Annotated in this window: 58 protein-coding genes (1 of these 58 running past the window's edge); 51 read left to right on the top strand and 7 right to left on the bottom strand. The window is 30.2% G+C overall.

Going from position 1 to position 57,671, the window contains the following annotated elements:
• The 9 genes from ABDZ93_RS18550 to nadE all read left to right on the top strand — a co-directional run.
• Positions 1–3,040 carry the 3' portion of a GNAT family N-acetyltransferase gene (locus ABDZ93_RS18550; protein WP_343828001.1) on the top strand. The gene continues 44 nt to the left of window position 1, outside the view, so only the last 3,040 of its 3,084 coding nucleotides appear in the window; its start codon lies beyond the left edge, outside the window; its stop codon occupies positions 3,038–3,040.
• Positions 3,041–3,184: 144 nt separating this feature from the next.
• Entirely contained in the window at positions 3,185–3,772 is a 588-nt protein-coding gene (locus ABDZ93_RS18545; protein ID WP_343828150.1) for a hydrolase, read from the top strand.
• 280 nt (positions 3,773–4,052) lie between these two features.
• Complete coding sequence (locus tag ABDZ93_RS18540) at positions 4,053–4,475, top strand: VOC family protein (RefSeq protein ID WP_343828000.1); 423 nt, start codon at positions 4,053–4,055, stop codon at positions 4,473–4,475.
• A gap of 797 nt (positions 4,476–5,272) precedes the next feature.
• Positions 5,273–5,971: a DapH/DapD/GlmU-related protein gene (locus ABDZ93_RS18535; RefSeq protein ID WP_343827999.1), complete on the top strand. Its 699-nt coding sequence runs from the start codon at positions 5,273–5,275 to the stop codon at positions 5,969–5,971.
• 606 nt (positions 5,972–6,577) lie between these two features.
• Entirely contained in the window at positions 6,578–7,468 is an 891-nt protein-coding gene (locus ABDZ93_RS18530) for an NUDIX hydrolase (protein WP_343827998.1), read from the top strand.
• A gap of 18 nt (positions 7,469–7,486) precedes the next feature.
• A complete protein-coding gene (locus tag ABDZ93_RS18525; RefSeq protein ID WP_343827997.1) occupies positions 7,487–8,284 on the top strand; it encodes a ribose-phosphate pyrophosphokinase in 798 nt (265 codons plus the stop codon).
• Positions 8,285–8,298: 14 nt separating this feature from the next.
• On the top strand, positions 8,299–8,847 hold the full coding sequence (locus ABDZ93_RS18520) for a cysteine hydrolase family protein (protein WP_343827996.1): 549 nt from the start codon (positions 8,299–8,301) through the stop codon (positions 8,845–8,847).
• Between the two features lie 2 nt (positions 8,848–8,849).
• Positions 8,850–10,319, top strand: a complete 1,470-nt coding sequence (locus ABDZ93_RS18515; RefSeq protein WP_343827995.1) for a nicotinate phosphoribosyltransferase — start codon at positions 8,850–8,852, stop codon at positions 10,317–10,319.
• A gap of 54 nt (positions 10,320–10,373) precedes the next feature.
• Positions 10,374–11,105 (top strand): NAD(+) synthase, encoded by a 732-nt coding sequence (nadE, locus tag ABDZ93_RS18510; protein WP_343827994.1) that lies wholly within the window; start codon positions 10,374–10,376, stop codon positions 11,103–11,105.
• Between the two features lie 182 nt (positions 11,106–11,287).
• On the opposite strand, the gene ABDZ93_RS18505 is transcribed toward nadE, so the two are convergent.
• Positions 11,288–11,611 (bottom strand): hypothetical protein, encoded by a 324-nt coding sequence (locus ABDZ93_RS18505; RefSeq protein WP_343827993.1) that lies wholly within the window; start codon positions 11,609–11,611, stop codon positions 11,288–11,290.
• 257 nt (positions 11,612–11,868) lie between these two features.
• On the opposite strand from ABDZ93_RS18505, the gene ABDZ93_RS18500 reads away from it, so the two are divergent.
• The 8 genes from ABDZ93_RS18500 (at position 11,869) to ABDZ93_RS18465 (ending at position 19,066) form a co-directional block, all read left to right on the top strand.
• Positions 11,869–12,186, top strand: coding sequence for a PadR family transcriptional regulator (locus ABDZ93_RS18500; protein ID WP_343827992.1), 318 nt, complete (start codon positions 11,869–11,871; stop codon positions 12,184–12,186).
• Positions 12,179–12,766: a DUF1700 domain-containing protein gene (locus ABDZ93_RS18495; RefSeq protein WP_343827991.1), complete on the top strand. Its 588-nt coding sequence runs from the start codon at positions 12,179–12,181 to the stop codon at positions 12,764–12,766. Before ABDZ93_RS18500 ends, ABDZ93_RS18495 begins: the two co-directional genes overlap by 8 nt.
• A gap of 423 nt (positions 12,767–13,189) precedes the next feature.
• Complete coding sequence (locus ABDZ93_RS18490; protein ID WP_343827990.1) at positions 13,190–13,882, top strand: response regulator; 693 nt, start codon at positions 13,190–13,192, stop codon at positions 13,880–13,882.
• Between the two features lie 12 nt (positions 13,883–13,894).
• Entirely contained in the window at positions 13,895–14,884 is a 990-nt protein-coding gene (locus ABDZ93_RS18485) for a sensor histidine kinase (RefSeq protein WP_343827989.1), read from the top strand.
• A 128-nt stretch (positions 14,885–15,012) separates the two neighbouring features.
• Entirely contained in the window at positions 15,013–15,861 is an 849-nt protein-coding gene (locus ABDZ93_RS18480; protein WP_343827987.1) for an undecaprenyl-diphosphate phosphatase, read from the top strand.
• Positions 15,862–15,875: 14 nt separating this feature from the next.
• Complete coding sequence (locus tag ABDZ93_RS18475) at positions 15,876–16,622, top strand: ABC transporter ATP-binding protein (protein WP_343827985.1); 747 nt, start codon at positions 15,876–15,878, stop codon at positions 16,620–16,622.
• Complete coding sequence (locus ABDZ93_RS18470; protein WP_343827984.1) at positions 16,622–18,493, top strand: FtsX-like permease family protein; 1,872 nt, start codon at positions 16,622–16,624, stop codon at positions 18,491–18,493. Before ABDZ93_RS18475 ends, ABDZ93_RS18470 begins: the two co-directional genes overlap by 1 nt.
• Positions 18,494–18,790: 297 nt before the next feature.
• Positions 18,791–19,066, top strand: coding sequence for a GNAT family N-acetyltransferase (locus tag ABDZ93_RS18465; RefSeq protein ID WP_343827983.1), 276 nt, complete (start codon positions 18,791–18,793; stop codon positions 19,064–19,066).
• A gap of 237 nt (positions 19,067–19,303) precedes the next feature.
• On the opposite strand, the gene ABDZ93_RS18460 is transcribed toward ABDZ93_RS18465, so the two are convergent.
• Positions 19,304–19,732, bottom strand: coding sequence for a MarR family winged helix-turn-helix transcriptional regulator (locus ABDZ93_RS18460; RefSeq protein WP_343827982.1), 429 nt, complete (start codon positions 19,730–19,732; stop codon positions 19,304–19,306).
• Between the two features lie 154 nt (positions 19,733–19,886).
• Between ABDZ93_RS18460 and ABDZ93_RS18455 the strand changes: the two genes are divergently transcribed.
• The 5 genes from ABDZ93_RS18455 to ABDZ93_RS18435 all read left to right on the top strand — a co-directional run bounded on the left by ABDZ93_RS18455 (position 19,887) and on the right by ABDZ93_RS18435 (position 22,484).
• Entirely contained in the window at positions 19,887–20,396 is a 510-nt protein-coding gene (locus ABDZ93_RS18455) for a CarD family transcriptional regulator (RefSeq protein ID WP_343827981.1), read from the top strand.
• 81 nt (positions 20,397–20,477) lie between these two features.
• Positions 20,478–21,458, top strand: a complete 981-nt coding sequence (locus tag ABDZ93_RS18450) for a hypothetical protein (RefSeq protein ID WP_343827980.1) — start codon at positions 20,478–20,480, stop codon at positions 21,456–21,458.
• A 212-nt stretch (positions 21,459–21,670) separates the two neighbouring features.
• On the top strand, positions 21,671–21,811 hold the full coding sequence (locus tag ABDZ93_RS18445) for a hypothetical protein (protein WP_343827979.1): 141 nt from the start codon (positions 21,671–21,673) through the stop codon (positions 21,809–21,811).
• The gene (locus tag ABDZ93_RS18440; protein WP_343827978.1) at positions 21,804–22,061 is read left to right on the top strand and encodes a hypothetical protein; all 258 of its coding nucleotides are present in this window, start codon (positions 21,804–21,806) and stop codon (positions 22,059–22,061) included. The genes ABDZ93_RS18445 and ABDZ93_RS18440 overlap by 8 nt, the downstream gene beginning before the upstream one ends.
• A gap of 69 nt (positions 22,062–22,130) precedes the next feature.
• Positions 22,131–22,484 carry a type II toxin-antitoxin system PemK/MazF family toxin gene (locus ABDZ93_RS18435; RefSeq protein WP_343827977.1) on the top strand — a complete coding sequence of 118 codons (354 nt, stop codon included), beginning with the start codon at positions 22,131–22,133 and terminating at the stop codon, positions 22,482–22,484.
• Between the two features lie 146 nt (positions 22,485–22,630).
• Here the strand turns inward: ABDZ93_RS18435 and ABDZ93_RS18430 are convergent, their stop codons facing one another.
• Positions 22,631–22,852 (bottom strand): hypothetical protein, encoded by a 222-nt coding sequence (locus ABDZ93_RS18430; RefSeq protein WP_343827976.1) that lies wholly within the window; start codon positions 22,850–22,852, stop codon positions 22,631–22,633.
• Between the two features lie 319 nt (positions 22,853–23,171).
• On the opposite strand from ABDZ93_RS18430, the gene ABDZ93_RS18425 reads away from it, so the two are divergent.
• From ABDZ93_RS18425 to thiI, 21 genes are all read left to right on the top strand, one after another.
• Positions 23,172–24,002 carry an endonuclease VIII gene (locus ABDZ93_RS18425; RefSeq protein WP_343827975.1) on the top strand — a complete coding sequence of 277 codons (831 nt, stop codon included), beginning with the start codon at positions 23,172–23,174 and terminating at the stop codon, positions 24,000–24,002.
• Between the two features lie 288 nt (positions 24,003–24,290).
• The gene (locus ABDZ93_RS18420; RefSeq protein ID WP_343828149.1) at positions 24,291–24,761 is read left to right on the top strand and encodes a MarR family transcriptional regulator; all 471 of its coding nucleotides are present in this window, start codon (positions 24,291–24,293) and stop codon (positions 24,759–24,761) included.
• A 1-nt stretch (position 24,762) separates the two neighbouring features.
• Positions 24,763–25,308: a cyclase family protein gene (locus tag ABDZ93_RS18415; RefSeq protein ID WP_343827974.1), complete on the top strand. Its 546-nt coding sequence runs from the start codon at positions 24,763–24,765 to the stop codon at positions 25,306–25,308.
• A gap of 171 nt (positions 25,309–25,479) precedes the next feature.
• Entirely contained in the window at positions 25,480–25,848 is a 369-nt protein-coding gene (locus tag ABDZ93_RS18410) for a GntR family transcriptional regulator (RefSeq protein WP_343827973.1), read from the top strand.
• Entirely contained in the window at positions 25,848–26,549 is a 702-nt protein-coding gene (locus tag ABDZ93_RS18405; protein WP_343827972.1) for an ABC transporter ATP-binding protein, read from the top strand. Before ABDZ93_RS18410 ends, ABDZ93_RS18405 begins: the two co-directional genes overlap by 1 nt.
• Positions 26,543–27,313, top strand: coding sequence for an ABC transporter permease (locus ABDZ93_RS18400; RefSeq protein ID WP_343827971.1), 771 nt, complete (start codon positions 26,543–26,545; stop codon positions 27,311–27,313). Before ABDZ93_RS18405 ends, ABDZ93_RS18400 begins: the two co-directional genes overlap by 7 nt.
• A 249-nt stretch (positions 27,314–27,562) precedes the next feature.
• Positions 27,563–27,937: a cysteine peptidase family C39 domain-containing protein gene (locus ABDZ93_RS18395; RefSeq protein WP_343827970.1), complete on the top strand. Its 375-nt coding sequence runs from the start codon at positions 27,563–27,565 to the stop codon at positions 27,935–27,937.
• A 147-nt stretch (positions 27,938–28,084) separates the two neighbouring features.
• Complete coding sequence (locus tag ABDZ93_RS18390) at positions 28,085–29,104, top strand: MerR family transcriptional regulator (protein ID WP_343827969.1); 1,020 nt, start codon at positions 28,085–28,087, stop codon at positions 29,102–29,104.
• 113 nt (positions 29,105–29,217) lie between these two features.
• Positions 29,218–29,760 (top strand): GNAT family N-acetyltransferase, encoded by a 543-nt coding sequence (locus tag ABDZ93_RS18385; protein ID WP_343827968.1) that lies wholly within the window; start codon positions 29,218–29,220, stop codon positions 29,758–29,760.
• 477 nt (positions 29,761–30,237) lie between these two features.
• Positions 30,238–31,335 carry a S41 family peptidase gene (locus tag ABDZ93_RS18380; protein ID WP_343827967.1) on the top strand — a complete coding sequence of 366 codons (1,098 nt, stop codon included), beginning with the start codon at positions 30,238–30,240 and terminating at the stop codon, positions 31,333–31,335.
• A gap of 317 nt (positions 31,336–31,652) precedes the next feature.
• A complete protein-coding gene (locus tag ABDZ93_RS18375; RefSeq protein WP_343827966.1) occupies positions 31,653–32,111 on the top strand; it encodes a cupin domain-containing protein in 459 nt (152 codons plus the stop codon).
• A 433-nt stretch (positions 32,112–32,544) separates the two neighbouring features.
• A complete protein-coding gene (locus ABDZ93_RS18370) occupies positions 32,545–32,730 on the top strand; it encodes a MerR family DNA-binding transcriptional regulator (protein WP_425544806.1) in 186 nt (61 codons plus the stop codon).
• A gap of 145 nt (positions 32,731–32,875) precedes the next feature.
• Entirely contained in the window at positions 32,876–34,069 is a 1,194-nt protein-coding gene (locus ABDZ93_RS18365) for a phosphoenolpyruvate hydrolase family protein (protein WP_343827965.1), read from the top strand.
• A 165-nt stretch (positions 34,070–34,234) separates the two neighbouring features.
• A complete protein-coding gene (locus tag ABDZ93_RS18360; RefSeq protein WP_343827964.1) occupies positions 34,235–35,443 on the top strand; it encodes a Tm-1-like ATP-binding domain-containing protein in 1,209 nt (402 codons plus the stop codon).
• A 39-nt stretch (positions 35,444–35,482) separates the two neighbouring features.
• A complete protein-coding gene (locus tag ABDZ93_RS18355; protein ID WP_343827963.1) occupies positions 35,483–36,313 on the top strand; it encodes a phosphoenolpyruvate hydrolase family protein in 831 nt (276 codons plus the stop codon).
• A 135-nt stretch (positions 36,314–36,448) separates the two neighbouring features.
• Positions 36,449–39,814, top strand: coding sequence for a HEAT repeat domain-containing protein (locus ABDZ93_RS18350; RefSeq protein WP_343827962.1), 3,366 nt, complete (start codon positions 36,449–36,451; stop codon positions 39,812–39,814).
• A gap of 243 nt (positions 39,815–40,057) precedes the next feature.
• Positions 40,058–41,044, top strand: a complete 987-nt coding sequence (locus ABDZ93_RS18345) for a GNAT family N-acetyltransferase (protein WP_343828147.1) — start codon at positions 40,058–40,060, stop codon at positions 41,042–41,044.
• A gap of 445 nt (positions 41,045–41,489) precedes the next feature.
• Positions 41,490–41,978, top strand: coding sequence for a helix-turn-helix domain-containing protein (locus ABDZ93_RS18340; RefSeq protein ID WP_343827961.1), 489 nt, complete (start codon positions 41,490–41,492; stop codon positions 41,976–41,978).
• A gap of 14 nt (positions 41,979–41,992) precedes the next feature.
• Entirely contained in the window at positions 41,993–42,355 is a 363-nt protein-coding gene (locus ABDZ93_RS18335; protein WP_343827960.1) for a DUF4180 domain-containing protein, read from the top strand.
• 303 nt (positions 42,356–42,658) lie between these two features.
• Complete coding sequence (locus ABDZ93_RS18330) at positions 42,659–43,792, top strand: cysteine desulfurase family protein (protein WP_343827959.1); 1,134 nt, start codon at positions 42,659–42,661, stop codon at positions 43,790–43,792.
• A 1-nt stretch (position 43,793) separates the two neighbouring features.
• On the top strand, positions 43,794–44,942 hold the full coding sequence (gene thiI / locus ABDZ93_RS18325) for a tRNA uracil 4-sulfurtransferase ThiI (protein ID WP_343827958.1): 1,149 nt from the start codon (positions 43,794–43,796) through the stop codon (positions 44,940–44,942).
• 377 nt (positions 44,943–45,319) lie between these two features.
• On the opposite strand, the gene ABDZ93_RS18320 is transcribed toward thiI, so the two are convergent.
• Positions 45,320–47,380: a catalase gene (locus ABDZ93_RS18320; protein WP_343827957.1), complete on the bottom strand. Its 2,061-nt coding sequence runs from the start codon at positions 47,378–47,380 to the stop codon at positions 45,320–45,322.
• 309 nt (positions 47,381–47,689) lie between these two features.
• Between ABDZ93_RS18320 and ABDZ93_RS18315 the strand changes: the two genes are divergently transcribed.
• Entirely contained in the window at positions 47,690–48,532 is an 843-nt protein-coding gene (locus ABDZ93_RS18315; RefSeq protein ID WP_343827956.1) for a pentapeptide repeat-containing protein, read from the top strand.
• Positions 48,533–48,686: 154 nt separating this feature from the next.
• On the opposite strand, the gene ABDZ93_RS18310 is transcribed toward ABDZ93_RS18315, so the two are convergent.
• The gene (locus ABDZ93_RS18310) at positions 48,687–49,415 is read right to left on the bottom strand and encodes a Type 1 glutamine amidotransferase-like domain-containing protein (protein ID WP_343827955.1); all 729 of its coding nucleotides are present in this window, start codon (positions 49,413–49,415) and stop codon (positions 48,687–48,689) included.
• 198 nt (positions 49,416–49,613) lie between these two features.
• On the opposite strand from ABDZ93_RS18310, the gene ABDZ93_RS18305 reads away from it, so the two are divergent.
• Positions 49,614–49,748 carry a hypothetical protein gene (locus ABDZ93_RS18305; protein ID WP_343827954.1) on the top strand — a complete coding sequence of 45 codons (135 nt, stop codon included), beginning with the start codon at positions 49,614–49,616 and terminating at the stop codon, positions 49,746–49,748.
• A gap of 255 nt (positions 49,749–50,003) precedes the next feature.
• Here the strand turns inward: ABDZ93_RS18305 and ABDZ93_RS18300 are convergent, their stop codons facing one another.
• Entirely contained in the window at positions 50,004–50,708 is a 705-nt protein-coding gene (locus ABDZ93_RS18300) for a DUF421 domain-containing protein (RefSeq protein WP_343827953.1), read from the bottom strand.
• A gap of 570 nt (positions 50,709–51,278) precedes the next feature.
• Here ABDZ93_RS18300 and ABDZ93_RS18295 point away from each other — a divergent pair.
• The 4 genes from ABDZ93_RS18295 to ABDZ93_RS18280 all read left to right on the top strand — a co-directional run bounded on the left by ABDZ93_RS18295 (position 51,279) and on the right by ABDZ93_RS18280 (position 55,175).
• Positions 51,279–51,557 (top strand): CD3324 family protein, encoded by a 279-nt coding sequence (locus tag ABDZ93_RS18295; RefSeq protein ID WP_343827952.1) that lies wholly within the window; start codon positions 51,279–51,281, stop codon positions 51,555–51,557.
• A gap of 208 nt (positions 51,558–51,765) precedes the next feature.
• Positions 51,766–52,263 carry a GNAT family N-acetyltransferase gene (locus tag ABDZ93_RS18290; protein WP_343827951.1) on the top strand — a complete coding sequence of 166 codons (498 nt, stop codon included), beginning with the start codon at positions 51,766–51,768 and terminating at the stop codon, positions 52,261–52,263.
• Between the two features lie 220 nt (positions 52,264–52,483).
• On the top strand, positions 52,484–53,323 hold the full coding sequence (locus ABDZ93_RS18285; RefSeq protein WP_343827950.1) for a hypothetical protein: 840 nt from the start codon (positions 52,484–52,486) through the stop codon (positions 53,321–53,323).
• A 571-nt stretch (positions 53,324–53,894) separates the two neighbouring features.
• Positions 53,895–55,175 (top strand): serine hydrolase domain-containing protein, encoded by a 1,281-nt coding sequence (locus ABDZ93_RS18280; protein WP_343827949.1) that lies wholly within the window; start codon positions 53,895–53,897, stop codon positions 55,173–55,175.
• A gap of 92 nt (positions 55,176–55,267) precedes the next feature.
• On the opposite strand, the gene ABDZ93_RS18275 is transcribed toward ABDZ93_RS18280, so the two are convergent.
• Complete coding sequence (locus ABDZ93_RS18275; protein WP_343827948.1) at positions 55,268–55,609, bottom strand: winged helix-turn-helix transcriptional regulator; 342 nt, start codon at positions 55,607–55,609, stop codon at positions 55,268–55,270.
• A 239-nt stretch (positions 55,610–55,848) separates the two neighbouring features.
• Between ABDZ93_RS18275 and ABDZ93_RS18270 the strand changes: the two genes are divergently transcribed.
• Positions 55,849–56,484 carry a flavodoxin family protein gene (locus tag ABDZ93_RS18270; RefSeq protein WP_343827947.1) on the top strand — a complete coding sequence of 212 codons (636 nt, stop codon included), beginning with the start codon at positions 55,849–55,851 and terminating at the stop codon, positions 56,482–56,484.
• 47 nt (positions 56,485–56,531) lie between these two features.
• Complete coding sequence (locus ABDZ93_RS18265) at positions 56,532–57,377, top strand: aldo/keto reductase (RefSeq protein WP_343827946.1); 846 nt, start codon at positions 56,532–56,534, stop codon at positions 57,375–57,377.
• Positions 57,378–57,671: the final 294 nt, after the last annotated feature.

Here is a 57,671-nt window from a genome sequence, read left to right as displayed (position 1 = left end):
GGCTATTGCAGAAATGTGGCAGAGGAGCACTGAAGGGTGGAATGGTGAGAATGGAAATGAAACAGAGGAAACAGTACTAGCGGCACATGAAAATTCAACGGATATAAATACATATCTTGCTGTATTAGGAAATGAAGTGCTTGGATACTGTGCATTTTCAAGGTATGTAAAGGATGAGGGGGCCTTACATATTAGGCGTTTAAACGCTAGATATGATTGTCATGGAAAGGGAATTGGTAAGGTACTTGTTAAAAAAGCAGTAGAACGGACTATTGAACTTAAATGGCCTCGTCTAGATATATATACATGGGCAGCTAACACAAAAGCAATACCATTATATAAGAAGTGTGGATATTTCCTTGAAAATAGACAAGATACTACTCATCTTATGAATTTTATTCCAACGGTTATGCATACAGAGGCAGTGAAGGATTATTTTAAGGATGCAGATTGGTATGATGACATGAAAAGGACAATCAATATGGAGCCTGATGGAAGGGTGGAAAATGGTTTTGATTTTTATGAGTACCATTGGGACAAGAATGGTAAAAAGCTTCGAATGGAGTTTGAAAGAAGGGGTAGAGGTCTAAGACTTATTGAAACAGATGAGTACATGATTTCTCTATGGGCACCTTCACAAAATTTAATTTTTGGTAAGAGCTATAAGGCTGCCTATGAGATTATTAATAAAACAGGTAAACTATTAAATGTTGAAATAATAGGTAAGGATGATAAGAACATTAAATTTTCATTAGATAAAAGAATTCGTGTTGTAAAAAAAGAAATAGTTGAAGGCGAGTTTTACTTATCAGAAATAGAAGAAGAATTTGGCAATTTTAAAACTCATCCAGGAGTTGTAGCAGATATTGTTATTAATGGCAAGAAGGCTTTATTTAAACTTGGAATAGTTCCTAAATTTCCAGCAAAAATATCATTAGAATGTGATGACTTAGAAAGATACAGTGAAGAAGCCTTCAATATGTATATTGACATGGAAAGCTACCTAAATGAAAATGGAATTTTCGAATTTGAACTTCCGGAATGTAGTGATATAGACTTTTCTGAAAGAATATTTAAAATTCAGATGAGAAAAAATCAAAAGGTTTCAATACCTGTACAGTGTGTATTGAAAAATCCATCTATTTACCAAGTAGAACTCCATATTAAAGTAACATTAGAATCAGGTGAAAATGTTCAGTTCAAAAAAAGTGTTGCACTAATTTTCAGAGGACGTAATGCTGCCTTTGGAGGAGAAGGTGATGGAAAATATGTAATTGTAAATGGGATATATAAACTAACCCTTGATAGAAATTATAATCAAATAGAAATATTCGTGGGAGAAAAGAAAAAAAACACATATATGGTATATCCAAAACTTGGAATGCCATTTTCTCAGGAATTTAGTAGCCTGTTAGTGAGAAATGTTCAATGGTATTTAGAAAATGAAAAAATGGTATTAAGTGGCGAATATGTTTCAAGTGAATTTAAGAATATAACAGTTAAAACTATATTTAAAATATCTAGTAACGGTATATTTGAACATTCTTATGAAGTGATTAATACTTCTGATAAAGAAACTCTTGATGATATATATATAGATCAGAGCCTTCATTATAGAATTGAAGGAGCATCAATTCCATATGGTAATAAGATTATAAAAGCTACTGAACCTAGTGTTGAGTATCCTGGATATTATGATAGTGAGAAAATAAGTGAAAATTGGATATTCTCAAGTATTGAAGAAAGCCTAATATGGCCAAAGAATTTAAAATGTGAGTTTGACGGTTGGTTTATCCACGTTGAGCATAGTATTGGTAAATTAAAAGGTGGAGAGAGAAGAGTTACTGAACCTTTATATTTAGCTTTTTCAACTTTCAAGAACTGGCGTGAAGCTAGGAGATTTGCCCTAAAATCAAGTTATGTAAATGAGTTATTTTTAGCTGAAGATTTTGAGGTAGTTGTTAACAATAAGAACCCCTTCGTAAATGAGAATTTTGATATAAATATTATTGAGAATAGAGATCTTTTATATAATGGAGAGATAATTGTTAAATCTCAAAATAATTCTTTCAATGAAGCTCATGTAAAGGTTCAAAATGAGGTAAACAATATTAATATTCCAATTCATCCAGAAAAGGGATTTGAAAATGACCTGATTTATATACAGTGTAATTTTAGTTCAATTAGCTTTGAAAGAAAAATACCTGTATTCTACATTAAAAATATGGAGTTCAAATCTCAGCTAACTGAAGAAAAGGGACTTACAGTCTATTCAATAAGCAATGGAGTTATGAATATTAAGGCATCTCCTGAATTCTCAACAGGCATATTCTCTCTTGAATTTATGGGCAGTGAGTGGCTTGATAATTCATTCCCAAGTGTAGGTCCAAGAAGTTGGTATAATCCATGGTTCGGTGGAATTCAAAATGTTCCAGCAGATTGGGTTGAAAATGGAGCATCACTGCTGAAAGAGCATATTGAAGTGGAGTTTATTGAAAAAGAAGATACACTTGGAAATAGATGGAGAGGAATCAAAACCAGTATGTGTATAGCTCATAATGATGATTATAAGGGCCTTGAATTAAATCAATACTTCTTAATGCTACCAGGAGTTCCTGTTATTTTAAATCTCACTGAATTAATAAATAGCATGGATAAATACATGAATAATAATGTGATAATGAATGCTACATTTTTCAAAATTGGTGAAGAAATAAGAAATAGCTGGGTAAGTGTTAAAAACCATCAAGGAGATATTAATAAATATAGAGCGGGTATAAGGGATTATGAAATATATCCAAATTCATCACCTCTTTATGGTAGCCACGATTTGGAATATAAAATTCAAGTAGATACAGATTTTAATAAATGTACTCCACAGGCATATTTAAGTACTAAAGATTTAGTATCTTTAAATGCAAATGATATACACTTAGCATCAGGTGAAAGAACGGTTTTACCTAATGTATTTTATATCTTTACAAAGGAACATATATCAGACAACCTTCTTAAAAACTTGCAGAACGTAAAGTTTAAATAGATGTTACAGTAACAATATTACAAAACAGCACTGATATTCACGGTATTACTGTTACTTTTATTTATATTTATTTAATATTATTTGTATTTGTAATATTCTATAAATATAATATTATTAACTAAGTTTTTAGAGGAGGTTATTATGATGATAACAAGAGAAGAAGCGTTGGAACTACTTACAGAATATAATAAAGAAGGATTTCATATTCAACATGCTTTAACAGTTGAAAGTACTATGAATTATTTTGCAAAGAAACTTGAATATGAAGATGAAGCAGAGTTTTGGTCTAGAGTTGGATTGCTTCATGATTTAGATTTTGAAATGTATCCAGAACAACATTGTAGCAAAACTCAAGAAATTATGAGAGGACGTGGTCTTGACGAAAAATTAATAAGAGCAGTAGCTAGTCATGGATATGGACTTTGTGGAGAAGAACTACCGAAACCAGAGCATCAGATGGAAAAAGTATTATTTGCAGTAGATGAACTTACAGGGCTGATTGGTGCAGCTGCAAGAATGCGTCCATCTAAGAGTGTTATGGATATGGAGCTTTCAAGCCTCAAGAAAAAGTTTAAAGATAAGAAATTTGCTGCTGGATGTTCAAGGGATGTAATTAGACAAGGAGCAGAAATGCTTGGCTGGGAATTAGATAAATTATTTGAAGAAACAATTCTAGCTATGCGTTCTTGTGAAGACTATATTAATAATGAAATGGAAAAGTATAACAATTAGTATATACTTTTATAAATATAATAAAATAAAACTATGTATAGTCAAAAATTATGTAAAGCCCTACTTATTTGTGATATGGTGAACCTTATCATAAGTAAATAGGGTTTATGTCCTTGGCAATTGATATTACTTGATTAAGGCTGTTTTTACAACTAAAAAAGTGTATCATAAGTAACAATATATTTACAAATTATGTTGCAATGAAATTAGAAATAATTTTGAGTAGTATAAAATAGAAATTTGTATATCAGTTGATTATAACATAAAAGGAGGGTAAATAATGATTCAGTCAGTAGTGCATATTGCATTAGTAGTAAAAGATTATGATGAAGCAATAGATTTTTATACAAAAAAACTTCATTTTGAATTAATTGAAGATACATATCAACCAGAACAAGATAAAAGGTGGGTAGTAGTATCTCCACCTGGTTCAAATGGAACAACAATATTGCTTGCAAGAGCATCTAAACCAGAACAAGAGACATTCATAGGGAATCAAGCAGGTGGAAGAGTTTTTCTTTTCTTAGGAACTGATGATTTTTGGCGTGATTATAATGAAATGAAAAGCATAGGAATAGAATTTATTAGAGAACCTAAAGAGCAGGATTATGGAACTGTTGCTGTATTTAAAGATTTGTACGGTAACTTATGGGATTTAGTTCAGTTCAAAAAAATTCACCCAATGTTTAAGAGAGTTAAATAAATTCCAATTTGTGGTTTAATGAAATGAAAATTTAAAAATAAAAGACTATAAAGGTTTATTTTTGTGAAAAATTGATATAATATAAATAAGAAAAGCTTAGTGCGTCAACACTAAGCAATCCTTAGAACATTTATTTTGTTTTAGGGCTATTGGATGAAATTAATTGAAAATTAATTAAGAAAAAGTGCTACTCTTTGCAGGATGGGGCACTTTTTTCTTTGCTTTTAACTTTTATATCGAGACCAAGGAATTTAATCTTAATTTTTAAATGATGTATAAAGAGATTATATTTTAGAATTAATCTAATTACATAAATAACTGACATACACTTTATAAAAGTATCATACATATCTAATACCACCCCCTTAGCTATAGTGAAATATATCACCAATAAACCATGAGGATAAAACGTTCGAAACCTCCGTAGCCATCCACTACGGATTTTAAAATATTGCTTTAGAATTATACCATAATTATGTAGAATATATACACAAGAATAAAATGAAAAAACCGCATTTACTTATGATACGGTTTTATCAATAAGGTAAAGAAAATGTAATATATATGCCTATTGATTATATAAACTCTTTGAAATAATGTAAGTTAAAAATGTAGCAGGTTTTATCCTAAAGGACAACGACTTCTAAGTATCAAAAATACTGATACTTAGAAGTCTGTTAGTAAGCTTCAGCGGGAGTAAAAACCTCCTCTGAAGCAAGGAACTCTGTTTATAGAATGATTAACAAATTAATATTAAGTTTAATATAATATAATATTAATTTAAGGAGAAAATTACAATGTATAATAGTATGAAAAAAGATTATAAGCCAATAGGGCCAACTAATTTATATGCTTACTTTATTGGAGAAAATCCAGTTACTTCATTTAATCCTGTAAGTAGATATCCTCAAATAAGTGAAAGTGCATTTATAGGACCATTTTCAAGTGTAATAGGTGATGTAACAATAGAAAAGAATGTATTTGTAGGTGCTAATGTAGTGCTAAGAGCAGATGAGGGAACACCATTTTATATAGGCTATAATTCTAATATACAAGATGGAGTAATACTTCATGGGTTAAAAGATGCTAAATACTTTGTAAATGGTATAGGATATTCAATATATATTGGGAATAAGGTAAGTATAACTCATGGAGCATTAATTCATGGACCAGCTATTGTAGGAGACAATACATTTGTTGGATTTAATTCAATTGTATTTAATGCTATAGTAGAGGACAATTGCTATATCGATACTGGAGCAATTGTAACAGGAGGAGTTAGGATAGCTGCAAATAAATATGTTCCAATTGGTGCAATTATAAATACACAAGATAAGGCAGATAATCTTTTAGAAGTACCGAAGGAGAAATCAGATTTTTCAGAAAAAGTTATTAAAGTTAATGTAGAGCTTTCAGAAGTTTACGACTTGAAATTTGGTGATACACGTTGTAGTTGCGGTCTTTGTTGTAATCATAATACCTTAATTCACAATTAGATAAAAATTAGAGTTACTAACTTGTCTTATTATAGATGTAAGCAATACTTTAAAGGATGAAAATATAGAATTAAGTAAGATTGATCAGTTAAGAGATATAAAATCAATAAAGCTTCAAATCAAAGATATTTTAGTAGACTATTTGAGGCTACATATTAATTTGTTAGTTATAAAAGGTGGGATATACAAATATCCTACCTTTTTTACTGGTAAAAAACCTCACTTGAGACCGGAGTGGAGAATCATACCATAAGTAACGGAGACTTTTTTTATAAACGTTGAAATCATTAAGCTTGAGTAGAATGATTAAAATACTCTAACTAAGGCATCTTCAAAAAATAAATAAGTCAGAATGCTCGTATATTTTGTGTTATACTGCGTCAACAGAACCTGTAGATAGTGCTACTATCTGCGGAACCTGTTTCCTTGTCTAACTCAAAATATACTTTCCATCTTTGACTTATTATTTATTTTCAGATGCCTAAAGATTTAAATGTAAGAAAATCTAAAAATATTTATTGACATATAGTGTAATAAGTTATATTATAATTACATAATATCAATTTGATATTATCTAGTTGAAATTAAGCTGAGGTGGAAAATAATTTGGATAAATATTTTATAGATAAGGAAGAGGAATTCCTAAAAAACTATGATGAGAATTATTATAAAAGACCAAGTGTTACAAATGACATCATAATATTTACAACTGCTGATATGGAAGAAGATAATCTTCGCAAGGTACCAAAAAGAGGAATGCAGGTTATTTTGATTAAAAGAGATGACTATCCATATATAGATAAATGGGCTCTTCCAGGTGGATTTGTTGGTATAGAAGAAAGCTTAGAGGTAGGTGCTAAGAGGAAACTTAAGGAGAAGACAGGAATAGACAATGTTTATACAGAGCAGCTCTATACTTTTGGAGATGTTGGCAGAGATAAAAGAACAAGGGTTATTAGTGTAGGAAATATTGCTTTAGTAGAAAAAAACAGTATAAGGTTAAAAGAGATGGATTTGCAAAAGAAAAGTGGATGGTTTTGGATAGATAAAACTCTTATTAGTTATAAAAAGCATGAGGAATATATAGAAAACAAACATCTTTTATCTCTTAAATCCATTGATGAAACGATAATAATAAATTATGAAGTAGTGGAGAAAATCGGAAGAGATATCTTTAGAAATAAAGAAACCACTTATAGGTTATTAAATAACTCTACAGATGAGTTGGCTTTTGATCATTATAAGATATTAGATTATGGAATAGATAGATTGAGAAATAAAGTAGAGTATACACCAATTGCATTTAATCTTTTGCCAAGAGTGTTTACTGTAAAGGAACTTCAGAATGTCTATGAAGCAATAATGGGAAGAGAAATTTTAAATTTCAGAAGAAAGATGGGAGAAATGATTATAGAAACTGATGAAAAAATAGAGGGTAAACCCTTTAGACCAGCTAAGGTATTTAAATTTAATGAAAATTGGGAGCATAATTTTTAAAAATGAGGAGGTTATGAAATGATTTACTTTAATAGTGAGAGAGTTGAGGTTAAGAAATTTCCTAATGGTGAATCTCTGATTCATAGTGAAAATTTAAAGTTAAGAAGTGTTGATAATGAGATTAGAGTTTATTTTGAGAATGATAAAGATATAACTCATTTAATATTTTTGAAAAGTCATTTAGATGAATTAAGAATAAAATGTAATTTAATACTTCCCTACATGCCGTACAGCAGAATGGATAGGACCGAGGGCATAACTATCTTTACATTAAAGCATTTGTGTAAGCTAATTAATAATTTAAACTTCGAAAGTGTAACCATATATGAGCCACATTCAGAGGTATCAACCGCACTATTAGATAGAGCTAAGGTAGTGAATATGTCCAAAATGTTAGCTGAGAGACTCTTAAAAGAATTGGATAATGGAAAAGAAGAGGTATATTTAGTTTATCCCGATGCAGGTGCAGCAAAGAGATATGGAAAAGAAATAGGCTATGAAAAGATTTTAACTGCAAGCAAGGAGCGGGACTTTAAAACAGGGTTTATTAAGAAGTTAGAGATTAATGGGGATGTGGAAAGTAAGAACTTTAGGGCAATTATAGTGGATGATTTATGTTCAAAGGGTGGCACTTTTATGCTTACGGCTTCTAAGCTAAAAGAAATGGGGGCAACGGAAATATATCTAGTAGTTACCCATTGTGAAAATACAGTTTTTCAAGGTGAATTGTTAACCAGTGATTTAGTAACGAGAATATATACAACCAATAGTATTTTAAGCAGAGATCATGGAAAAATTAAAGTATATGAAATTTAAGGGAGGTATTTATTATGGCAAAACTATTAGTAGTTATTGATTATCAAAAGGACTTTGTAGATGGAACACTAGGATTTGAGAAAGCGGTAACCTTAGAGCAAGGAATATCTGATAAGGTTAGTAAATATATAAAAAATGGTGACAAGGTATTGTTTACTTATGATACTCATTACGAAGAATATTTGCAGACCAGAGAAGGTAAAAACTTACCTATATTACATTGTATTAAAGGTACAAATGGTCATAAGTTGTATGGTAAAATAGGTGATTTTTCAAATTCAGAAGATACAATGCATTATGAAAAAAAGGGTTTTGGGATATCTCCAGAGGATATGATTCAAATAGCCAATGAAGTGGGAGAGGACATTAAGGAAATTGAGTTAGTAGGAGTTGTTACCAATATATGCGTAATTAGTAACGTGGTATTGTTTCAGTCACAATATAGAAATGCTGATATCATAGTGGATGCAAGCCTTTGTGCTAGTTTTGATGATTCTCTGCATGAAAAGGCATTAGATGTAATTGAAGGTTTACAAGGAAAAGTAATTAATAGGGGGAACTGATTATGATAAACCCATTTTTATTAACGGATTTTTATAAAACAATTCATCATATGTGTTATGCACCTGGAATGACTAAATTAGTAAGCTATTGGACCCCAAGGATGTCTAGAAAAGATGATATGGATAAAGTTGTTATGTTTGGACTACAGCCTTTTATGAAGAGGTATTTAATTCAGTACTTTAATGAAAACTTCTTCCAAAAGGATAAGGAAAAGGTGGTTTATGAGTATAGAAGAATTATATCTAAAGCCATGGGAAATATGGCAACGGACACAAAGCATATTGAAGCTTTGCACGACTTAGGATATTTACCAATACAAATTAAGGCTGTAGCAGAGGGTTCAAGAGTAAACATTAAAACGCCAATGATTGAAATTACCAATACGCAGGACGGTTTTGCCTGGTTGGTGAATTATTTAGAAACCTTTATGAGCTGTAATATATGGCAGCCAATGACAAGTGCCACTATTGCATATAGGTACAGAGAAATAATAGAAAAGTATTTTAATCTTACTGTAGAAAAGGGTGATGTAAGAAAAGCTTGTGGAGATTTCAGCATGAGAGGTTTTAGCTCTGTGGAAAGTGCAGAACTTAGTGGTGCAGCACACCTACTTTCATTTATAGGAACTGCAACGATACCTGCCATTAGCTATTTAGAGGAGTATTATAATTGCAATATAGAAGAGGAAATAGTTGCAGTAGGAACACCTTCTACAGAACACAGTGTAATGTGCAGCTACGGAGAAGATGAGTTTGCAGCTTATAAGAGATTGATCACTGAAGTATTTCCAAGTGGAGTTTTGAGTATAGTATCTGATACATACGATTATTGGAATGTTATAACAGATATACTTCCAAGGTTGAAAGAAGATATTATAAATAGAGATGGAAAAATTGTTATTAGAGGCGATAGTGGAGATCCAGTAAAAATAATTTGTGGGGATAAGAATGCAGAAAAAGATAGTGAGGAATATAAGGGAACTGTTGAATTACTATGGGATATATTTGGAGGTGAAATTAACTCAAAAGGATATAAGGTCCTAAATAGTAAAATAGGGACAATTTATGGAGACAGTATAACTGTAGAAAGGTGCGAACAGATTAGTGAGGGGTTAGAGGAGAAGGGCTTTGCAGTAAATAACTGTGTGTTTGGTATAGGTTCATACACCTACCAATACAACACTAGAGACACTTTTGGATTTGCTTTAAAGGCTACTCATGCAGTAATAGGCGGTGAAGAAAAGTTTATTTTCAAGGCGCCTAAAACAGATAAAGATAACTTTAAAAAGTCACAAAAAGGAATGTGTTATGTATATAAAGATGGAGAAGAGATTTTATATAAAGATGAATTAACTTTGAAAGAGCAAGCAGAATTTAAGGATAATTTGCTAGAGCTTGTATTTAAGGATGGTAAATTGATAAAAGATTATTCATTATCTGAAATAAGAAATAGGCTGCATGGAAGCTTCTAATAATATTTTAGGATAATATAAGAAATATTTTTAAAATTTGATGGGAGGCATAGAGTGGTGAGAAAAGGTTTCAATGGAGACATAGTATGTAAAAATATTATAAATTGGATTAGAGAATATTTTAAAGCTCAACCTAATGCTGAGGGCGCTATTATTGGAATTAGCGGTGGAAAGGATAGTTCGGTAGCAGCTAAGTTATTAGTTGAAGCTTTAGGAAAAGAAAGAGTATTTGGTGTCCTAATGCCAAATGGTGTTCAGAAGGATATAGACGATAGTTTAAGGGTTGTAGATATTCTCAGAATTGATTATAAAATAGTTAATATAGAAAAAGCATATAATGGATTATTAGAGGGTATTCAAGATAAAAGTTTGTCTATTGATGCTAAAATCAATATTCCTCCTAGGCTTCGAATGACTACCTTATATGCTCTTGGAGCTAACATGCACTATAGGGTATGTGGCACGGGAAATAAGTCAGAAGGCTTTGTAGGATATACAACAAAATGGGGTGATAACGCTTTTGACTTTAATCCTATAGGAGACCTAACTACTGAAGAGGTTATAGCAGTGGGAGACGCTTTAGGATTACCTTATGAATTGGTTCATAAAACTCCAAATGATGGATTAAGTGGACAATCTGATGAGGAGAAGTTAGGCTTTTCCTATCAACAAATTAATAAGTATATAGAAAATGGGAGCTGCGGGGATAAAGAAATAGATGAGAAAATTAAGTTGAAGCATGAGTATAATAAACACAAGAGGCGTTTGCCACTAAAGTATGAGTGATCATAAGATAAGAAGTTGACTCGTTATTTTTTAATATGTCCATGACTAAGGGAAGCATTTGTATAGTGCTTCCTTAAAAAAAAGTCTCATTTAATTGCCTTTGCGACTCTGCTGCTATTGTATCAAAGACAAAATATACAGGCATTGATAAATAACTTTATCAATGCCTGTATATTTTTTTATTATTCATCATCACTATTAGGGCAAACTTCGTTTACATAATCCCAATACTCACCAGGTGTTAATGGTTTTGGCTCAGTAATCATTTCTGCCACCTTTGCAAGTTCTTTAATTTTATTACGAAGCATTGGCTGCAAACAACAAGGTACATGATCTTGATTAACTCTATGTAATAGTACACATTCAAAACACTTTCCATGCCACTCACATTTTTTCTTAGGGCATGGACATTGTGTATATTTTCCTGATTTAATCATTGATCTACATTCTTTTACCATTTCCACATATTTTTCTTTTTTCTCTAAACTAATTTCAATATTTTCCATTAAAATCACCCCTATAAATATTAGTTTATAGATTTGTTTTACTTTCAGCAAGTATTATATCTTAAAACTTCATTTAAGATATACTCTAAACACTGGCACAGAATACTGATTAGATAAGGACAAACACGAATACCATGGAGATTATGTGGCGATTTTAGAGAAGAAAGAAAACCTACAGCAAATAAAGAAAATATTTTTAATACTACTTGACTCATCATACTATGCATTGTATAGTATGATGTATTAGGAGGTGTGGTATGGATATACAATTAAAAAAGGGACTATTAGAATTTTGTGTTCTTTCAGCCTTACAAAAGTCGGATTCATATGGTTATCAAATAGTAAAAGATGTATCAGAGTGTATTGAAATATCAGAATCTACATTGTATCCAATATTAAAACGATTAGAATCTAATTCATATCTTGAAACATATTCTGTAGAGCATAATAGCCGTTTGCGAAAGTATTATAGAATCACGGATAAGGGAAAAGATCGCATAAAAGAATTTCTAAAGAATTGGCAACAAGTTATGGATATTTATTACTTTATAAAAGGAGAAGAAATAGATGACTAAATCAGATTTTTTTAATAGCTTAAGGGAGTCTTTAAAACCTCTTAGTAAAGGGGAATGTAACAAGTTTATTATTTATTATGAAGAAATTATTGAAGACTACAAAGAAAGTGGATTGACGGAAGAAGAGGCTATTGATAAACTAGGGAATCCTTGCAGTATAGCTAATGATATTTTAAGTGAGAAGGATACTGTTGATATTAAAATATCACCTTTTAATAATAACATACTAAATGTAGTGCTATTAGTTTTAGGATTTCCATTATGGGGAAGTTTATTGTTAACGGTAGCTTTACTTATATTATCTGCTAATATTATTATTTGGTGTATTCCATTCATTACAGGAGTGAGTTCAACTGCTTTTTTAATCGCAGCTTTAGTTAGCATAATTGGAGCACCATTTATGATAGGGGACATATTAGCTGTAGGTATTGTGCAATTAGGAGTGGGAGTTGCATTAATTGGTATTTCTATATTATTAGCGTTTTTAACCGTATTTTTATCTAGGAAATTTATAGTGATTACAAAGAAATTAACCTTGATAGTATGTAAAAGATTTAATAAGAAAGTAGTGAGATTATGATAATAAAAGAGCTTAAGAAAAAAGCTATTACAATAAGTTTTTATTTAATTGTGATAGGATGTATGATTGCAATATTGGGTTTCGGATTATCTGGATTTGATTTAAGTAAATTTGAAAAAGGCGATACATATAAATGGTATCGTACTATTAATTATTAATTGATTAAGGATATCTTTAACTTATAACTGACTTCAAGGTGTTTATATGTATTCTTGAGACTAACAAACACGGATTCTCTAATTAGATTTATAGCCTCAATATAAACTGTAGAAAATTTACTACTATACAGAGTGTAAGTTAAAATCTAGAGGAATTTAAGCTTTTTATCCAATTGAACTTACTTAGTTTAAATATTCAAAAGTAAATAGTATAATTAAGTAAATAATGTATTCTGGTTACAATATAAATTAGGAGGATATCAAAATGAAATACAAAATATATATTGTAGAAGATGATCTATCAATAAGTACTTTATTACAAGAATATATAGATAAGTATGGTTTTGAGGCTAGGGCAGCAGATAACTTTGAGGATATAATGATTGGCTTTAATGAGTTCAATCCAAACTTAGTATTGCTGGATGTTAACTTGCCAAAGTTTGATGGGTTTTATTGGTGCAGGAAAATAAGGCAGCAATCAAAAATTCCTATAATATTTATATCAGCAAGGGACAGTGGAATGGATCAAGTAATGGCTTTAGAAAGCGGAGCAGATGATTATATAACTAAACCTTTTTACTATGATGTTGCTATTGCTAAGATAAAGAGTCAAATAAGAAGAGCTTTTGGTGACTATGCAGCCAGATCAGAGGAAAGAATCGTTGAAATTGACGGGCTTAAGTTCTATCCAGAAAGATCAGAAGTAGAATTTAAAGATGAGAAATTAATTATAACTAAAAGAGAAGGTATAATGCTGGAATGTCTTATGAATAAATACCCTAAAGTTGTGGGAAGAGATCTGCTTTTAGAAAAGATATGGGATGATTTGGAGTTCGTAGAGGAGAACACTTTAAGTGTTAATATTAGTAGAGTACGCAAAAGACTGCAGGCTATAGGAATAGATAACGGGATAGAAACAATAAGAGGATCAGGCTATAGATTAAATAAAACCTGGTAGTAGGGAGTAAGTATGAAATTGTTTTTAAAGCATAACAAAGGGTATATAGCTATATATTTTTTAAGTTCAATCCTTACGATAATATACTCTAATCTTAATGGATTTATAGGATTTAATGAGATTATTTACATATTTATATTTAATACATTCATTTTACTGTGTTTTCTAGCTTTTAGGTATTATCAAAATAGACAACTATATCGGTTGTTAGAGATCGGTATTACTGAGTTAAATGATGTTTTTTTAGACCTTGGCACTTCAGATTTAAGCCAGAGTATTTCACAGCCATTAAAAAAGTTGCACAGCTTATATGAAGCTCAAATTCAAAAAGGAGATAAACTTCATAGGGAACATTTAAGGTTTATAAATCAATGGGTACATCAAATGAAGACTCCTCTTTCAGTAATACAACTGCAGCTTCAAGAATTTGAAGGGGAAGAGAAATATGATAACATGCAGGAAGAGGTCAATAAGCTAAAGGAAGGCTTAAAAATGGTATTATATTTTGCTAGACTAGATTCTTTCCAAAAGGATTTTTTAGTAGAAAGGATTTCTTTAAAGCAGCTTGTTCGAGATACTGTAAATGAAGAAAAAAAGACTTTCATAAAGAATAGAATAATACCAAGAGTTGAGATAGATGAGAACATTGAAGTTTATAGTGATGCTAAGTGGCTAAAGTTTGTGTTAGGGCAGCTGATTATTAATGGAGTAAAATATTCTAAGGGTAAAGGAAAAGAATTAATTATAAATGCGTCTGAAAGTGAAAAGGAGATTAGGTTAAATGTCATTGATAAAGGAATAGGAATTCCTATGAAAGATATAAAAAGGGTATTTGATCCTTTCTTTACAGGAGAAAATGGACGTAAATATGGAGAGTCTACCGGTATGGGATTATATATAATTAAAGAGGTATCCAAAAAATTAGAGCACGAAGTAGAGATACAATCTACTGTTAATGAGGGGACAATGGTCACAATTAAATTTAAAAAGGCAAATGGGTAGGTAACTATCTATTTGCTTTTTTGAGCATAAATCTTACATACATGTCACATTCCCGTAAGCTTTGTAGATAGCAGTATATGCATTATTATTATAAACTAGTGCTATCAGTTTTAAAGGAGTGATAGGTAATGGATATAATTTTTATATTGAAGGCTATTATAATTGCCATAGTAGAAGGTTTAACTGAATTTATACCAGTGTCTTCTACAGGACACATGATATTAGTAGGGCGGGCAATTGGTTTCGATGGAGAATTTGCCAAGATGTTTGAAGTTGTAATTCAGCTTGGAGCCATAATGGCAGTAGTTGTTTTGTATTGGAAAAAGATTGAGGAGAGTATAGTTGAATTCTTTAGCTTTATATTTACCCGAGGAAAAAAAGGAAAAACAGGCTTTAGATTTGGAATAAATGTTATTGCAGCGTCTATTCCAATGGCTATTGTGGGAGTGCTATTTTACGATAAAATAAAAGCAAAGTTTATACCTGAAGCTGTTATAGTTGGGTTTATAGTTGGAGGAGTATTATTAATAATACTTGAGAATATATATAAAAATAAGACTAGTAAGGTAGAAGATATAGATAATATAACACCTGGACAATCATTTAAGGTAGGTTTATTACAGCTTTTGGCTGTATGGCCAGGAATGTCAAGAAGTGCTTCTACAATCATGGGAGGATGGATTGCAGGATTATCAACACCCATAGCGGCAGAATTTTCATTTTTCATAGCTATTCCGGCAATGATAGGTTCTTCCGGAAAGGATTTATTTGAATTTAACTATACTATAATGACACCAACTCTATGGATTGCATTAATTGTTGGATTTGTCGTAGCTTTTTTAGTAGCTTTAATAGTTATGAAAAAATTTGTGGATTTTCTGAAAAAGAAACCACTAAGGGTATTTGCCATATATAGAATAGTAGCAGGGATTTTACTAGGAACATTAGTATTAACTAATATTATAACTTTAACATAATAGGGGTGAATAGAATGGGAGTTTTAGAAATAAGTAACTTAAGTAAAGTATATGGAAATAAGATATTATTCAGTGCCTTAAATAATATAAGCTTCTCTATAGAAGAGGGTGAATTCGTAGGTATTATGGGGCCATCAGGAAGCGGTAAGACAACTCTGTTAAATATGATTTCAACAGTAGATAAACCAACCTCAGGAGAAATAACAATAAAAAATAAGAATCCTTTAAAGTTACAGGGGGATGAACTTGCATTATTTAGAAGGAGAGAATTAGGTTTTGTATTTCAAGATTTTAATCTGCTTGATACCTTAACTGTGGGAGAAAATATAGTGCTTCCACTTACGTTAGATGGTATACCAGTTAAAAAACAGGATGATGAGCTTAACAGAATATCAAAAATACTTGGAATAGAGGATTTGTTAAATAAGAGAACCTTTGAAATATCCGGTGGAGAATCTCAAAGAACAGCAATTGCACGAGCATTAATTCATAACCCTACTTTAGTGTTGGCAGATGAACCTACTGGTAACCTGGATTCTAAAGCAGCTAAAACAGTAATGGAATTGTTTGAACAAGTAAATAAAAAGGAAAGGGTAACTACAATTATGGTAACCCATGATCCTCTATCAGCCAGCTATTGTAGCAGAATTTTATTTATAAAAGATGGAGCTATATACAATGAGATTTATAGAGGGGATAGCAGACAGCAATTTTATCAGGAAATTATTGATGTGCTTGCACTGCTAGGAGGTAGTAACTAATGAATCTTAGAGAGTTTGCAATTAAAAATGTGCAGAGAAATGCAAAAGCATATTTTGCATACTTTTTAAGTAGCACAATATCGGCAGCCTTATTATTCTCTTTTACTATGCTTATACTTCATCCTGATTTTAAGGTGAGTTCTTTTCCTCAGCACATAAAAAATACACTTTATGTCACAATAGTGATAGCATACCTATTTATATGTTTATTTGTGTTTTATTCCATAAGTGTTTTTCTTAAAAGTAGGTATAAAGAATTTGGAATACTTTATATTATAGGCTCTTCAAAAAGGCTAGTACAAAAGATGATACGTATTGAAAATATGCTCATTAGTTCAGTAGCAGCGATTGCAGGCATATTGGTGGGATTAATTTTTTCTAAGATCCTTTTCGCCGCCAGCGGAAAGATTCTAGGGTATAATGCACTAAAGTTTTATCTCCCTATTAAAGCTATGATTATTACTTTTAGCGCTTTTTTAATGATTGGAATAGTAATTTCAACTTTTTGCACATTAATTATAAAAGAAGATAAAGTTTTGAGTTTAATAAAGGGAACTAAAAGACCAAGACCTGAACCAAAAGCCTCTGTTGTTCTTGCTACCATATGTATAGTACTTTTAGCTGTAGGATATTTTTTATCAGTTACAAGTAGTGAAAAAACAATAACAAATAGAATAATACCTGTAACTGCAATGGTCATTGCAGCTACCTATTTATTGTTTTCTCAATTAAGTGTATTTATAATAAAGTTACTAAAGAGAAATAGAAGCTTATATATGAAAAAAACTACAATGCTTTGGGTTTCAAATTTACTATACAGGATAAAAGATAATACTAGAATGTTTTTCATAATTACAATAACTTCAACGGTTGCCCTTTCAGCAATAGGATCAGTATATGCTTATTGGAGAGATAAGGAGTACCAAATAAATAGAGACTTTCCGCAAGCATTCTTCGTTTCTAATACTTATGCGAATAAAGATAAAGTTGATTCAAAAGCTGATTTTATTGAAAATTCGCTGAAAGATCATGGTATATCTTACGCCAAAGCTAGTGACGAAATAAAATTTGTTATTCCTGATGACGGCACAGATGAAGTAGTTATAATTAATGAAGCTTGTTATAAAAAGTTAGCATCAGTACTGGATTTAAATACTATCTACTTTAATGAGCATGAAACTATAAAGTATGTATCTTTATCTGGAGATAAAAGAAAAGATATTAGTCTGAATGATATAAGACTGGAGGTTACTAAAAAGAATGATAAAGGAATACTTCCAACAATTTATAGAGATGTATATGTAGTTAAAGATGAGATATATGAAAGCATAGTTGGTGTTAAGTACTATTTTGCTACATTTAATGTAGAGAATTATAAGGATACATTGAATATATGTAAAAATTTCTTTGATAAATTTGGAAATCGTGACGAAGATAATAAGTTTCATAATAATTTATTAAAAGCGGATATACTAGAAAGTACTAAAATAGCCTATGGAGTACTTTTGTTTAGTGCAATATTTATCGGACTCATATTCTTTGTAACAACTGGAAGCTTTTTGTACAATAAGTGCTACATGAATATTATAGAGGACAAAAACAAATACAACCAGTTAAATAAAATAGGCTTAACTTTTAAAGAAATAAAAAAGATACTAAATATTGAAATAGGGGTACTATTTTTGCTGCCTTATATAGTTGCTGTAGTGCACTTTGTCTTTGCTATGAGTGCATTAAAATATAGCTTTGACATTGAAATAGTTATTCCAGCATTGCTAGTGATAGGAATTATGTTAATCGCTCAGATTATATATTTCTTCATCGTTAGAAAAAACTACTTGCTAGAGATGAAAAAAAGTTTGACAAAATAAATGAGATATACAAATAAAGCTTTATAAATTGTGTATTTTAGAAAAAGTGCTAATCTTGTACGGATGAAGCACTTTTTCTTTGATTTTAACTTTTATATCAAGATCAAGGAACCTAATCGTAACTTTTCATCTGAGGTTATCATTTTTCTAAATTTTTATTACTAAGATACAGCCAATTGAATAAATTAAAATGATAATTCATAGACATAAGTTAGCTAAATATACTACAATTGTAAATATTATAAATTAGTTGGTAATAAAGAAGTAATGGCAATGATTACAGAGTGAGCAATTCATTTGGATGAAGCAAACAGAAATTATAATGTGTTTTTGAGTAACAACGAATTACATAAGTCATTTGGTAATTTTAAAGTAATGGAATTTACAACTAATAAATTTATTGGTTCTGCTTTGTTGAAAATTAAAGAAAAGAGCTCTAGAGAAGCGGAACTAGGTTATATGATATTGCCTAGTTACTGGGGTAAGGGGATTGGTAGTGAAGTTGCTAAACCTCTAATTGAAAAGGCAAAAGAAGAAAGACAATTAAACAAATGTCTATTACAGACACTATAAAGGATGAATGTAAAAAATTTTAAAACATTATCAAGATGATTTTGGAGTAAAAGCTTTTTTATATCCGGAAGCATTTGAAAATTTTCTGGAAGCAGTGAATCCAGAAGTTCAGAATAGCATATTAGAGAAATTGCATATAAAATGATAGATCAAAGTAGTATTTGCATTAAGTATGGCCTTATGATTCTAAAGGTATAGTAAAAAGACATTAGTAGAAACATAAGGCTATTGTATTTCCTATATGTCCCATTCTAGTTTTAAAATATCTTTAAGTATTTCTACTTTATCAACTCCAATTTTCTCAGCTAAATTTTGCTCAATAGCTGTCTTTTGTGATAGGTTTATCTCATAACATTCTTCACCTAGGGGAGTCAACTGCAAGCATTTATCCCTATTGTTATCCGTTGAATTTGTAATTTCAATTAATCCCTTTGATTCAAGGTTTTTTACAAACTTATGGGTTGCCTGCCTAGAGATATCAACATGTTTTGTAACGTAGGATAGAGTTGTCTTTCTTTTATATATTCTTGCCATGATATACCATTCAGAGTTTGAAATATGTATATCGTTATTATCATTCCAGGATTTTTCACATATTCTACGAAGTAGAACGTGACGCTCACTTATTAAGTCAATTAAATCTAAGTGTTGTAATTCAGAATTCAATCGCTTCACTCCAATCATTATATTTACTAAAATAATATACAAATAATATACATAATTCATTAGGGATTGTCAATTTAATTGACAATTTGGAAAAATTGATGTACAATGAAATTAGTCAACTTAGTTGACAAAGTACATCAAGGGAGAAAGTGGAATGTTTAATATTGGAGAATTAGTCATTTATTCGGCACATGGTATTTGCCGTATAGATGACATATGTGAAAAAATAATATGTGGGAAAAAGAGAAATTACTATGAATTGCACCCAGTGGATGATTATTCATTAAGTATAAGCGTCCCAGTTGAAAGTGATAAGGTAGCAATGCTACAGCTTGTAAATAAAGAGGAAGCAGAAGAGATTTTAGAGTCTTTCAGTCAGCCAGGCATAGAGTGGATAGAAGCGAACACTGAAAGAAACCAAGTATATTCTAATATTGTAAAAACAGGAAATCGTAAAGATATTTCTAAGATAGCCAGCACTTTAATGAGACAAAAGCGTAAAATTGAAGTTGAAGGAAAAAAATTTCATGTACAAGATAACAAACTTTTAACTTATATTCAAAATATACTGTTTACGGAATTGGCCTTCAAATTAAACACAACTTTTGAAGCAATAAATAGAAAGGTTACTAAATTAATAAATGAAAATGATTGCTCAATTTGATTGTTTACTAATACAAGTGTATGCTAAACAGAATTATTTGACTCAGTAGAAGTCAAAATAAATGAAAGAGAAAATAACAGTATGAGCAAAATAGATCAAATGGAAAGAAAATTGATAGGTCAATATATCATTGAACAGTTGGAACATAAAGATTTATCTGCAGAGATAATACAGGAACTTAATATGTTTAAGGACATATATGTGAACAATAAATCTAAGAATGCAGTTATAGAAAAATATGATATTGCAAGAACTACTCTTTATAGAATGGAAAAGAAATTTTTAGAAGTTTATTCTAAAGGGGAGTGCTATATCGATATTAAATCAGAAAAAAGTGAGTTAACTTATGAGCAAAATAGAAAATTAGAGGAAGCTTTGAAGGGCATTCCTTTAAACTTTGGAATTCCTTACTTAAGGTGGAGTATAAATCTCATATTTTACTATATCAAAAGTAGTTTTGGAGTAGAATATAGTAAACCAAATTATTACAATATATATAATAAAAATATTAAATATATTGATGATAATGAAATAATAGATTATATTAATAAGAATTATAAATGTTGGTATAATATTGATGTATTCTATGTAAATGAGAAAAGTAATGAGGATAGTATTAAAAATAAGAAAAAGAGATTAAAGGAAGAACAGGGAATAAACTATATAGCAAATACACCTAAAAGCAAGTATGTTTATGCTGCTATGGCTGTAGATTCCAATAATAATCTTTATAGAGTAGTAGAATCCTTTACAGATTTCTTTATAGATAATTCAATGAAACATAATTTAATAAACTCATTATTAGAAAATTTTCTAACTGATGATAAAATATTATTAATTCCTATGAATGATTCCTTGAATTCAGATGAATTATTGGAATTAAAAGAAAGGCATAAAAATATCGATTTCCTCATAATAGATGATAAGGATGAAGTTAGTAGGATTTTTAGAAATGATTTTGAAGAAATAAGAAATAATATAGAAGAGCAAATTGATGATAAAAAGGTTGGGATTCATAGTAACCATAATAGAGCAATGGAAAAAAGAATAAAGAATAGTTAATAATTAAGGTTGTTTAAAGTTTGAAATATAAACTTTAAGCAACCTTTTTGTTTCACTTACTTTAAATATTTAAGCCATCTTTGAGTGATTTTTCCCCTTGGAGCAAGGAAGTCTTGGGTAGGAAGGGGATTAACTAAAACAGGCTTAAAAAATGATTTAAGATAAAATCAAATTGTATCAAAGATATAAATAAAAGAAAGGAAGTTTTAAAAATGTGTAGAGATGATAGAGATGGAAGATGGAAGGAATATAGAAATGAAGGAGGAAGCATGTCAAGAGAAGAGTTTGAATATCAATGTGATGTTGACGACTACGGAGCAGACGAAAGTGACAATGATCCTTGGGATGAGTAATGGATTTGAAAGAAATTTAAAGAATAAGGCTGGGGAGCTAAGGAAGGATTTAAAAGACTTTGTATTTGATGAATATATCAAAGGTGACCTTTCAAAGTTAAATAGAATAGATGTTAAGAAAATTGAAAATGATTTAGGATATATGTATTTTGCTATAGAAGACATAGAAAATTCAACAACTTTAGATTACTATAAGAATTTAATAAATACTTATAGTAAACAGCTGAAATTAGTTATAAGAGGAAAGTAATGTAAAAATGAGGTGTTTAGTTTGAGAAAAATTTATAACACCTCATTGTATAGAAAGGACGTATTGTTTATGAAAATTAGAAGAGGTCAATTGGTTTGGGTAAATTTTGAAAAGGAGAATGGGAGTTGTCAAAATGGGAAAAGACCAGCAGTTATTGTACAAAACAATACTGGAAATAAATTTTCAACTACAACTATGGTGTTGCCTATAACTAGTAAAAATAAGAATAAGATGACTGTACATACAGCTTTATCACAAGAGTATGATATAGCTGCAAAAGGAAACATTATAATGGCTGAACAGTTAACTATAATTGATAAGTCTCAAATTATGTTTATTGGAGATATGCTTAGTGAAGAGGATATTAAATCAGTAAATCGTATTATTTTAAAACAGTTAAGTTTAAAATCAAGTATAGCTTAAATTCAATATGGTTTAAATACTAATAATAACAAATAAAACCTACGAATAATATTTTCGTAGGTTTATTTTATTTATATATATAAGATAACAATAAGTACTTTAACTAAATTATCATGTTAAATTACTTATTGTTACCTTGAATATTTTTATGCTTTATGATTCATCATAATGTTTTTTACTTGTTCAACACATTCTGGTTTTATTAATTCTAACATTCTAGGAATAAAACTAGACATATATTCTGCATTAAATGTTCCATTATCTTGTTTTGTAAAACTTTCATTAAGTAGTTGTTTTGCTCTATCTTGATTTTTTTCTTCTACGTTTTGAATAATAAAATTTAAAAAATGTTCTTGTCCTTGATTCATTTGAAACCTCCTTATAATTTAGATATTTTTCTAAATTATAATATTAATATCTATAAATAACAATGGAAATAAAATGGTAACTGTGAGAATGTTTAGTATGAATTAATACTAAAATAGCTAGATGATTGATGAAAGTCACAGAAGTATTTAACAAGTAATAAGGAAGGAGAATCCTCAGATTATGGGTTTATCCTTCTTTCATTTTCTTTACAATAAGTATATAAATGTATATAAAATAAATATATAATGGAATAATAAGAAATAACTAGAAGAGGTTAAATTTAGATAAACTATGTTTTAAATAATTGGAGGGATAACAATGATTGAGATACCAGAAGCTTTAACACTTGCAGGTCAGATTAACAATACAATTAAGGGAAAGCAGATTGTGAATGTTATTGCTGACTATACTCCACATAAGTTTGCGTGGTATCATGGAGATCCACAAAAATACCATGAAATGCTTGTAGGGAAGACTATTAATATGGCAACTGCTTATGGAGGTATGGTTGAAATTAATGCGGATAATACATCAATATTAATTGGTGATGGGGTAGCATTTAGATATCGTGAGAAAGGTGAAAAGCGTCCTGCAAAACATCAACTTCTGTTAGAGTTTAATGATTTATCTGAAGTTAGTGCATCAGTTCAGATGTATGGGGGAATATGGTGCTTTAATACCGAGGAGGGATTCGAAAATAATTATTATAAGATTACAAAGGAAAAACCATCTCCACTATCCTATGAATTTAATGAAGCTTATTTTGATGAATTAATATCCGCACAGTTTGTGCAGAAGTTAAGCACAAAGGCTTTTCTTGCTACAGAGCAGCGAATACCTGGACTTGGTAATGGAGTGTTACAAGATATTTTATGGAATGCTAAAATTCATCCGAAACGAAAGATTAGTACATTGAAAGATGAGAATAAGGAAGTTTTGTATAGTTCCATTAAAGCTGTTCTTTCCAATATGACTGAACTTGGTGGAAGAGATACAGAAAAGGATCTCCATAGCAATAATGGTGGATATAAAACTAAGATGAGCAAGAATAATGTAGGCTCTTCTTGTGTTTTTTGTGGTGGAATTATAAAAAAGGAAAACTATTTAGGTGGTAGTATTTATTACTGTGAGAATTGTCAGTTACTTTAACTCAATGTGATAAAATTAATAATGTACTTTATGGTTAGATATAGAAAAAGTATATATAAAGGATAGTATTAAAAATTTAATAAGGAGTAGAGCTTCATTTTAATTAGATGAGGTTTTGCTAAAACATATAAAATGACTTAGAAGAAGCTATATGAAGAATTATTCTTATGGCTTCTTTTATTAAATTGTATTAATAATGGAATTATAATGGTAAATTAGTACTTGTGCGAAATTGTTGACGTGGAAACAAAAAGATGATAGTATTGTTTACAAGGAAACAATATGGAGGTGTTTAAAGTAGATAATATTAATATTATTATGAAAAGTTTTAAAGAAATATATGAAAAGGAAGAGGTTTTAGGGAAATTAGCTTTGGGTAGTGAATATGAAAATTATGGGGTTTCAGAAATACACTGTATAGATTTAATAGGGAAAATGAAAAATCCTAATGTTACTAAAATATCTCAAAGTATGAATATGACAAGAGGTGCTATAAGCAAGATAACTAAAAGGCTTCTAAATAGTAATCTTATTGATAAATATAAAAATCCTAATAATGATAAGGAAATATATTTCAAATTAACGGAGCCAGGTGAAGAGTTATATAAATATCATGAAATAAAACATAGGCAATGGGAAGAAAGAAATAGGATATTTTTTAAAAATGTAGATAAGAAAGAAGAAAAAATTGTAACTAATTTCTTGATTAAATTTAATAGTTATTTAGACGAATTAATAAAAACAGAAGGAGAAATATAATATGAATTTGCACTTAACGAATTTTAATATTCCAGGAGAAATATTAAAGTGGGGAGACTCACAGCCGGTACATCAAAGGCAACATATAGGAACTCATATAGATTGCTACAATCTATCAAATATAGAATTACCATCGCAAATAGATGTTAAGGTAATAGATGCTAGGAAAATAGATATTATAGACGTTAATATATTAGAAAATTTATCAATTAAAGCAGGTTCTTTTGTAATATTTAGAACTGGTTACTTAGAAACCTATGGATATGGAAGTGAAGAATATTTTAACTCTAAACCAAGTCCATATTTAACTAATGAGCTTATAGATAAATTATTAGATTGTAATGTAAAATTAATAGGTATTGACCTAAGTGGAATACAACATGGTGCAGCTCACGTAGCAATAGATAAGTATGTCGAAAATAAAGGAGCTTATGTTATAGAAAATATATATAATTTAGATAAAGTTGCTACAGAATTCAAAGCAAATTTAAAATGGATTCAGCTAGAAGGTGCTACAGCAATAAAAGTTGAGATTGAAACTATATAAATTGTTATATTATAAAATTAAGGATAATAAAATTCAGAGAAAGATTAAACTTTCTCTGAATTTTATTTTTTGATATTTATATAAATAGGTGTTGACATGATCAGTTGTAGATTGTATTATTGTATTAAGGAGTTAGTACAACAATACAATAATACAAAAAGAGGTGATTAGATGGCATGGGAATTTAAAGACCAGAGACCTATATATATTCAATTAATTGAGCAGATAAAACTAAAGATAATATCAGGAGAATACAAACCAGGACAAAAGTTTCCAACTGTAAGAGAGTTGGCAGAAGAGGCATCAGTAAACCCTAATACTATACAAAAGGCTTTAGCAGAGTTAGAACGAACAGGTTTTGTTTATAGTCAAAGAACTAGTGGAAGATTTATTACGGAGGATGTAGATATGATAAAAGATATTAAGTTAGATATAGCTAAAGATCAAGCAATGACTTTTCTTAAAAGTATGAAAAATTTAGGTCTTAGTAATGAAGAAATCATGGAGTTTCTAGGAAAAATCGCAAGGGAGATGGAATAATGAGTGAACCTATTTTAGAATGTAAGGGATTAGTAAAAAAATATGAGAATAAGGAAGCACTTAAAGGTATTAATTTAACTTTAGAAAAGGGGAAAATCGTCGGACTTTTAGGTCCTAATGGTAGTGGTAAAACAACTTTAATAAAGTTAGCTAATGGGTTATTGAAGCCAACAGCAGGAGAAGTAAAGATAGCAGGACTTCCTCAGGGCATAGAAACTCAAAAAATAGTTTCCTATCTTCCAGAAAGAACTTATCTTAATGACTGGATGAAGGTATCTGATATTATAGATTTTTTCAAAGACTTCTATGAGGATTTTGATGAAAAGAGAGCCTATGATATGCTAAGTAAGTTAAACATTGAATCAAATGTTAAGCTTAAGACTTTATCAAAAGGAACAAAAGAAAAGGTTCAACTTATTTTAGTTATGAGTAGGCAAGCACAGCTATACTTTTTAGATGAGCCTATTGCAGGGGTAGATCCAGCAGCAAGGGATTATATTTTAAACACTATAATAAGCAATTATAACGAAAATGCAACTGTAGTAATTTCAACACATCTAATAGCAGATATAGAGAAAGTTTTAGACGATGTTGTGTTTATATCTAATGGAGAAATAATGCTACAAAAAAGTGTAGATGAAATAAGAGAAAGTAGCGGAAAGACAGTAGATGAGCTATTTAGGGAGGTATTTAGATGCTAAGAAAATTAATGAAATATGAATTTAAGGCTACAGGCAGAATAATGCTACCTCTTTATGGAGCATTACTAGGTTTTTCAATTATTAATAAGATATTTATTGGAACTAATTTGGATGAAGTGAATATGGATTTCTTAGGTGGAGTTCCTGCGGTTATAACAATGATAGGATATTTCGTAACTATGGTGGCAGTTTTTGTGGGAACGCTTTTTATAACTCTACAAAGATTTTATAAAAACCTATTTGGAGATGAAGGATATTTAATGAACACCATCCCAGTAAAAAGCTCACAAAATATAGTTAATAAATTAATAGTATCTATAGTATGGACTATAATAAGTGGTCTGATAGCTGCAATGTCTATATTTGTAATGGCCTATCAACCAGGAGCATTAAAAGAGATAATTAGAGAATTTAAAAATATTTATCCTGAAATTGGATTAAATATCATTGGTATTATAGAATTTATAATCTTTGGAATTGTATCTTTAGCTCATCAAATTATGATGCTTTATGCATCGCTTTCTATAGGTCAGTTGTTTAAATCAAAAAAATTATTAGGAGGATTTGCTGGATTTATGATACTAAGCATTGCTCAACAATCAATAATAGGAATAGGTATAACTATGCTAATTGCAACTGGAAATTATATTAATATATCTCCACAATATGCAATACTTTGTGCAATTATAGTTTGTTTAATTTTCTTCACAATTTTATTCTGTATAACTAACTATATTATGAAGAATAAACTTAATCTAGAATAGTAAAAAAATTAAAGCTCCAGTTCTAGTAATAAACTTAAACTGGAGCTCATTTTTTAGTGTTATAAATAATCCATTTACTTTATACATACATTATACCATAAAATTTACATTTTTTCTAGTCTTATACTCACTTAAACCGTGATATATAATAGATATGTAATATATGCATATATTGTTAAAAAGTAAGAATAAGATTAATATTTAAAATATATACCGTTTAATTCATTAAGTTCATAAGGAGGATATTTTATGATTAAATATATTCCACAATCAACAGATTTAACATGCGGACAGGCTTGTGTTGCAATGTTAGCAAATATTAGCATAGAAGAAGCAATAAATAAAATGGGAACAGATGGTTCAACAGAGCCCATTGATATTATAAATGGCTTAGAAGCATGTGGAGTGAAGTGTGATGATGCATTTGTAAAAATTACAAGTGAAAATCCAAGCTATCCGCCTATATGTGTTCTTTTAGTATGGTTTCCGAATTATGGTCATTGGGTGATTCATTATAATGGAAAATTTTACGATCCAGAATTTGGACTTATGGATGAATGTGCTCCAAATGGAAGAATAGGAGCATATCTTTCAGTTTATTTAGATGAAAGAGAAAATGAATAAATTCTTAAAACTGATTAACTGTGATATAGAACTATAATCTAATGAACAATAGTAGGAGTATGCGAAGTAGCTAATAAATTATAACAATCAGTATTGACTCTAACCAAAGGTTAGGATTTAAAATAATATTGAAAGGGGGCGGGAATCTTGAAGATTGGTGAGTTTGCTAAAAGATCAGGGGTAACTGTAAAAACATTGCTTCATTATGATAAGATTGGGCTGTTACAGCCATCTTTAAAAACGCAAGCTGGTTATAGAATTTATTGTGATGAAGATTTCATCAAGCTACAACAGATTATTACTCTTAAGTTTATTGGATTGTCACTTGAAGAAATAAAACAACTTATAAATGAAAAAAACCAAAATATAGAGAATATAATAAGTGTTCAAACAAGAGCATTAGAGGAAAAGAAGAAACATATTGAGACAGTTATTACTGCTCTAAATAAAGCCGAAAAGCAAATACAAAATAATAGTTTTTTGGAAGTTCAACAACTTATTGATATTATCAAGATAACGAATATGGAAACAAGAGCAAAACAAAGATTCAATGACGCAAGTAAACAATATGTTACGGACAGCTATCACTGGAGGTCCAAAACTGCAGAACTAATAAATGAATTGATTAAACCTAATATGAATGATATTGTACTCGATTTAGGGTGTGGCACTGGAAAGCAAATTATCGAGCTATCACGAAAAATAAAATTAGCAATTGGTGTAGACATTAGTGATGGAATGCTTAAACAAGCTAAAGCAAATATAGAAAATGAAAGAGCACATAATATTGAATTATATATAGGGACATTTGAAGAGCCTGAATTGAGTGTAAATTTACGAAAAAAATGTATTACAAAAATTATTTCTAATTATGCATTACATCATCTAACTACAATATATAAGCAAAAAGCAATAGAAAAAATGATTAATATAGGTGGAGAAAATTTGCAAAGTATTATTATTGGTGATTTAATGTTTTTTGAAAATCCTAACGATTATAGTGAGGAATTTTCCTTAGTAGGATATGGACCGGAAGTAGATTTTCCATCCAGCGTGGAAGAGTTAAAAAATTGCTTTTTAAATTTTGATTTTACTGTTGAAGTACACAGATTGCATCCACTTGTAGGAGTTGTGGTTGCTAATAGAAATAAAGTCGATAATCAGTAATAATAAATAAGTTCTTATAACTGCTTAACTATGATATAAAACTATAATCTAATGGATAACATTATTATAAAATAGAAATTTTTTAATTAATTTGCATAAAGGGAGGAAAACAAGTGGCTCGATATAATAAAAAAGTTAGTATAAAAGAATGTTCTATGATTATTCGAAATCCAGAAGTCAAAGATGCTAAACAAGTGATAGATTTAATAAAGTTAATTGATACAGAAAGCACTTTTTTATTACGGGAACCAGGAGAATTTACTATAAGTGTTGAAAGGGAAAAAGAATTAATAGAATTTTGGATAGATACACCATATAAATTATTTTTAGTAGCAGAAGTTAATGACGAAATTGTTGCAACCTGTGGTTTTTCTATTGACTCGAGAAAACGATGCAAGCACAAAGGAGATATCGGTATTTCGGTAAAAAAAGATTATTGGAATAAAGGTATTGGTAGAGCTTTATTAGAGGAATGTATTAATTGGAGTATAGAACAGAAACTAGAAAAACTTGAGTTGGAAGTGGATACTGATAATGAGAGAGCTTTTTCTTTGTATCAGAAACTTGGATTTAAGGTTGAAGGAAAAAAAGTGCATGATAAAAAAATGGCTGATGGAACATACAAAGATAGTTATGTAATGGCATTGTTTTTGTAATTCATATGAGCATAATATGAAGTTATGTTAATTCATACTTTTTTATAGGTGGACATCTCCACCTATAAATTTTTTGTGCTACTTAAATATTATTTTAAAATATTTTGTTAAAATAATATTGAAGACATCCATTTTTAAAATTAATTTTACATCTAAAAGAATTATACTTTTATCTAGTTCAAATATATACATAGGTATATATTAAACTATTTATATAGAGAACTATTTAAATATAAATATATGAACATATTTAACTATTTAACTATTTGTTGTAGCCGTGCGGGTTTCAGGGGTTTTCCTATTTTGAAAGCTGGATTAAGTATACTTAAACAATGGATAAAGAATATGATCTAATATAGAAATCATATTTTAAAATATAACTATTTAAGCATTAGATTTTATGTTAAAGTCTTAATAACATAATTAATTTATGATTATTTATTATGAGGACATAAACAAAGAGGAGAATATAATATTATGAAAAGCCAATGGGAAGAAAAATGGTTAGAAGATATAGAATTTTTGAGAGAAAATCTCATAGAAAAGCATAAAAATTTATTTTTTAATATAACTAGGGAAGAGTTTGATAGGAGGATAGATAAATTAAAGTCAATGATAGGTGACCTTGATTATGAAGAGATGAAGGTAGAGATTTCAAGGGTGGTTGCGTCAATTGGAGATGCTCATACATCAGTTGCATTTCCTGCTAATAAGTATTTGCCTATTAAGTTTTATTGGTTTGAGGATGGGATTTATATTATAAGAACTAATGAAGCTTATAAGAATTTATTATTTAAGAAAGTTATAGCAATTGAGGATATTAAGATGGATAAGATTCTTCATGAACTTTCAGAAATTATATCCTTTGAAAATGAACATTTTTTAAAGGCTCAGAGTATGAAGTATATGCAGGTTGCAGAAGTTTTATATGGGCTATTGATATCAGATTCTATGGATAATATTAAAATAACAACAGAACACAATACAGTTAAAGTTAAAACAGTTAATATTAATGAATTAAAATATTTAGATAGCCAATTGCCCTTATATGCAATAAGATCCAATGAGAATTTGTGGTATGAATATTTAGAAGATAAAGAGGAACTTTACATAAAGTATAATTATTGTAGGGAAGATGAAAATAAAAAAATTAGTACAAAAATAGCAGAGATTATAAACTTTATAGAGAAAAATTCTATTGGTAAAATCACTATAGATTTAAGAAATAATCTGGGTGGCGATTCCAGATTATTAGAACCTTTATTATACTATATAAAGAATAATCCTAGAATTAACAATAAGGAAAAACTGAAAGTAATAATAGGAAGAGAGACTTTTTCATCAGGATTACTTAATGCTTATCAATTCAAATTTGAGACAAACTGTGTTATTTGGGGAGAGCCTTCAGGAGGAAAACCTAATTGTTATGGGGAGATATTAAGATTTGTTTTACCAAATAGCAAATTTAGCGTTAGCTACTCTACTAGATATTATAAATTGATAGATGATGATAGTATTATGTCTCTGTATCCAGATAAGACTCTATATGAAAAAATTGAGGATTATATAAATTAATGAAAAGAAAAATTAGAATTAAATAAAATGAAGAGTAGAGATTTATAATAGTTTGTTATAAGTTTTAATTGAATTTGCTCCTATAACTATGTGAATAGTGAGTTTTCTAAAGAGTGGAGCATATACAGAAGAATAAGATGGAAAAATCTCACTTGCAGTAGTTACAGAGAATCATATCATAAGGATGTAATGGATATGGGGGAAGAGTATAATTAGAATATGTATTTACATATTTACATATAAATACATATTTAGTAAAATAAATTAGAATGTATGTTTCGAAAGATACACAATAGTTAAGGGAGATAGTTTTAGATATGATTAATATATTAAATATTAACAACTTTCCTAATGAATACGTAGTAGACTTCCTAGGCAAAGCTAATACTTCTTATTTGGGTAAAGCAACAGGCAGCGAGAAGATTTATATAAATATTGATAGAATATTACCAGGTTCTAAAAGTGCTAAATATCACAGTCATACAAAACAAGAAGAATTTTTCCTGGTTCTTAGTGGATATGGAACTTTGAGGATTGATGACAAAGAATATTTAATGAAAAAGGGAGATTTTGTTGCCAAGCCTGCAGGAAAAGGCATAGCTCATCAATTTATAAATACAGGAGATGAAACCTTAGAAATTCTTGATATTGGTACTAAAGAACAAGGAGACGTAGCATACTATCCAGATGAAGATGTATATTATTTAAGTGATAATGAACTTGTCTTTAGTGGAAATAGTAATTTAAGTGGATGGGATTCTGAGCCCAATAAATAACTTAGAAATTTATTTATCATAAATAGTGTTAGACATATGAGTTAGTATAGTTAATACAAAAAACAGCCATAACCATTGAAATTGGTTATGGCTGTTTTTTATGTACAAATACCTATCATAAGTAAAGCAAATTTGTCTTAAATCAACTAAAACACATGACCTTTATTAAATTACAATAAGGGATAATTTTTTATGTAAATATATTTCACGCTTAATATAAATCATATAAAAATACTGATTCATCTAGGAGACTTAAACCTATTAGCACCAATGGATTAAGGGTAAAAGAACATAAAAACATAAAAGTATCTAGAATATCGATTATTCTCAACGAGTAATTAAAAACTGGAATAAATATAATTATTTTTTAAAAGAATGTTGTTATTTTTATGTATATATTTCACAATTAATATTAGTAACTGAATAGGTACATATAGAAATTCATAGAACTTCTGAGATTGCAAAAATAATGGGAGTTCATTCAAATACGGTACGCCTTTATGAAGAGTTGAAGCTGATTCCAAAGTTAGAGAGGATATCCAATGCCTACAGGATATTTCATATAGAACATTTTAAAATTTATATAGAATATAAGAGAGGGATAGCTCTTAAGGAATAAGAAATAGATTGAAATATCAATAGATAATTGAAGATAGTAAAACATAATGATTTGGTATATCATGTTTAGAATGTTATATTTATATAATATTAAGTATCTGACTATTGAAAATTATAAATGATGAAAAAATAAGAGGTTCGAAAGTATGAAAAGAAAAAAGTTATTAGAGAATATCAATACAGAAATAAAAAATGGAAATCATATTGTTGGTGTAGCAACAGGTACGGGAATGACAGCAAAATACGCTGAAAAGGGAGGAGCTGATTTCATTTTAGTGCTAAATTCGGGGAGATTTCGGCAAATGGGGAGAAGTTCATTGGCAGGTTATTTGCCATTCTGTAATAGCAATGATATGGTAATGGACTTTGCTTCAAAAGAAATAATACCATTAGTAAAAGATATGCCTATTATATTTGGAATCAATGCAACGGACCCTCTAAAGAATATGGAAAGTTACATAGATAAAATAAAGGATATGGGCTTTTCAGGTATTAATAACTATCCTACAGTTGGACTTATAGACAGTCAGTTCGGTGAAGCTCTTGAAGAAGAAGGATGTAATTATTTAATTGAAGTAGAAGCAATAAGAATAGCCCATGAAAAAGACATGTTTACAGTTGCCTTTGTATTTAATGAAATACAAGCGGAGCAGATGATTATTGCAGGAGCTGACGTCATTTGCGTACATTTAGGTCTAACAGGAGGAGGATTGTTAGGCGCAAAAAAAGTTTTCTCACTGGAAGCTGCAAAGGCTAAAGCGGAAAAGATATTTAATAGATGTAATGAGTTAAAGCCAGAGGTAATTAAATTAATATATGGTGGACCTGTAAAAACACCAATCGATGTTCAGTACATGTATAGTAATATTGAAGACTTAATGGGATATATAGGGGGATCAACATTCGAAAGAATTCCATCGGAAAAGTCTATTACAAACATAACAAAAGCTTTTAAAGTTTCAACTCAGTTAGATGAGGATGATTTAATGATTAAAATGTTATATGGTATTACAAAGCATTATAATTATGTTGAATTTGTAAAGGAGTACGTTGCTCAAAATTATATGAATGATGTTTCATTTCTAGACTTAGCCAAAGTAGCTCATGTATCAAGGGGTTACTTAAGCAGTTTGTTTAAAAAAGAAGTTGGCTGTAGTTTTCCAGAGTATCTAGTTAAATTCCGTATAAATAGAGCAGCAGAAATTATAAATAAAGAGAATATCCAGTTATCAGACTTAGCATCATTAGTTGGTTATAAAGATTATGTGCAGTTTAGTAAAATGTTTAAAAAGTATAAGGGATGTTCGCCGAAACAATATAAATTTAGAAATATGACATAAACACAAAAACATAGTACATAATAGCGTTTACATGAAGGCGCGAAAAAAGTATGATTAATATAATTAACTTGTAAATATCATACTTTTATAAAAACGTTATTTTAGTCATTTATCTAGCATTATACAGACTAGATAAAATTAAATTTATGTAGGGAGGTCAAAGAAATGAAGACAATCGCTATTGCAGGAACATTTGACACTAAAGGCACTGAATATTTATACGTAAAAGAACTAATTGAAGGTTTGGGTTTATGTACTTTTACCATTCATACCGGTGTATTTGAGCCAGTTTTTGAACCAGATGTATCAAACAATGAAGTTGCAAAAGCAGCAGGCTCAGACATAGAAACTCTAGCTTCTAAAAAAGATAGGGCATTAGCAACAGAAGTATTATCAAAGGGTATGGAAAAGTTATTACCTGAATTGTATGAAGAGGGTAAGTTTGATGGTATTATATCTTTTGGTGGAACTGGAGGAACTTCATTGGTAACTCCAGCTATGAGGGCATTGCCTATAGGTGTGCCAAAGGTTATGGTCTCAACGGTTGCTTCAGGCAATACTGAACCTTATGTAGGTACCAGCGATATTATTATGATGCCTTCTGTGGTGGATGTTGCAGGTCTTAACTCCATTTCAACAAAGATTTTTACAAATGCAGTATTTGCAATTGCAGGTATGCTTAAGTTTGAAAATACAAAAGTTATAGATAAAAAGCCATTAGTTGCTGCAACTATGTTCGGTGTAACAACCCCATGTATAACAGCTGCAAGGGAATACCTTGAAAAGAGAGGTTATGAAGTTCTTGTATTTCATGCAACGGGTATAGGGGGACGTTCAATGGAAGCACTTATCGATGGAGGCTTTATTGAAGGCGTATTAGACCTTACTACCACAGAATGGGCAGATGAAGTTATTGGTGGTGTTTTAAATGCAGGACCTCATCGTTTAGAGGCAGCAGGTAAAAATCAAATACCACAGGTTGTATCAGTAGGTGCCATTGATATGTGTAATTTTGGGCCATATGAAACAGTTCCTGAGAAGTTTATGACACGTAACTTATATAAACATAATCCTTCAGTAACACTTATGAGAACAAATAAAGAGGAAAATGAAGCAATTGGTATGAGACTGGTTGAAAAATTAAATATAGCTAAAGAAAAAACAGCTTTATTCATACCTCTAAAAGGAGTATCTGCTATTGATGTAGAAGGTCAGCCTTTTTACGGTCCAGAAGAGGATGAGGTATTATTTAATATATTAAAAAATGGTGTAAACAGAAATATTGTGGAAGTAGTAGAAATGGATTGTGCTATTAACGATGTGGAGTTTGCAGAAGCTGCAGCACAAAAATTAATAGATATGATGAAAAAATAGTAAATTAATAAATTTAAATTATAGAGGGAGGATTTATTGATGAATACAATGACCAGAAGTGAAATTATGGCAAAGTTTAAAGAGCAGGTTAAAAATGGGCAAACATTATTAGGTGTAGGAGCTGGTACAGGTATTACGGCAAAATTCAGTGAAGCTGGTGGAGCAGATATGCTTATAGTTTATAATTCAGGCAGATACAGAATGGCAGGAAGAGGTTCTCTCGCAGGATTACTATCCTATGGAGATGCTAATCAGATTGTAGTTGAAATGGGAGCAGAAGTACTTCCAGTTGTAAAAAATACTCCAGTTCTTGCTGGTGTTTGTGGAACTGACCCATTCAGAGTAATGGAGATTTTTCTTAAGCAATTAAAAGCACAAGGTTTTGCAGGGGTTCAAAACTTCCCTACAGTAGGATTAATTGATGGTGTATTTAGACAGAACCTAGAAGAGACTGGAATGGGTTATGATTTAGAAGTTGAAATGATAAGAAAAGCGCATGAACTGGATATGCTTACAACTCCTTATGTATTTGACCCTGACCAAGCAAGAGCAATGGCAGAAGCTGGTGCTGACATATTAGTTGCACACATGGGATTAACTACAAAAGGTACAATAGGAGCACAAACAGCACTTACACTTGATGACTGTGTAGAGAGAATTGAATCTATTATTAAAGCTGGAAGAGAAGTTAATCCTGATGTTATGGTAATTTGTCATGGAGGACCTATTGCAGAGCCAGAAGATGCTGCATATGTAATAGAAAAAACAGAAGGAATTGACGGTTTCTTTGGTGCTTCAAGTATTGAAAGATTTGCAGCAGAAAAAGGTATAAAATCACAAACAGAAGCATTTAAAGGAATAAGGAAATAATAAATATAACATCACATCCACCATCAAACCCACTAAAATTTAGATTTTAGTGGGCTATTTTAATTTGCAAGTATTTAATGGATTGGATTATAATTGTAGTAATGTAAATTGACTAAACAATTTGGGGGAGAAATTATGGTTTTTAGCAACGATGTTATGAATAAAAAGAATTTGATTAAAGAATTAGATTCATTAGGATATTTAGAAAGAGTAAATAAAATGGCTTTATTAGGCCGTGATAACTATGAATCGAGGCAGTATTCAAAATTACTTTCTTCATTATTAGAAGATGGTGCTTATGAAGCAAGTCTTGCGCTAATTGGTGCTAGTGTAACCAAGAATTCCAATATTATCTTGTCAGCATTAAAACACCCTTCATATAGAGTTAGAAATAAGGCAGCGGGGCTTTTAGCAAAAGTAGCTTCAGATAGTGATATTGAAGGTGAGATAATAAATTTATCTTATGATTGCCGCAGAAAATTACTACATAATATTTCAATCATAAATCGCCAAAGTGTATCAGAGAAGTTACTACCTTTTGTGTATTCGAAATGGGGAGCGAAAGAAGCGGCTATTTTATTGCCAGCATGCTCTAAAGAAACTGTCAGCAAGTGGATTGCAGATATTGGATATGCAATAATGAATTGGCGCAATTTGGCACATCGTCATCCTGATATAGTTTTAGAGTATCTTAAGGCAACTTTAGAAAAAGCACCATTTGGGAAAAGGATTTATGTTTGGTATAGATTTTCATCTGCAATAGAAACTTTGTGTATGTCAAAAGCAGATTTCATTTTGGATTGTGCAATAAATTTAGGACCAATGAATGTAATATACTCAGTACTAAAAGAACAACTTGGTAATTTAGTTCGTAGAAATCCTCAGAAGGTTTATATGTTACTTACAGGAAATGAATCAAGAAAGGAACTTATTTCATATGGAATACCAGATGGTATTTTGAAAAGAAAAAAATACCTGTCCCAAGACCAATGGATTGAATTAGCAAAATTACTAGCGGATAATCATTCCCATATAGCAAAACTACTTCATCATATGTCACCTTCGAATCGAGAAGAGATTTTTCAAGCTGTGTATGAAGAAGATAAACGAAAAGAAAGAATTTTTTCAGAAACCCTATTGTATGAGTTACCAAATAAATTGCGTGATAGAGAGGCTGCTAGAATGCTTGGACTTCGTGGAATTTATGATAGTAAAGAAAAGAAAATTACGATTACTGCATGTCGCCATATTGATAATTCAAGGGAAATGCTTCAAAAAGCAGCGCAAGCATCAAGTGCAGAGGAGCGTGCAAGTGCACTTGTGAAGCTTATTAAGAGTACTGCATTATCAAGACATGGAGCATATGAGACTTTGGTATTTTTAGGCCGTATTAAAAATGATCAAGATCCCGTGCGAAATGCGGTGTTCAAAGAGCTTTCAAATTGTCCTCCATCTGTTTTTACTGATGAGCATATTAAAGAACTCACTTTGCTCGTTGATAGTGTTACTGAAGCTAGAGATACTTCATATGGGACAATGTATGCAACACAAGAATTGGCTTTTAATATTATGAGATATAATGCATTAAATCCTCAAAGGGAGATTTTTAAATTTTCTATAAGTACAATTATAAAGCTGGTAAAGAAGACAGGACAACTTGCATTACCATCACTTCAGGAAAATTTACCAAGAGGTGCAGAAAAGATATTGTTTCAAGAGCTCTATCCATTACTTGTTGAAGCAAATAAAATAGAAAATTATAGATTTACAATTGATGTAGCAGCTTCATTAGGAAAAAGGGGCCATAACATAATAAAACTTCAAGAGTTGTTAAAAGAAGCGATAACTGCTAAACCAGATAATACAGCAGAGCTAGCAGTAACATATTGGCTTGCAAATAAAAAAACACGTGATGAAAGAGTTAAAGAATTACTAATTTTGGATAAATCCTTTATTACAATAAATGAAGTGTTTTTTCATTTACACTATAGACGTCAGGAATGGTTAGAACCGTTTATTTCTGGTAATGTTATCAAAGGTAAGTTTTTAACTGGTAAAACAATTTATGTTGTACCAGCTGATAATGGGTTTAATAGGTGGCTGCCACGTCAGCAAAATTCTTTAGGTATTATGCTTGAGAAAATTGCCTCTGATTCAAAGTGCAGCCTTTGGGAACGTTCTAGCGCTATAAGAATAATTGCAGGAATGCCTGATTTCTCTTCAAGTAAAGTGATAGAGCTTTTAAAGGATAATGAAGTAGCTATAGTAGAAGCTGCACTTCATGCATTATCGCTTATGGAAGATGCGGAAAAAGCACTTTCAATTCTCTTGGAGAATCTAGATGGAGACAGGGCACGTGTAGCAATGTACTCTATACCTAGATGTGTTCGTAAAGTGAATCCAGCTCTTCTAATCCTAATGCTTAAGGAACTTTTAAATAGAGACAAGCTTAAAATCACTGTTAGAAAAGAGGTTATTAGGTTACTGGGAGCTTATAAATCAAGTGATAGCATTTTACTACTGGTGAATGAATTTGAAGAAGCGAATTTGCATAAGGACGTAATAATTGCAATAGGACATGCGGTGAGAGAATTTTTAGATGATGAACGCGGGTGGAATATTTTAAATACTATAGCTTCTTCATCCAAAAGTGAGGCTGTAAAAAGTTTATTGTACCAGAACCCAGATGAACTACCAGAAGAATGTAGAGCCCCATATTTAGAATTAATAATTAAGATTGCAAAGCATATAGATGCAGAAGTTGGGCGAGAAGCTTTTAACTCCATGAGGCGTTGGACAAATGTAAATGAAGAAATAATTGCAGACTCTGCAGCAAAGGCTATTACTGATCTTGAAGATTGCAATAGATGGAATGCTGGAATGAATACTTTAGTGGAAACATGCCGCGATAATAAGGTTAATGAGTTTGTAATAGGTGTTTTCAAGAATTTATCTAGGGTTAGTATAGTTGATAACTGGAATGCTAATAGCCAAAGAGATTTGCCTCATAGACAGCGCTTAATGAAACTAGCAGATAAACTAATATCTTTACCAAATCTTACCCGCTTAAAGCTTACAGATTTGTATATGAAAATTATTGATACCCTCGTTTCAGATGAAACATTAAAATATGTTGTAATCAAATTTTATATAGCTTCAATCGATTGGAATAATATATATGAATCCGTTCAGTATATAAAAAGCATTGCAAATTGTGTTAGAAATCAATCTTACCTTATAAACAATGCCTATAGGGACATCGCAAAGAATTTAAAAGAGGACAAAGGATACTGGAATCCAGAAATAATATTACAAATTGTTGATATAGTATGGGCTGAAGGCTGCTGTGAAGCTAAGTTTATTGCACTTTCTTTACTTGAAGCTGCTGGAAGTGCTTTATTATGGAGAGCAGATTGTACTAATCGTTTGAAGTTATATAGAAAGCATACTAACATGGATATTCAATCACTTGCATTAGATATTTGGACAGCAATAGAATAAATTGCATGCTTTAAAAACTTAGTGGATTTTAAATGTAACCCCGTCACATCCACCAGTAAAAATCCCCTGCCTGTAATGACTTAAATAGTTACTTACAAGTGGAGTTTTTTTTGATGAGATATGTTAGCCTTACTAGTTACTTATACTAGTAAATTTGATTTACAAAATGTGTTGTTCACCTCAAATAAGTATGCTAGAATGTTATATATTGGTAAAGTCCCAAAACGTGGAGGTGCAGAGGTGATGTATAAAATTTATAAAATTAACTCCAATAATTTGACAGCAGATGAAGTTGAAAACTTATATTTAATCAATAAGAATATAACAAAAAAATATAATTTTTTAGAACCGTATAAAAGCAGTGATGACTATAAAGCTTTATATTTATCATCTTTTAATGGAATTGATAATGAGCTATTTGTACTTGAAAAGAATTCTTTAATTTGTGGAATGATTAATTGTGGTAAGGCTGCTGACTGTAATGGAAATGAACAATATAAATTAAATATCATTTTATGCGATTTACCAATTGATGAAGTTATGCTTAAGGCTATAAATCAATTGGTTCAAGAGAAACTAGATCAACATGGTGAAATTGTAGTGGCTACATATAATTATGAATTAAATGAATTAATACATCAATACAATAATAAAGTAAGCTTAAGGGCTAATTATTACACTTTAAAAAGAGAAGACATTGATATAGACATGCTTAATAAATCCATGAAAGAATTGGAAGTGAAAAATTCAGATTTTTCTATTAAATATACTGATATCATATCAGAGGATTATATCAAGCAATATTGCGATTTGTTTACAGAAACTATGAAAGATATGCCGGATGTTATGGAAGAGGGTTATGTACAGTTTATTATAAATCCTGAAAAGCAAAGGCAAATTAATGAATCTAATAAGAAAAGAAATATAACTCATAATTGTTATATGATTTTTAACTCAAATAATGAAATGATTGCTAAATCAAATGTATCTGTCAATAATAACGACCCTAGTTTTCCTTACCAATTTATGATTGGAGTTAAAAGATCCTATAGGGGAAGGAATTTAGGAAAATGGCTTTATGCATCTATGTATAAGAGATTATTCGAGACTGTTAATTTTGATAAGGTGATTGTATGTCATCATCCTGAAAACAAACATGCAATTAATGTTAGTGAATGGGTTGGATATAAATTCAACTATTTAATGACTGATCATATTTTATATAAATAACAAATATTTCATTATTATGATAGCCATCAGTTTACTAAACTGATGGCTATTATTCTTAAACCTATTGCCACAACCTCAAAGTACCTGAATTATTCATCCCAGGAATTTTTTTCACGTGCATTTGTAACTTTTTATTGTATTTCACCATATGAATATAGAAAAAAACAGTTGCCGATTTCAAAATAATAGTTGATAAAATACATTAATAAAATCCTCGGAAGTAATGCCAAGGGTTTTTGTTTCGTGCTCAAATAGTTGATAGAGTCATCAAAAGTTAAAAATTTTATAAGTAAATAGGTATTTTACAATATGTAAATAAAATAAAAAGTTAAACAAGTAGAAACAAAATACAATAAAGTTAAATAAAATACAACAAAATACTTTACAAGTGTAAAGAGAACTATTATAATTTAATCATAAACTAATTTTGAAAGGGTAGACTTCTATGGAGAATCAATTTTATACAATAGATAAAATCGCAGAAATATTAGGTATGCATCACAAGACTATAAGAAAATTTATAACAGAAGGTAAGCTTGGAGCAAATAAAGTTGGAAAGCAATGGAGAATTTCAGATCATGATTTAAGTGTTTTTATGGAAAAAAATAATGTTAGTATTAATGATAAAAAGGAGAGTCAAGAGTCAAGTATTGATTTTTATACTAATGAAGAAGTGAAAGATACTATGAAGCAAAAGGTAAATGTATCTACTGTTGTGGATATTAATGATGTAGATAAAGAAGAATATTTTAGAATATCAAATACTCTTATAGCACTGATGAATTGTAAAGATTCCAAAATGGAAAAATCAACAATTAATATGAAATATGATGAAAAAGTAAACAGACTAAGGATCTTGTTATGGGGAAATGTAAGCTTTATTGAAGGTATGCTAAGTTCAATTTCTATGCTTGTGGAACAAAAGGATTTATAAGGAGAGTGAATACTTTGAATTACAGAGTAGTAAATAAAAATGACAATAAATATATTGAATTTGCTTCTGATTTGAGGAAACTTTCTTCAGAGGAAGATGTACTGGATTACATATCTAAATGTATGGAAAATGACGTTTATACAATAATACTGCATTCTAATGTATTATCTGAAGATTTCTTTAATCTTAAAACTGGACTCGCAGGCATGGCATTGCAAAAATTTATAAACTACAATGTAAAAGTTGCTGTTATTATTGAAGATGAAGAAAAGCTTAATGAGCGATTTAAAGAAATGATTATGGAAGCTAACAAAGGAAATAATTTCAGAACATTTAAGAATATTGTAGATGCTGAAATTTGGATTTCAAAATTATAATATAACAATGGCATATATGTAAGTTATAACTCATATGGCTGACATTACAGAGAAGTTTGTTGTGGAAAAATATTTTTCAATAGGAGAGATATCTAAACTATCTATTATGAAAATACACATTATTTTTAGACTGTAATAAGATGTAATCTTATTACAGTTTTTTGCTTTTTAAAATTATGGTAGTCTTTTCTCTAACTATTTAATGTGCGAGAATCAATGCTCTACCACACTTTTTTCAAAAGTTTGTTGCGGTGGAGGAATTATTTGATATAATAAGTAGAATAATAGATTAGGAGTGGTTTTATGCAAGTGTATTTTGATAACAGTGCCACCACTGAGCCTTATGATGAGGTAATAGATGCTGTGGCATATACAATGAAAAATAATTTTGGAAATCCTTCATCCGCTCATGGTTTAGGACTTAAGGCAGAAATAGCTCTTAATGAATCAAGAGACAAAGTAGCTAATACTATTAATTGTACCAGGGATGAAATAATATTTACTTCTGGTGGAAGTGAAAGCAATAATTTTTTAGTAAAAGGTTTTACTGAGGTAGGTGCGCACATAATAACTAGTGAAATTGAACATCCTAGCGTACTGAATACATTTAGGGAATTGGAGTCAGCAGGGACTAAGGTCACTTATTTAAAGGTTGATAACAAGGGACGTATATCTCTAGAAGATCTAAAAAATAGCATAAATAGTGACACTCGATTGGTGAGCATAATTCATGTTAATAATGAGTTGGGAGTTGTTCAGGATATAGAAGCTATAGGAACATTAATAAAGGAAAAAAGTCCTAGAGTTAAGTTCCATGTAGATGCGGTCCAAAGCTATGGAAAGTTTAAAATAGATGTAAAAAAAGCTAAAATAGATTTGTTATCCGTCAGTGGGCATAAAATTCATGGCCCTAGAGGAATTGGTTTTTCTTACATAAAAAAAGGATTTACCCCCAAGACTCTAATAAGTGGTGGTGGACAAGAGAAAAACCTTAGATCCGGTACAGAAAATTTACCTGGTATTGTGGGTCTTATAAAGGCTTCAGAAATAATATATAACAATGTTCAACTCAATTTTTCAAAGGTAAGTGTGCTTAAAGAATACTTTATAGAAAGACTTAGAGATATAAAAGATATAGTGATAAACAGTCCTAGTGAGGATTGTTTCAGTCCTTATATTTTAAGTGTCTCCTTTATAGGTGTAAGAGGCGAAGTACTACTGCATCTTTTAGAGGAAAAGGGAATATATGTATCAACCGGTTCTGCCTGTTCCGCAAAGAAACAAGGAGATAGCCATGTGCTTAAAGCTATAGGCCTCAATACCCAGGAAACAAAGGGAACCATAAGGTTTAGCTTTAATGAGTTTAATACAAAAGAAGAAGTAGATTACACTATAGAAATACTAGAAAAAAGTTTTAAATTTTTAAGGAGAAAATAATATGAGAAAACTATTACTTATTAAATATGCATCGGAAATTTTTTTAAAGGGGCTAAATAGAAAAATATTTGAAAAAAAGCTCATGAAAAATATAGATTCGGTACTTAAGGGCTGCAGCTATGAATTTATAAGCGATCAAGGAAGGTGGTTCCTCTATAGTGAAGATTTGGAGGAGGTAATGTCAAAAGTAAAAAGAGTTTTTGGCGTTTCTGAAGTTTGTTTAGTTACGGAAGTAGAACCTACCATGGAAGCTATCAGTGCTCAAGCGGTTGTGGAAGCTGAAGATTTTGGAGAAACTACCTTCAAAGTTGAAAGTAATCGAGCAAACAAAGCCTTCCCTTTAAATTCTATGGAGATGAGTCGTGAAATTGGTTCTGTAGTCTTAAACGCTGTAGAGGGATTAACGGTAGATGTTCATAAACCACAAAGAATAATAAATGTGGAAGTAAGAAAAAGGGCTTATGTATTTTCTAAAAGGGTAAAAGCTGTTGGAGGAATGCCTTACGGTACGAATGGTAGTACTATGCTTATGCTTTCTGGCGGTATAGATTCTCCTGTTGCCGGATATATGATGGCAAGACGTGGAGTAGAATTAAACGCTATTTATTTCCATAGCCATCCTTACACTAGTGAAAGAGCTAAAGAAAAGGTAAAGGACTTAGCAAGACTACTAAAGGGCTACACTGGGAAAATCAATCTTTACGTGGCACCTTTCACTGATATTCAAATGGATATAATAGAAAAATGCCCTGAAAATGAGCTTACTATAATAATGAGAAAATTTATGATGAGAGTTGCATGTGCTGTGGCGGAAAAATATAATATAAACTCCGTAACCACTGGGGAAAGTATAGGACAGGTAGCAAGTCAAACTATGGAGGGACTCATGGTAAGCAATGACGTGGCAGATAGACCAGTGTTTAGACCTCTCATCGCCATGGATAAAATAGATATCATGGATATATCTAGAGACATCGGAACCTATGAGACTTCTATACTTCCTTATGAAGACTGCTGTACAATATTTGTACCAAAGCATCCCAAAATAAAACCTAAAGTAGACTTAATAAGAAATTCTGAAAGTATACTCGACATAGATAGACTTGTTCAAGAATGTATAGATAATATGGAGATATACAACGATCTTTAATAATTGCCGTTAAATAAGTAAAAGGATGTAGTAATTCTAAACTGCATCCTTTTACTTGTTTAGGTTTAGGTATATATAGGGTGTTTAAATTTATAGTACTTTAATTTTATTAATAACTAATATATCAGAAGGCACCCGATTAAGATTATCTAGATGGTCTAATTTAGTCCATTTAGCATCATTATGAGTAATTTAATTGTTAAAGTTCCTCCACATATTGAGTGTAAAAAAGATAGTAAAACTTTGTATTATTAAGTTCTACCATCTCTTTTGTTATTTTCATAAGAAAGTGCATATGGACACAAAAAATTCTCTAATACAATGGAATCTAAATCTTGTAATTCTTTTAGTGCGTTAGACTTTTAATAAAATATCCATCATATAGTAATATTTCTATCCCAATGTCTGTGTGCTGAAATATCAGTTATGAATTTATTTGTAAACTTATCTTTAGAATCCCCAACTGTAACTCCAGGCTGATCTTTCATCTCTGGTTTTAACAGCTTAGTCATTGACTGTGAAACTAAAATTGGCTTAAAATGCCTATAGGCTTCTTCGATAAATATCTTTCCACGCATTTTGAAGTCAGGGGCAACATTGTCTGAGCCAAGAACACAGATAGCATCAAACAATACAGGATCTGCAGATAACAAGGAATGTTTAGGCAGCTGATTTGTGCCATTAGAACCTTTTATTGGGCTTAAGTTAGAACCTATTATTTCTGGCATAGTTTTTGCATCGCTTAAAGCTTTCATCATAGTGTTAAAATCATCTACATTATATCCTTCTGATAATATTACTCCAACTTTCAATGTATCTGATTTTTTAATAGTATTTTCTTGACTAAGTGCTGGTGATATTTTGTTATATTTTGAGGCTTCACCTTTTGGAATGTTAGCTCCGAGATATTGTGCCACTTGAGTCATCATGTCAATATTGACATTGGCAAACATATCAATTACTTGTTGCCTAATGTCTTTATTGTTTACCTTAGAAAGTTCAAATTTAAATGCATCAATAATATGCTTTTTCTCCACACTACTCATGCTATTGTAAAACATTGCTGCTTGAGAAAAATGATCTTCAAAACTTTTACTTCGTGAGCGGACTATATTTCCTTCTACTTTTTCTTGGTAATTAGCAAAGCCACCTTCATCTTCACTTACGGTTTTTGGTGTGTTGTTAGATAATGAATTATTATGGTAGCTCACATTAGTAGTATTTATTGTCTGCCTTGAATGACCATCTCTTTGATTATTATGAACGGGCGATACAGACCTATTTATAGGAATCTCATGGAAGTTAGGTCCACCTAGCCTTATAAGTTGAGTATCTGTATATGAGAATAATCTACCTTGCAATAGTGGATCATTTGTAAAATCAATTCCTGGAACTAAATGACCTGGATGAAAGGCCACTTGTTCAACTTCTGCAAAGAAATTATCTACATTTTTATTTAAGGTGATTTTTCCTATAATCTTTACAGGAACATCCTCTTCAGGCCAAAGTTTTGTAGGATCCAATATGTCAAAATCTAAGCTAAATTCTTTATCTTGTGGTAATAATTGTACCCCTACTTCAAATTCTGGATAATTTCCTGTATTGATAGCTTCTTGCAAGTCTTTCCTATTAAAATCTGCATCCTTACCAGCTATTTTTTGAGTTTCATCCCAAACTAAAGAATGAACTCCAAGCACAGGTTTAAAATGGACTTTAAAGAAAGTAGATTTACCACTTTCATTAATAAATCTAAAGGTATGTACGCCAAAGCCTTCCATCATACGGTAACTTTTCGGAATTGCTCTATCAGACATAACCCACATAACGGTATGAGCAGATTCCTGATTATTTGCGACAAAGTCCCAAAATGTATCATGAGCACTAGAGGCTTGAGGAACCTCCGTATCTGGCTCAGGCTTTACTGCATGAACAAAATCGGGAAATTTAATTGCATCTTGAATAAAGAAAACAGGAATGTTATTTGCAACTATATCATAATTACCTTCTTGAGTATAAAACTTTAGTGCAAAACCTCTTATATCCCTAACTGTATCTGCAGATCCTCTAAATCCAGCTACAGTAGAAAATCTTACAAATATAGGGGTTTTTACAGAAGGATCTTGTAGAAATCCTGCTTTAGTATATTCTTTCATTGATTCATATAGTTGAAATTCTCCGTGTACTCCTGTGCCTCGTGCATGCACAACTCTTTCAGGAATCCTCTCATGGTCAAAATGAGTCATTTTTTCTCTGAAATGGAAATCTTCCATTAAAGTTGGGCCTCTATACCCTGCCTTTAATGAAAACTCGTCTTGTGACATTGTAACACCTTGATTTGTGGTAAGATTTTTTCCTTGGTTATCCATTTTAAATTCATCTAGTTGTTTCTCTTTTGCACTTTTTATCTGGTTACTTCCTTTGTTATTTTGATTTTCCATGGTATTCTCCTTTCAAACTATCGACTTTCATGTTAAAAAAGTTGTTTATTATAATATTGTCAACTAAAAAGTATTTATACTTCCACTTAATAAAGAGAAGGCAATAAGTATTTGTAATGAAAATAAAAGTGATAGATATCTAAAATATTATAGGAATTTGCAGTAGTTACGGTGAACTGCACTATAAATAAATGAGGTTAAAGAAAATAGATTTTTAAAAGAATAGGTCTACGTTCTTTAATTGAATAATTATATTTATGCGAGTATAATTTAATGAAGATATTATATAATGGTAGGAGAATAAATATAATGACTACAAATAGTTATGCATATAATAAAGAAAGATTTAAAAATTTTAGAATTAATTGTGAGAAGTGTTTTGGATTTTGTTGTGTTGCACTATATTTTTCAGCATCTGAAGGGTTTCCAACAGATAAGGTGGCAGGAAAGCCATGTATAAATTTAAAATCAGATTTTACTTGCTTAGTTCACAATAATCTTAGACAACAAGGGCTTAAAGGGTGCACTGCATATGATTGTTTTGGAGCTGGTCAAAAGGTAGCTCAAATAACATATAAAGGTGAAAATTGGAGAAATTCTTCCCAATTAGCAAAAGAGATGTTTGATGTATTTTTAGTTATGAGACAATTACATGAAATGTTATGGTATCTTACAGAAGCTTCTATGCTAGAGTCTGCTTATAGCATTAAAGAAAAAATTGATTTACTTATTAGGGAAACGGAGGAAATAACTAATTTAAGTCCTAAGGATTTAATAGAATTAGACATAGTATCCCATAGAGAGAAAGTAAATGTGTCGTTAAGACAGGCTAGTGAATTAGTTAAGGAAAATTTTAATTTAAAAAATCAAAAGGAGTTAAGCAGAGGTAAGAATTTTATTGGTAAAAAACTTAAGAAAGCTAATCTTATAGGATCCGACTTAAGAGGTGCATTACTTATAGCAGCAGATTTAAGTGGAAATGATTTAAGCGGAGCAAACTTAATAGGCGCAGATATGAGAGATACTGATATAAGGGGAACAAATCTTAAAAACAGTGTATTTCTTACGCAGTCTCAAATAAATACTGCAAAAGGTGATAGCAATACGAAATTGCCAGATTCATTAATTAAACCAAGGTATTGGGAAAAATAGTTAGGATAATGTAGGTTTTAGGTATATAGCATTGATGATGATTATACTTATGGCTACGTTTTAGTATAGTGTTGATATTGTAATATTTATTTAAGGAAGCTCTTCGATAGCTTCCTTAAATTTAAATTCTCTAAAATTATAATTATACATAAGTTTATAAAATTTCAGATATTGGTGAGAAATTAAAATTGTTTAATTCATATTTATCTACAAGTCCATTGTGACTTTTTAATAAGTAGGCCTTTCTACTGTTATCAGATTTGATAATTCTATACGTATCATCCTGTATAACAATTGCACAATTATTTTCGATGGCAATACCAGGAAGCACTTCTGTTTTCATTATTTCATCAAACACCTCATGTCCTTTTTCATTATAATGAGGACAATGAATTGATGGTATTAAGTCAATTCCTATTGCTTGAGTATAATCCCACCATCCCTCAGGGTTAGTATGTAAATTACTATCACTATGTCCTTTTGTAAACCAACATATAGAACCTGCACTTACCCCCGAGAGAATTATGTTATTTTCATATGCTTTCTTTAAATATTTATCAATTTTCTTATCTCTCCAGATATCCATCATTTTAACAGTATCGCCACCTCCTACATAAATGATATTAGACCATAGAAATTTTTCCTGTATTTCATATTCACTAATATCATTACCTATAAGAAGTAATGTATCAATGTCACAACCAAGTTGTTCACCATATACCTTTTTTATCACATCAATATATCCTTGTGAATCACCACTTGCTGTTGGAATAAATAAGAGTTTAGGATTTGGAGTTCTAGATAACTCAACAATATATTTATCAATTATCATAGTTTCCTCCAAGCGTAAATCACCACCACCAATGGCTACAATTGTTCTCATATAATTTCCCCCTCATTATATAAACAATATTTATATTTAACTATAATATACAATCCGTATTTTAAAGTATAGCACTAATTCCAATATATTGTAATAACTATGTGAATTCTGGTTTTCTTGCCTTAAAGTAATAATTAGATTTATGGCTTTTCCAGCAAACATGTATCTTCTACCTTATGATATTGTAGTTTTGGTCACGTGAAAAACTTTTTGGAAGCTGTTTTTGACAGAGAACTTGACGGAGATGTTATTTCATCAGCTTTAAATGGAGATATGCTGTGTAAGGATGTGGTTTATTTACATGACGATATTATGGAGATGTACGTAAAATAGAACTTGTGGTAAAAGTTAAATATATCAATAGTTAATGTGGACTTGACTTCCAATAGTGAATATACAATAAAAAAGCAATATGTTTTACACTAATGAGGGTAACCCTATAGGTATATCCAACTTTTAAGTGTTAACTTAAAAAAGTCTACGTTATATCCGTCATGGTGAAACGTATCATAAGTAACGAAGGTTTTTCGAAAAAAAGAGGCTTAAACAAATCCGTAATATTAATGGATATGTTTAAGCCTCTTTGGATTACTTATATAAAAAAATTTTTAGGTTATATTTATTATCTACGGTGGCAAGTAGAACGTTTTTTATATCAGTTTGATATAACTTTTCTAAACTGGAAACAACCCAGTCTTCATCTTTATTAGTTTGCTTTAGCTCCTCGTAATTAATTTTACCGTCCTTAATAATTGTTTTAGGCAAATCAAAAGCTTCTGTTTCCATTTGGTAGAATGAAGGAGTAATGGGTTCATATTTTGGATCTAAAAAAACAGAAAATTTTCCATCAGCTTCCCAAATTGCTAATGCTACCTTTTTTATATCTTCTACTTTTTCTTCACGTAATTCTTCTAATAACACATCAAGAGATATTCTTGCTTTTTTTAATCCTTCATAAATAATTTCTCCGTCCTTGACAATTGTGATCGGTTTATGATTAATAAGTATTTTTATAAATGGAAATTTTAGAACACAAAATACTCCACCAAGATATAGAACAACTAATACAATTGTTGAAATGACGGACCCTTTTAACCCAAGATTTTCGTCAGACAATGGATGGGCAATAATATTTCCAATTACTAAAGCAATGACAAAATCAAGGAGTCTTAATTGGGAGATGCTACGCTGTCCTAAGACTTTTGCAATAACAACTAAAAAGAAAAAAGCAATAACAGCACGCAAAGCCCACTCAATAGTGGTAAGGACTTCCTGGCCCAGCCAAAAATCCATATAAGTCGCCTCCTTTATCCCAAAAATTTAATACTGATGTTATCTTAACCAATAATCAATAAAAAATTAATAAAAATAAGTAGTTTTCATTTTATAGCTTATTATACTTTTAGTAATTGGAAGTTAAATAAGAAGATTTGGAGAGAAAAAATGGATTACATCAAATGAGCATAATCCTATATATATTTTTAATAACAACTAAAAAGTCTATGTTATACTCGTCACGGGGAACTGTGTTATAAGTAACGTAGAATTTTTTAAAATTACAATGTAAGACATGATACTTAAGTTAACTATTTATAAGATTAACCAATATTGTTAATATAAACCTGATAATGTATAATTAAAATAGGAAAGGCGGTGGGTTTATGAAAATCAATAGGATTTTCATAAGTTTTAAAACTTGCTCCTGCAAAGGCTACTATGAAACAAAAAAGCAATGCTTTGTCAGGAGCCTAATTTTAAAAAATTGCTTATAAATAAATGTTGATTAACTTAGGCTCTTGTAACACATTGCTGATTTTTGGTAGTTTTTGCATCAAATCTATAAAAATAGAGGAGGGCAAGAATTTGAAATATATTAAAGCAAATAATGTGTTACCACTAAATATGATAAAAGCCATACAAGAATATGTTGATGGAGAATTTGTTTATATACCAAGGAAAAATGATAATCAGATGGCTTGGGGAGAAAAAAGTGGTACAAAAGATATGTTAAAAAATAGGAATATAGAAATTTTTCAAAAGAATAATGATGGTATGTCTATAAGAAAGTTAGCACAGATATATTACTTATCAGAGCAGAGCATAAGACGTATTATAAGAGAGCAGAAGAGATTATGCTCATAATTAAGCCATAACTGTTTATGAAATTGAATGTTTATTTAAAGTCATGATATGATTTTCTTAGAGAGTTTTATAAGGAAACTTTATCTGATTTTAAGTAGACATTGTAAGTTAAATATAATGTCCTATTTATAATCAGCATGCTAATTGAAATAAGAATTAGCATGCTATTTATTTTACGATTATATTATAAAATAGGAGGATTTATAATATGAATTTAAATGAAGTAAAATTAGAACCAGTAGATATAGAATCAAGGGCTAAGTTGGAGAATTTGGTAAGTATATACTTACATGATTTATCAGAGTTTGCAGATGATTTAAAAATTAATGAAGATGGAAAATTTGAATATGATGGGTTAGAAATGTATTTTAAATCAGAGGATTTAACTTCTTATTTTATAACATATCAAGGCGAAGTGGCAGGTTTCATTCTTTTTAATACTGGGAAATATGCTCCAAGAGATATTGATTATGTTGTTCATGAGCTATTTCTATTAAAGGGCTTTAGAAAGAAAGGTATAGGAAATGCTGCAATTAGAATTTTGCTAGATACATACAAAGGTAAATATAGAATTGAGCAAATATCAAGTAATAAGCCTGCAGTGAATTTTTGGACAAAATTTTATGAAAATCAAGGCATCAAATATATAGAATTAAAAGAAAGACATTATGATTTAGAATGTAGCATTCAGATATTTAGTATATAAATTAAAAGGAGACACCACCTTCAAGACGGTATCTCTTTTAAGTTTGTCTAAGGTGATAATCACATTAGACTTTTATCTTTTATCATCACTAATTTATTAATTTAGATTGTAATAGAAAACATAAACTGAAAGCCAATATTAGTTGTGTTTAACTATATTATGTAATAATATATAAATAAAGGAATATTTATTATAATCTTTAAAAGGGGAGGTGTATAATATGAATATTCCTATTTGGGAATATGTATTTTCAATGGGAACTTATTTTATTTTACTTTTATTCATGATTGAATATATGAGGAAACATCATAAGTTTGCAGCTATCTTCTGGGTTGCTTCTTTATTTACTTTTCCACTTTGGCTTATGGGAGGTATAAATGGTTGGTTCCGTTGGGCAAAAACATTCAGTGCTATATTGCCACTTATAATAGGGGGATTTTTCCGTGTAGCTGATCAAGAACAATACGAAGGAAAGTTTTGGGACTTTATGAGAAAGGATTGGATAGTTTGGTTCATTTATGCGGTACTATTCTTAAATATTGCCGAAGCTACCATAAAAGATGTTACTTTAAAAAACTATGGCAATGCGCTTTGTGGATTATTATTATGTTTTACTATTCCATTCCCAAATGGACGAAAATTCTTTAAATTAAGTGCTGAAGATAATAGTATGTTTATAGCTTATACAACTATAGCTTGGAATTTATTATATACAACTTGGAATTTATGCTTTGTATATGGTGAAACTGGTAAATACTTTGCTAGCTCTATATGCATATTATTGGCAGCAGAAATATATCCAATTATTAAAAGAAAACCTGAACTTTATATAGCAGCTCGTATATATACCTTATCTGCTCACGTACTAATTAGAGCTTGTTTACCTAACTTATTCCCAGCTGTAATGGATGCATCATCCTGGTTTAATGCAGATATATTATATGGATGGGGAATATTTAACGGTATAATAATAATTCCTTATGCTTTCTGGTATATATGGCAACTACATTCAGGTAAGGCTGAAGTAAGCTTTATTAGAAGTAACACTTCAGCAATGTAGGTAGTAATTCTATATTCAATATAAAATTGCTAATTATGATTTCTAAAATAATAATAAATATTCCTATTTAATGTAAAATTATACTATATCACTAAGTTCAAAAGGAAGAAGTCAAAGTTCAGCATTTAAATAGCAAACATAGAGCTATTATATTAGAATGTTTACAATTAGGAGAGGGATATAGTAAAAGTATATATGATGAAATTTAGAATAATTAAAAGTAAACTGTATCATAAATGACGTAGACTTTGGTCTAAAGTCTTGACGTGAGTACTGTTTATAGCACTAGCATAGGATATAGGTGGAAAAGGAATTGAAAAGTAATGATTCAGCAAACATACCATATGAAGTGGTAAAAAGTTCATTGAGTAAATTCAATAAGCCACTAGAAATCACTGTTTCGGAAGAAAGAAAACTTTTAGGTTAAAGCTACTACTCTTACAATGGGTAGTAGCTTTTATGTAAAAAATGATATAGAAATATTTTCTACTATTGTAATTTAATTTCCAGAGATCCAAAATTAGATTAAATAGAACTTAGAAAATAAAGCATGTAAATTAGGAGGGTACCAATGAACAGTTTACTTAAAACAAAAATAAATGATTTTATGGAATTATACTGTAACACGTGGGCATTTAGTGGTTCGATATTAGTAGCTGAAAAGGGTGAGACTATCATCAAAAAAGGATATGGACAGGCATCTATAGAACATAGTATTCCAAATACATCAAAAACCAAATTTAGAATTTGTTCTATAACAAAGCAATTTACTGCTATGGCAGTGATGATGTTACAAGAAAAAGGCTTGTTGAGTGTTAATGATAAAATTTATAAGTTCTTTCCTGAATATAAAGAATTAGACAAAAGAATAACTATACATCACCTTTTAACTCATACTTCCGGTCTTCAATATTTATTTGGACAAAACTTTCCAATAATGTATAGTAAGTCTAAGCATACACATGAAGATATGTTTAATGTATTTAAGGATAAGTCTCTTCTCTGTGAGCCAGGAGAAATGTGGAATTACTCTAATTATGGATACTATTTACTTGGATGTATTGTTGAAAAGGTTTCAGGTGTAACCTATGATGAGTTTTTAAAGAAGAACATTTTTGAACCGTTAAATATGAATAATACTGGTATTGAAAAAAATAAAGCAATTGTACCAGGGCTAGCTAATGGGTATTATCTAAATGATAATGATTTAATGCATACTGATTATGTAAACATGGATACAACTTTTGGATCTGGGGAAATCTACTCTACAGTCGAGGACATGCTAATATGGGATCAAGCTTTATATAATGGACGACTTGTTTCAGAGGAAACACTTGATACTATATTTTTACCATATGCAAATTCTGGTGAAAGAGGTACTGAGGATAATGATTATGGCTATGGATGGTTTATAGATAAAATGTACGGACGCAAAAGGATAAGTCACGACGGCGGTGGATTGGGATTCATAACTGGATTTGACAGATACATCAATGAACAAGTAAGTATTATTGTATTAAGTAATTATGGATTTACAGCAGTTTGGCGTATTGCAGAGATACTTGCAGCTATAGTATTTCAAGAGGAATATCAATTTCCAAGTAGACCATTAAAATATGATTTAGATTACCAGGTATATGAAAAATATATGGGTGTATATAAATGTGATAATGAAAAACTCACTGTAGGAAGAGACAAAGAAAAGATGTTTTTTGTTATAGATGATGAATATATTATACCTATGTATCCGATATCAGAAACAGAATTTCATCATACTTGGATAGATGAGAGTTATGCCTTTTCTAAAGATGAGAATGGGGAGTTGTACTTTTGGGGAGCTAAAAAACAATAATTTTATAAGAGTTTAATACAAGAAAAATTCCTATGTACAATGTGATTACATAGGAGTTTTTAAGTTTTAATGAGAATTCAATGAAGAAGATATTATTCACAACTGCCATCTAAACCAGGGTAATATTTAATAGACCAAGCTTCAAATTCTTTAATGATCTTAGTAATTTCTTTCCCTTTATCAGTTAAATGATACTCAACTTTAGGTGGAATTTCAGCATAGATTACTTTACCTATTAATCCATCATTTTCTAATTCTTTTAAATTTTCATTCAAAATTTTTTGGCTTATGCCTTTAACAACTTTTTGAAGCTCTAAAAATCTTTTGGGCTCATTATATAAATTACATAATAAAAGAGCTTTCCATTTACCACGTATAAAATCCATTGCAAAATCTAATAAACAAACATAAGTTTTGTTATTGAAAGAAATCATTAAATTACCTACTTTCAAATGTTTTTACATAAGATATTATACTAGAATTTTTAATGTAAATAAAGAATATTGGCTGTTATATTAATAAATTATTTTCCTATGTAAATAAGGTATTCTAATAAATCTTACCTTTAGGTAAGTCATCTAACGTAAAAGTGCGTACTTGTTAAGTATTATAGGCATTTATATAATGAGAACATAAGTTGAGAGATAAAAAAACAGATATAAGGAGATGTAATATGAAGGTAGTTGCTTTTAATGGAAGTCCTAAAAAAGATGGTAACACGTATAAATCAATAGAGATTGTAGCAAAAGAATTAGAAAAAGAAAATATTGAGGTTGAGATTATTCACGTTGGGAATAAGGTTATACGTGGGTGCTTAGCCTGTGGTGGATGTAGTAGAAATAAGAATGAAAAATGCGTCATCGATAAGGACGAGGTTAATGAATGGATTGTAAAGATGAAAGAGGCTGATGGGATTATATTAGGATCTCCAGTTCATTATTCTGCTATTGCAGGAACCATGAAATCATTCTTAGACCGTGCATTTCTTGTAACATCAGTAAATGACAGTATGCTTAGACATAAAGTTGGCGCAAGTGTTGTTGCAGTTAGAAGATCAGGAGGAGTTCCGGTATTTGATCAATTGAATAATTATATTAATTATTCAGAAATGTTAATGCCTACATCAAATTATTGGAATGTAGCTTATGGTAGAACAGAAAATGAGGTTCTTCAAGATAGTGAGGGAATGCAAATAATGAGAGTATTAGGTAAGAATATGGCCTGGCTAATGAAACTTGTCGAATTTGGGAAAGATAATATTGAAGCACCAAAAAGAGAAAATAAGAATTTTATGAATTTCATAAGATAAATATATGAATAAAAAATAATTAAAGGTTTGGAAGGATAAGAATTAATATGATAGATAATATGAATAGTACAATTACTTTAAACAACAGTATTGAAATGCCAAGATTAGGACTTGGGGTTTTTAGAGTAGAGGATAGTTCAGAATTAATAAATGCAGTTAAAGTGGCAATAAAAAATAGATATCGAAGCATTGATGGTGCCGCTATATATGGAAATGAAGAAGCTATGGGAGAAGGAATAAAAGAAGGTATAAATGAAGCAGGGATTTCAAGGAAAGATTTGTTTATAACTTCTAAGGTTTGGAATGTTGATTTAGGATATGAATCAACTATAGCAGCTTATGAATCAAGCTTAAATAGATTAGGTGTTGATTATTTAGATTTATATCTTATTCATTGGCCAGTAGAAGGAAAATATAAAGAAGCTTGGAAAGCATTAGAATATCTATATAAAGAAGGCCGTGTTAGAGCTATAGGAGTAAGTAATTTCCAAGTTCATCATCTTCAAGATTTATTAGGTGATGCTGAAATAAAACCTGTTATAAATCAAGTAGAATTACATCCCTACTTAAGTCAAAAAAAGGTTAGAGAATTTTGCAGAGAAAATGATATTCAAGTTGAAGCATGGTCACCTTTAATGGCAGGTAATGGATTATTAGAAAATGAGATATTAAAAGAAATAGCTAAGAAGTACAATAAAACAGTAGCTCAGATAGTGCTACGTTGGGATTTACAAAGTCAAGTAGTAACTATTCCTAAATCTACAAATGAGAGAAGGTTAATTGAAAATATAGATGTATTTGATTTTAATCTAAGTAAGGTTGATATTGATAAGATAGATAGCTTAAATCAAGATTTAAGAGTAGGACCAGATCCAGATAATTTTGATTTTTAATTTATATTTTATTCTTTTTATTTTAGTAAGTTTAATTATATAATTAAAACCTCACTTCAAATAGTTATGGTGAGATTTACTATAAATAAAGTAGAAGAGGTTGTGACAAAAGTATGAAAATACTTTGACACAGCCTCTTTTCTCATGAGCTTTCTTTGCTTAAACTTGAAAAACAAGAAAACTAAAGAGTGTGTAAATTATTTTATAAAGCGTTGACTCTAACACCACGTCATAGTGTAATATAAAAATATAGCTTGAATATATTAACAAAAACTCATAGCCGGCTGAGTGTTA

It is taken from the genome of Clostridium subterminale, from assembly GCF_039521425.1.
Lineage (GTDB): Bacteria > Bacillota > Clostridia > Clostridiales > Clostridiaceae > Clostridium_J > Clostridium_J subterminale.
Note: the sequence above shows the minus strand (reverse complement) of the source record. Positions and strands in the feature narration are given on the sequence as shown.

Excerpts from the sequence above, each read along its gene's own strand:
- ABDZ93_RS18310 (WP_343827955.1), bottom strand. The coding sequence starts at position 49,415 with ATGAGAACAATTGTAGCCATTGGTGGTGGTGATTTACGCTTGGAGGAA.
- ABDZ93_RS18470 (WP_343827984.1), top strand. The coding sequence starts at position 16,622 with ATGAATCTTAGAGAGTTTGCAATTAAAAATGTGCAGAGAAATGCAAAA.
- ABDZ93_RS18450 (WP_343827980.1), top strand. The coding sequence starts at position 20,478 with ATGAGCAAAATAGATCAAATGGAAAGAAAATTGATAGGTCAATATATC.
- ABDZ93_RS18505 (WP_343827993.1), bottom strand. The coding sequence starts at position 11,611 with ATGGAAAATATTGAAATTAGTTTAGAGAAAAAAGAAAAATATGTGGAA.
- ABDZ93_RS18280 (WP_343827949.1), top strand. The coding sequence starts at position 53,895 with ATGAACAGTTTACTTAAAACAAAAATAAATGATTTTATGGAATTATAC.
- ABDZ93_RS18405 (WP_343827972.1), top strand. The coding sequence starts at position 25,848 with ATGAGTGAACCTATTTTAGAATGTAAGGGATTAGTAAAAAAATATGAG.
- ABDZ93_RS18360 (WP_343827964.1), top strand. The coding sequence starts at position 34,235 with ATGAAGACAATCGCTATTGCAGGAACATTTGACACTAAAGGCACTGAA.
- ABDZ93_RS18515 (WP_343827995.1), top strand. The coding sequence starts at position 8,850 with ATGATAAACCCATTTTTATTAACGGATTTTTATAAAACAATTCATCAT.
- ABDZ93_RS18445 (WP_343827979.1), top strand. The coding sequence starts at position 21,671 with ATGTGTAGAGATGATAGAGATGGAAGATGGAAGGAATATAGAAATGAA.
- ABDZ93_RS18430 (WP_343827976.1), bottom strand. The coding sequence starts at position 22,852 with ATGAATCAAGGACAAGAACATTTTTTAAATTTTATTATTCAAAACGTA.
- ABDZ93_RS18275 (WP_343827948.1), bottom strand. The coding sequence starts at position 55,609 with ATGATTTCTTTCAATAACAAAACTTATGTTTGTTTATTAGATTTTGCA.
- ABDZ93_RS18375 (WP_343827966.1), top strand. The coding sequence starts at position 31,653 with ATGATTAATATATTAAATATTAACAACTTTCCTAATGAATACGTAGTA.
- ABDZ93_RS18415 (WP_343827974.1), top strand. The coding sequence starts at position 24,763 with ATGAATTTGCACTTAACGAATTTTAATATTCCAGGAGAAATATTAAAG.
- ABDZ93_RS18495 (WP_343827991.1), top strand. The coding sequence starts at position 12,179 with ATGACTAAATCAGATTTTTTTAATAGCTTAAGGGAGTCTTTAAAACCT.
- ABDZ93_RS18455 (WP_343827981.1), top strand. The coding sequence starts at position 19,887 with ATGTTTAATATTGGAGAATTAGTCATTTATTCGGCACATGGTATTTGC.
- ABDZ93_RS18315 (WP_343827956.1), top strand. The coding sequence starts at position 47,690 with ATGACTACAAATAGTTATGCATATAATAAAGAAAGATTTAAAAATTTT.
- ABDZ93_RS18345 (WP_343828147.1), top strand. The coding sequence starts at position 40,058 with ATGTATAAAATTTATAAAATTAACTCCAATAATTTGACAGCAGATGAA.
- ABDZ93_RS18265 (WP_343827946.1), top strand. The coding sequence starts at position 56,532 with ATGATAGATAATATGAATAGTACAATTACTTTAAACAACAGTATTGAA.
- ABDZ93_RS18425 (WP_343827975.1), top strand. The coding sequence starts at position 23,172 with ATGATTGAGATACCAGAAGCTTTAACACTTGCAGGTCAGATTAACAAT.
- ABDZ93_RS18500 (WP_343827992.1), top strand. The coding sequence starts at position 11,869 with ATGGATATACAATTAAAAAAGGGACTATTAGAATTTTGTGTTCTTTCA.
- ABDZ93_RS18540 (WP_343828000.1), top strand. The coding sequence starts at position 4,053 with ATGATTCAGTCAGTAGTGCATATTGCATTAGTAGTAAAAGATTATGAT.
- ABDZ93_RS18480 (WP_343827987.1), top strand. The coding sequence starts at position 15,013 with ATGGATATAATTTTTATATTGAAGGCTATTATAATTGCCATAGTAGAA.
- ABDZ93_RS18350 (WP_343827962.1), top strand. The coding sequence starts at position 36,449 with ATGGTTTTTAGCAACGATGTTATGAATAAAAAGAATTTGATTAAAGAA.
- ABDZ93_RS18545 (WP_343828150.1), top strand. The coding sequence starts at position 3,185 with ATGATAACAAGAGAAGAAGCGTTGGAACTACTTACAGAATATAATAAA.
- thiI (WP_343827958.1), top strand. The coding sequence starts at position 43,794 with ATGAGAAAACTATTACTTATTAAATATGCATCGGAAATTTTTTTAAAG.
- ABDZ93_RS18355 (WP_343827963.1), top strand. The coding sequence starts at position 35,483 with ATGAATACAATGACCAGAAGTGAAATTATGGCAAAGTTTAAAGAGCAG.
- ABDZ93_RS18395 (WP_343827970.1), top strand. The coding sequence starts at position 27,563 with ATGATTAAATATATTCCACAATCAACAGATTTAACATGCGGACAGGCT.
- ABDZ93_RS18330 (WP_343827959.1), top strand. The coding sequence starts at position 42,659 with ATGCAAGTGTATTTTGATAACAGTGCCACCACTGAGCCTTATGATGAG.
- ABDZ93_RS18490 (WP_343827990.1), top strand. The coding sequence starts at position 13,190 with ATGAAATACAAAATATATATTGTAGAAGATGATCTATCAATAAGTACT.
- ABDZ93_RS18485 (WP_343827989.1), top strand. The coding sequence starts at position 13,895 with ATGAAATTGTTTTTAAAGCATAACAAAGGGTATATAGCTATATATTTT.
- ABDZ93_RS18285 (WP_343827950.1), top strand. The coding sequence starts at position 52,484 with ATGAATATTCCTATTTGGGAATATGTATTTTCAATGGGAACTTATTTT.
- ABDZ93_RS18300 (WP_343827953.1), bottom strand. The coding sequence starts at position 50,708 with ATGGATTTTTGGCTGGGCCAGGAAGTCCTTACCACTATTGAGTGGGCT.
- ABDZ93_RS18525 (WP_343827997.1), top strand. The coding sequence starts at position 7,487 with ATGATTTACTTTAATAGTGAGAGAGTTGAGGTTAAGAAATTTCCTAAT.
- ABDZ93_RS18520 (WP_343827996.1), top strand. The coding sequence starts at position 8,299 with ATGGCAAAACTATTAGTAGTTATTGATTATCAAAAGGACTTTGTAGAT.
- ABDZ93_RS18400 (WP_343827971.1), top strand. The coding sequence starts at position 26,543 with ATGCTAAGAAAATTAATGAAATATGAATTTAAGGCTACAGGCAGAATA.
- ABDZ93_RS18270 (WP_343827947.1), top strand. The coding sequence starts at position 55,849 with ATGAAGGTAGTTGCTTTTAATGGAAGTCCTAAAAAAGATGGTAACACG.
- ABDZ93_RS18435 (WP_343827977.1), top strand. The coding sequence starts at position 22,131 with ATGAAAATTAGAAGAGGTCAATTGGTTTGGGTAAATTTTGAAAAGGAG.
- ABDZ93_RS18320 (WP_343827957.1), bottom strand. The coding sequence starts at position 47,380 with ATGGAAAATCAAAATAACAAAGGAAGTAACCAGATAAAAAGTGCAAAA.
- ABDZ93_RS18475 (WP_343827985.1), top strand. The coding sequence starts at position 15,876 with ATGGGAGTTTTAGAAATAAGTAACTTAAGTAAAGTATATGGAAATAAG.
- ABDZ93_RS18535 (WP_343827999.1), top strand. The coding sequence starts at position 5,273 with ATGTATAATAGTATGAAAAAAGATTATAAGCCAATAGGGCCAACTAAT.
- ABDZ93_RS18380 (WP_343827967.1), top strand. The coding sequence starts at position 30,238 with ATGAAAAGCCAATGGGAAGAAAAATGGTTAGAAGATATAGAATTTTTG.
- ABDZ93_RS18410 (WP_343827973.1), top strand. The coding sequence starts at position 25,480 with ATGGCATGGGAATTTAAAGACCAGAGACCTATATATATTCAATTAATT.
- ABDZ93_RS18440 (WP_343827978.1), top strand. The coding sequence starts at position 21,804 with ATGAGTAATGGATTTGAAAGAAATTTAAAGAATAAGGCTGGGGAGCTA.
- ABDZ93_RS18290 (WP_343827951.1), top strand. The coding sequence starts at position 51,766 with ATGAATTTAAATGAAGTAAAATTAGAACCAGTAGATATAGAATCAAGG.
- ABDZ93_RS18365 (WP_343827965.1), top strand. The coding sequence starts at position 32,876 with ATGAAAAGAAAAAAGTTATTAGAGAATATCAATACAGAAATAAAAAAT.
- ABDZ93_RS18340 (WP_343827961.1), top strand. The coding sequence starts at position 41,490 with ATGGAGAATCAATTTTATACAATAGATAAAATCGCAGAAATATTAGGT.